This window comes from Alkalibacterium sp. AK22 (assembly GCF_000585255.1).
GTDB lineage: Bacteria > Bacillota > Bacilli > Lactobacillales > Carnobacteriaceae_A > Alkalibacterium.
The window spans coordinates 57,672-100,056 of the sequence record NZ_JANL01000036.1 but is presented as its reverse complement, the minus strand read 5'-3'; the positions used below and the strand labels follow the sequence as shown (position 1 = coordinate 100,056).

At 44.3% G+C, this 42,385-nt stretch carries 38 protein-coding genes and 1 riboswitch (1 of these 39 running past the window's edge); of the genes, 34 read left to right on the top strand and 4 right to left on the bottom strand.

Features of this window, described 5'->3' with window-relative positions; all coding sequences use genetic code 11:
• Window positions 1–383 precede the first annotated feature (383 nt).
• The 10 genes from mreB to ADIAL_RS11710 all read left to right on the top strand — a co-directional run bounded on the left by mreB (window position 384) and on the right by ADIAL_RS11710 (window position 10,386).
• Complete coding sequence (gene mreB, locus ADIAL_RS07940; protein WP_034302270.1) at window positions 384–1,376, top strand: rod shape-determining protein MreB; 993 nt, start codon at window positions 384–386, stop codon at window positions 1,374–1,376.
• 51 nt (window positions 1,377–1,427) lie between these two features.
• A complete protein-coding gene (locus ADIAL_RS07935) occupies window positions 1,428–1,616 on the top strand; it encodes a DNA-directed RNA polymerase subunit beta (RefSeq protein ID WP_034302269.1) in 189 nt (62 codons plus the stop codon).
• A gap of 125 nt (window positions 1,617–1,741) precedes the next feature.
• Window positions 1,742–2,086 carry a single-stranded DNA-binding protein gene (locus tag ADIAL_RS07930; protein ID WP_034302268.1) on the top strand — a complete coding sequence of 115 codons (345 nt, stop codon included), beginning with the start codon at window positions 1,742–1,744 and terminating at the stop codon, window positions 2,084–2,086.
• A gap of 200 nt (window positions 2,087–2,286) precedes the next feature.
• Entirely contained in the window at window positions 2,287–2,994 is a 708-nt protein-coding gene (locus tag ADIAL_RS07925) for a response regulator transcription factor (RefSeq protein ID WP_034302267.1), read from the top strand.
• The gene (locus tag ADIAL_RS07920; protein WP_231492125.1) at window positions 2,972–4,408 is read left to right on the top strand and encodes a sensor histidine kinase; all 1,437 of its coding nucleotides are present in this window, start codon (window positions 2,972–2,974) and stop codon (window positions 4,406–4,408) included. The genes ADIAL_RS07925 and ADIAL_RS07920 overlap by 23 nt, the downstream gene beginning before the upstream one ends.
• Before the next feature lie 158 nt (window positions 4,409–4,566).
• A complete protein-coding gene (locus ADIAL_RS07915; protein WP_034302263.1) occupies window positions 4,567–5,745 on the top strand; it encodes a class I SAM-dependent rRNA methyltransferase in 1,179 nt (392 codons plus the stop codon).
• 167 nt (window positions 5,746–5,912) lie between these two features.
• The gene (locus ADIAL_RS07910) at window positions 5,913–6,617 is read left to right on the top strand and encodes an ABC transporter ATP-binding protein (RefSeq protein ID WP_034302261.1); all 705 of its coding nucleotides are present in this window, start codon (window positions 5,913–5,915) and stop codon (window positions 6,615–6,617) included.
• Window positions 6,618–6,645: 28 nt separating this feature from the next.
• Window positions 6,646–9,630: an ABC transporter permease gene (locus ADIAL_RS07905; protein ID WP_034302258.1), complete on the top strand. Its 2,985-nt coding sequence runs from the start codon at window positions 6,646–6,648 to the stop codon at window positions 9,628–9,630.
• Window positions 9,631–9,647: 17 nt separating this feature from the next.
• Window positions 9,648–9,989 (top strand): thioredoxin family protein, encoded by a 342-nt coding sequence (locus ADIAL_RS07900; protein WP_034302256.1) that lies wholly within the window; start codon window positions 9,648–9,650, stop codon window positions 9,987–9,989.
• A gap of 142 nt (window positions 9,990–10,131) precedes the next feature.
• Window positions 10,132–10,386, top strand: a complete 255-nt coding sequence (locus ADIAL_RS11710) for a helix-turn-helix domain-containing protein (protein ID WP_051503818.1) — start codon at window positions 10,132–10,134, stop codon at window positions 10,384–10,386.
• Between the two features lie 52 nt (window positions 10,387–10,438).
• Here ADIAL_RS11710 and ADIAL_RS07890 read toward each other — a convergent pair whose 3' ends face one another.
• Entirely contained in the window at window positions 10,439–11,416 is a 978-nt protein-coding gene (locus tag ADIAL_RS07890) for a Gfo/Idh/MocA family protein (protein ID WP_051503817.1), read from the bottom strand.
• A gap of 221 nt (window positions 11,417–11,637) precedes the next feature.
• Between ADIAL_RS07890 and ADIAL_RS07885 the strand changes: the two genes are divergently transcribed.
• The 19 genes from ADIAL_RS07885 (at window position 11,638) to ADIAL_RS07795 (ending at window position 34,599) form a co-directional block, all read left to right on the top strand.
• Window positions 11,638–12,270, top strand: coding sequence for a glycoside hydrolase family 73 protein (locus ADIAL_RS07885; RefSeq protein ID WP_034302254.1), 633 nt, complete (start codon window positions 11,638–11,640; stop codon window positions 12,268–12,270).
• A gap of 23 nt (window positions 12,271–12,293) precedes the next feature.
• Complete coding sequence (locus ADIAL_RS07880; protein WP_155849205.1) at window positions 12,294–12,983, top strand: hydrolase; 690 nt, start codon at window positions 12,294–12,296, stop codon at window positions 12,981–12,983.
• A gap of 25 nt (window positions 12,984–13,008) precedes the next feature.
• Window positions 13,009–15,084, top strand: a complete 2,076-nt coding sequence (pbp4, locus tag ADIAL_RS07875; RefSeq protein WP_034302251.1) for a penicillin-binding protein PBP4(5) — start codon at window positions 13,009–13,011, stop codon at window positions 15,082–15,084.
• A 92-nt stretch (window positions 15,085–15,176) separates the two neighbouring features.
• Window positions 15,177–16,535 carry a hemolysin family protein gene (locus ADIAL_RS07870; RefSeq protein ID WP_034302248.1) on the top strand — a complete coding sequence of 453 codons (1,359 nt, stop codon included), beginning with the start codon at window positions 15,177–15,179 and terminating at the stop codon, window positions 16,533–16,535.
• A gap of 85 nt (window positions 16,536–16,620) precedes the next feature.
• The gene (locus ADIAL_RS07865) at window positions 16,621–17,199 is read left to right on the top strand and encodes a DUF2179 domain-containing protein (RefSeq protein ID WP_034302245.1); all 579 of its coding nucleotides are present in this window, start codon (window positions 16,621–16,623) and stop codon (window positions 17,197–17,199) included.
• A 24-nt stretch (window positions 17,200–17,223) separates the two neighbouring features.
• Window positions 17,224–18,351, top strand: a complete 1,128-nt coding sequence (locus ADIAL_RS07860) for an ATP-grasp domain-containing protein (RefSeq protein WP_034302242.1) — start codon at window positions 17,224–17,226, stop codon at window positions 18,349–18,351.
• A 3-nt stretch (window positions 18,352–18,354) separates the two neighbouring features.
• The gene (locus tag ADIAL_RS07855) at window positions 18,355–19,005 is read left to right on the top strand and encodes a GntR family transcriptional regulator (protein WP_034302239.1); all 651 of its coding nucleotides are present in this window, start codon (window positions 18,355–18,357) and stop codon (window positions 19,003–19,005) included.
• A gap of 206 nt (window positions 19,006–19,211) precedes the next feature.
• A complete protein-coding gene (gene pcrA, locus ADIAL_RS07850) occupies window positions 19,212–21,425 on the top strand; it encodes a DNA helicase PcrA (protein WP_034302289.1) in 2,214 nt (737 codons plus the stop codon).
• Between the two features lie 20 nt (window positions 21,426–21,445).
• A complete protein-coding gene (ligA, locus tag ADIAL_RS07845; RefSeq protein ID WP_051503816.1) occupies window positions 21,446–23,464 on the top strand; it encodes an NAD-dependent DNA ligase LigA in 2,019 nt (672 codons plus the stop codon).
• A gap of 25 nt (window positions 23,465–23,489) precedes the next feature.
• The gene (locus ADIAL_RS07840; protein WP_155849204.1) at window positions 23,490–24,713 is read left to right on the top strand and encodes a CamS family sex pheromone protein; all 1,224 of its coding nucleotides are present in this window, start codon (window positions 23,490–23,492) and stop codon (window positions 24,711–24,713) included.
• 30 nt (window positions 24,714–24,743) lie between these two features.
• Entirely contained in the window at window positions 24,744–25,049 is a 306-nt protein-coding gene (gatC, locus tag ADIAL_RS07835) for an Asp-tRNA(Asn)/Glu-tRNA(Gln) amidotransferase subunit GatC (RefSeq protein ID WP_034302234.1), read from the top strand.
• Window positions 25,049–26,515 (top strand): Asp-tRNA(Asn)/Glu-tRNA(Gln) amidotransferase subunit GatA, encoded by a 1,467-nt coding sequence (gene gatA / locus ADIAL_RS07830; RefSeq protein ID WP_034302232.1) that lies wholly within the window; start codon window positions 25,049–25,051, stop codon window positions 26,513–26,515. The genes gatC and gatA overlap by 1 nt, the downstream gene beginning before the upstream one ends.
• Window positions 26,516–26,519: 4 nt before the next feature.
• Window positions 26,520–27,953, top strand: a complete 1,434-nt coding sequence (gene gatB, locus ADIAL_RS07825) for an Asp-tRNA(Asn)/Glu-tRNA(Gln) amidotransferase subunit GatB (protein WP_034302229.1) — start codon at window positions 26,520–26,522, stop codon at window positions 27,951–27,953.
• Window positions 27,954–27,973: 20 nt separating this feature from the next.
• Window positions 27,974–28,981 (top strand): diacylglycerol kinase, encoded by a 1,008-nt coding sequence (locus tag ADIAL_RS07820; RefSeq protein ID WP_034302225.1) that lies wholly within the window; start codon window positions 27,974–27,976, stop codon window positions 28,979–28,981.
• Window positions 28,982–29,275: 294 nt separating this feature from the next.
• Window positions 29,276–30,664, top strand: a complete 1,389-nt coding sequence (gene rlmD / locus ADIAL_RS07815; protein WP_034302222.1) for a 23S rRNA (uracil(1939)-C(5))-methyltransferase RlmD — start codon at window positions 29,276–29,278, stop codon at window positions 30,662–30,664.
• A gap of 353 nt (window positions 30,665–31,017) precedes the next feature.
• Window positions 31,018–31,437 carry a GNAT family N-acetyltransferase gene (locus ADIAL_RS07810; protein WP_034302218.1) on the top strand — a complete coding sequence of 140 codons (420 nt, stop codon included), beginning with the start codon at window positions 31,018–31,020 and terminating at the stop codon, window positions 31,435–31,437.
• A gap of 385 nt (window positions 31,438–31,822) precedes the next feature.
• The gene (locus ADIAL_RS07805) at window positions 31,823–32,236 is read left to right on the top strand and encodes a DUF5412 domain-containing protein (RefSeq protein ID WP_051503815.1); all 414 of its coding nucleotides are present in this window, start codon (window positions 31,823–31,825) and stop codon (window positions 32,234–32,236) included.
• Between the two features lie 758 nt (window positions 32,237–32,994).
• Window positions 32,995–33,345 (top strand): DUF2294 domain-containing protein, encoded by a 351-nt coding sequence (locus ADIAL_RS07800; protein ID WP_269317774.1) that lies wholly within the window; start codon window positions 32,995–32,997, stop codon window positions 33,343–33,345.
• Window positions 33,346–33,615: 270 nt separating this feature from the next.
• The gene (locus tag ADIAL_RS07795) at window positions 33,616–34,599 is read left to right on the top strand and encodes a sodium-dependent bicarbonate transport family permease (RefSeq protein WP_034302212.1); all 984 of its coding nucleotides are present in this window, start codon (window positions 33,616–33,618) and stop codon (window positions 34,597–34,599) included.
• Between the two features lie 49 nt (window positions 34,600–34,648).
• Here the strand turns inward: ADIAL_RS07795 and ADIAL_RS07790 are convergent, their stop codons facing one another.
• Together ADIAL_RS07790 and ADIAL_RS11245 are read right to left on the bottom strand one after the other, a co-directional pair.
• Window positions 34,649–35,092 carry a phosphatase PAP2 family protein gene (locus ADIAL_RS07790; RefSeq protein WP_051503814.1) on the bottom strand — a complete coding sequence of 148 codons (444 nt, stop codon included), beginning with the start codon at window positions 35,090–35,092 and terminating at the stop codon, window positions 34,649–34,651.
• 218 nt (window positions 35,093–35,310) lie between these two features.
• Window positions 35,311–35,652, bottom strand: a complete 342-nt coding sequence (locus tag ADIAL_RS11245) for a hypothetical protein (RefSeq protein WP_081757761.1) — start codon at window positions 35,650–35,652, stop codon at window positions 35,311–35,313.
• Window positions 35,653–36,052: 400 nt separating this feature from the next.
• Here ADIAL_RS11245 and ADIAL_RS11130 point away from each other — a divergent pair, with 400 nt between their 5' ends.
• Window positions 36,053–36,619, top strand: a complete 567-nt coding sequence (locus ADIAL_RS11130) for a methyltransferase family protein (protein ID WP_051503813.1) — start codon at window positions 36,053–36,055, stop codon at window positions 36,617–36,619.
• A gap of 230 nt (window positions 36,620–36,849) precedes the next feature.
• Entirely contained in the window at window positions 36,850–37,683 is an 834-nt protein-coding gene (locus tag ADIAL_RS07775) for an exodeoxyribonuclease III (RefSeq protein WP_034302207.1), read from the top strand.
• A gap of 151 nt (window positions 37,684–37,834) precedes the next feature.
• Here ADIAL_RS07775 and ADIAL_RS07770 read toward each other — a convergent pair whose 3' ends face one another.
• Window positions 37,835–39,352 (bottom strand): histidine kinase N-terminal 7TM domain-containing diguanylate cyclase, encoded by a 1,518-nt coding sequence (locus tag ADIAL_RS07770; protein ID WP_081757759.1) that lies wholly within the window; start codon window positions 39,350–39,352, stop codon window positions 37,835–37,837.
• A 420-nt stretch (window positions 39,353–39,772) separates the two neighbouring features.
• Between ADIAL_RS07770 and ADIAL_RS07765 the strand changes: the two genes are divergently transcribed.
• From ADIAL_RS07765 to ADIAL_RS07755, 3 genes are all read left to right on the top strand, one after another.
• Entirely contained in the window at window positions 39,773–40,540 is a 768-nt protein-coding gene (locus ADIAL_RS07765) for an alpha/beta hydrolase family protein (RefSeq protein ID WP_034302201.1), read from the top strand.
• Between the two features lie 97 nt (window positions 40,541–40,637).
• Window positions 40,638–40,795: riboswitch (M-box (ykoK) riboswitch) on the top strand.
• Window positions 40,796–41,082: 287 nt separating this feature from the next.
• Window positions 41,083–41,772 (top strand): MgtC/SapB family protein, encoded by a 690-nt coding sequence (locus ADIAL_RS07760; protein ID WP_034302198.1) that lies wholly within the window; start codon window positions 41,083–41,085, stop codon window positions 41,770–41,772.
• A 98-nt stretch (window positions 41,773–41,870) separates the two neighbouring features.
• Window positions 41,871–42,385 carry the 5' portion of a DNA alkylation repair protein gene (locus ADIAL_RS07755; RefSeq protein WP_034302195.1) on the top strand. Its footprint extends 241 nt past the window's final position, so only the first 515 of its 756 coding nucleotides appear in the window; its start codon is at window positions 41,871–41,873; its stop codon lies off the right edge, out of view.

Genomic DNA, 42,385 nt, shown 5'->3' with positions numbered 1-42,385 from the left:
TACTCGGTTTAACTTTATTTTACTCCGGTTGAGACTTTTGTCCCAGCCCCTTTTTACATGCTTACAAACCGATAGTTGATGCATGAAGCAACGAAAAATACAGTATACCATAACGTTTGGCTGTAGAAACTGTTTTACAGGTTGTGCTGGACAACTGCTGATTGAAGTATAAATTTACAAGACTATATCGGGACGATGAAGCTGTTGGATGACAGATTTGACCAATTGATGACTGTTTTATTTTTTTGCTGAAACACAGGTGTTTTGTCGAAAATAATGGTTGCTCTTTATCTGTATCTTAAGTATCATGGATAGAGTGAAATCTTTTTTAATCAGAATCTCGTAACGAACAAACGAAGTGAAATGGTGAGAGGAGACAAACGATGGCTAGAGATATTGGCATCGATTTAGGAACAGCAAATGTACTTGTACATGTTAAAGGTAAGGGAATTGTATTAAATGAACCGTCCGTAGTGGCTCTGGATACCAAAACCAATGAGGTCCTGGCTGTTGGTGAAGATGCCTATATGATGGTCGGCCGGACACCAGGCAACATTAAGGCCATCCGTCCGCTTCAAGGTGGAGTTATTGCAGACTTCGACATTACTGAAGCAATGTTAACCTATTTTATCGATAAATTGAATGTTAAAGGATTTTTATCTAAACCGAATATTCTGATCTGTTGTCCTACCAACATTACAGCAATTGAACAGAAAGCCATTATCGAAGTGGCTGAAAAAAGCGGCGGCAAAAATGTTTATCTTGAAGAAGAACCTAAAGTTGCAGCGATTGGTGCTGGAATGGATATTTTCCAGCCAAGCGGAAATATGGTTATTGATATTGGAGGGGGAACAAGTGACATTGCAGTTCTCTCCATGGGTGGTATTGTTACGAGTGCATCCGTTAAGATTGCCGGTGATACACTTGATAACGACATCACTCAGTATGTCAAGAAAAAGCATAACCTGCTGATTGGTGAGCGAACGGCAGAAACAATCAAAAAAGAAATTGGCGTCATCTTTGACAATGGCCGCAATGATCAGATGGATGTAAGGGGCCGTGACATGGTCACTGGTCTGCCGAGAACGGTCACCATTACTTCTTTGGAAGTTATGGAAGCAACTAAGGAATCTATGGTCGTGGTGGTGGAACAAGCTAAATCTGTTTTGGAAAAGACACCTCCCGAGCTGTCAGCCGATATTATTGATCGTGGGATCATCCTTACAGGAGGCGGAGCAATGCTTGATGGAATTGAAATGCTCTTTGCCGAAGAACTTAAGGTTCCTGTATTCAAAGCGGAAGATCCATTGGATTCAGTAGCTATGGGGACTGGACTGTTGCTGGAAAACCTGAAAAAAAGTAAAAAGCTTTATTAAGGCTGGCTGACAACCGATAATTGGAATAGTGATAATTTGGGGTGCTCACTGATGACGTGGAAAACAATATTGAAAGATATTTCGTTTTATATTTTGAAAATTCTAGTCGTTCTTTTACTGATTGCGGTAGCGTTTATCGCAGGGGCAATGCTGGGATACAGTGTCATTGGTGGAGCAGGAGAACCAATGGATGTATTCAATCCGGAACTCTGGCAGCATATTCTGGACTTTATATTTTAAATTGAGAAAAAGACACTTATCCTCCGATAAGTGTCTTTTTTTCGTGAGTTTAGGGTTCGATGGGGAATATGTATAAGTAGGGAAAGGCAGACTTTCCACTACAAAAGCAAAAGCGAGGGGTTTATATGAATAGTGTCGACTTTATTGGCAGACTGACAAAAGATGTGGTACTGAAGGATTTGGGAGAGGGACGTTTTGTAACGAACAATACATTGGCAGTCAGACGCTCTTTCCGAAAAGATGGAACAGCGGAGGCAGATTTTATTCCATTTGTGGCATGGGGTAAGCGGGCCGAACTGCTTGAGGAATTCTGCTCTAAAGGAGATCTGATAGCCTTATCGGGAAAAATGCAGTCCCGTTCGTATAAAAGGGAAGCGGAGGAAACAAGATATGTCGTCGAGATGGTTGTGGAAGAACTGGAATTTCTGCAAAAGAAAGCACTAGAGAAATCGGGCTTTAAACAGAGTTGAACCAGATGGGCATCCCTGTGTCAATGGGCAGCAGGGCCCCGTACATAAAATAAGAGGCAGTCTGCTGCGGTACGAGCAGTCAGATATTTAAAATGGAGAAAAGCCTGCATTTATTCGTGATTATTTCATTGATTTACACAGAAAATTCAACTATAGTCGGTATACTATCATTAATATGAAAAGCGGAAAGAAGGATTATGATGCATATACTGATGATCGAAGATAATGAATCCGTTTGTGAAATGATTGAAATGTTTTTCCTGAAAGAAGAATGGCAGGCAACATTTGTTCATAATGGTCAGGAGGGATTGGATTTATATCAGAAAGATCCGGAACAGTTCGACTTGGTGGTTTTGGACATCATGCTTCCCGGCCTGGATGGCATTACGATATGTAAAGAGATACGTAAGGGGTCTGAGTCTGTTCCCATCATTATGCTGACAGCGAAAGATACAGAAAGTGATGAAGTGATCGGTCTAGAAGTTGGAGCGGATGATTATGTGACTAAGCCATTTAGTCCGCTAACGCTGATTGCCCGTATCAAATCACTGATCAGACGTGTGAAAATCAAGCAAGAAGGGTCAGATACAGCAGATTATGAAATTGAAACGGAACATCTTAAAATGGACCGGAATACCCGTGAAGTCATTCTTTACGACAAAGAATTGAAGAACCTGACGCCTAAAGAGTTTGATCTCCTCTATACTCTCTCTAATAGTCCAAGAAGGGTATTTTCCAGAGAGCAGCTGCTTCAACTCGTCTGGGATTATGAGTACTTTGGAGATGAGCGTACAGTGGATGCGCACATAAAGAAACTAAGGCAGAAATTATCTGAAAATGGTCCTCAGGTTATTCAAACTGTATGGGGAGTAGGTTACAAATTTGATGACACAGGATCGATCGATTAAAATGAAGCTGCCTTATTTTTATCAGCAGTTTTTAGGCTTTCTTGCTGTAATCATTGTTTTGATGAGTGTTTCGGTCTTATCGCTAGTACACTTCGGCAGAAACACAGCTGTCCGGAGTATCGAAGATCGGCTCTACCGTTATGCCGATTCAATTACTGAAATGGAACTGGAAAATAATGAGTTGGACGTGATTCAAAGGCTTCTGTATGAACAGGATGTCTCCTTCTTCATTTTTGATGAGGAAGGAACACTGACTTATCCGCTTTTACCTTCTGACGTACGGGCAAGGCTGGTTCCAGAGCATATTGAACGTCTGCAAGCAGGAGAACGGGTGGCCCTGACGACTAATCAGGAGGATATGCTCGGAAATCCAAGAGAAACAGCCCTGATTTATGCGCCTTTTTTTAATGAACAAGAAAATGAATTTCAAGGCTTTGTCACAGTAAGTGCACCGGTCAGCCATATCGATCAGCAGATGGAAGAGTTAAAAGCCAATCTTGCAAGTGCTTTTCTTATTTCTACCATACTGGCTGTGCTGATGAGCTTTGTTTTCGCTCGTTACCAGGTTGGTCGGGTAAACAGGCTGAGAAAGGCTGCCCACAAAGTAGCAGAGGGCGAGTACAGCATTCAGCTCGATCATAAGGAACGTGATGAAATAGACTATCTTTCCAGGGATTTCAATCGTATGGTGACAGCCTTAAGATATTCCCAGGAGGAAGTCAACCGCCAAGAAGAACGACGAAAAACATTTATGCAGGACGCTGCACATGAAATGCGTACACCGTTGACCACAATTAACGGCTTGCTTGAAGGCCTCGAGTATGACGTGATTCCGGAATCGCAGAGACTAAGAAGTATTAAACTTATGCGAAAGGAAACTAAGCGGCTGATACGGCTGGTCAATGAAAATCTGGATTATGAAAATATCCGATCTAATCGTATTGTTTTGAACAAGCATGACTTGCCGGTTTCAGAAATTCTTGTTGAAATACAGGATCAGATGCGCAGTATTGCTGAAGAGTCCGGAAATAAGCTAAGGGTTCATTCTATGGATGGCCTTTATGTATATGCTGACTATGACCGTTTTAAGCAGATTCTGGTCAACTTGATAAAAAATGCGATTCAGTTCACTAAAGATGGGCTTATCGAGGTTGATGGTGAAGAAAAAGCAGATGGCACGCAGATTATAGTCAGAGATAATGGCATTGGGATGAGCGCTGAACAAATAAAGAATATTTGGGATCGCTACTATAAAGCGGATGCTTCCCGGACGAACACTGCCTATGGAGAATCTGGCCTGGGACTGTCTATTGTCCATCAACTCGTTGAGCAGCATGGAGCACAGATTGAAGTGTTTAGTGAACTGGATAAGGGGACAACCTTCACTATCACCTTTCCTAAAAAGCCGGTTTAGTTTTAAAGGCTGTCTTAGCTTAAGGGTTGAAAAACAAGACAGATCAATAGAGAGGGGGCCGGTCAGAGACCGGTCCTTTTTGTATTCTGAATATAAGGGAAGATATGTGATATAATTGAATCGAGACATCTAAGACAAACAGAAAAAAGGGGTCAATTATGAAAAAGTTAGAAGTAAGAAAACTGGCTGCTGATCGTATCAGAAAAGGGTATCCGGCACTGGAGGACTATGATTTTCAGCGCAAGGGTGAAGCTGAGGAAGGTGATTTTGTAAAGCTAGTAGACAGCTCCCATACATTCGTCGGCCTGGGATATATCGGCACCGAAAAGAAAACAGCAGGATGGGTTCTGTCTCTGGACGAGACAGATCAACTGGATGCTAAATTTTTTGACCGACAGTTTCGCTTGGCTCGTCAGAAACGAACAGCTTTTTATGCTGATGATCAGACAACGGCTTTCCGTTTTTTCAATGGTGAAGGAGATGGAGTCGGCGGGCTGACGATTGATTACTATGAAGGATACTATGTCTTCACTTGGTACAGTGAAGGCATCTATAAGCATAAAGATCTTATCCTTCAAGCATTCAGAGTAGCGGTTCCCGATTTTAAAGGCATTTACGAAAAGCTCCGCTATCCCAATGCGCCGATTAAGACGCAGTTTGTTGAGGGGCTAGAGGCCTCCGAACCACTCGCGGTACTTGAGAATGGGATCCGATACAATGTATACCTGAATGAAGGGTGGATGACCGGTATTTTCCTGGATCAGCGGAATGTCAGACGCAAGATCATGGAAGAGTGGGGACTTGGACGAAAGGTACTGAATGCTTTCAGTTATACTGGTGCGTTTTCGGTTGCGGCAGCAATGGGCGGCGCATCGAAGACGGTCAATGTTGATGTAGCCAACCGCAGCAAAGAACGCACGAGAGAACAGTTTGAAGTCAATGGACTGGATCCTGAAGGTCATGAAATAAGAGTCATGGATGTATTTGACTACTTTGACTATGCGAAGAAGCATCAGCTACGTTTTGACTTGATTGTGCTCGATCCGCCAACCTTTGCGCGAACAAAAAAACGGACATTCAGTGTAGAAAAGGATTACACTGAACTTGTTAAGGATGCAATCCAGGTACTGTCCAAAGACGGTGTACTGATTACGTCGACTAATGCATGGACTGTAAGCAGAGATGACTTTTTTGATAAGGTCAATGAAGGCCTAGAGGAACTGGGAGTAGATGCTTATCTGATGGATGAACAGGGACTGCCGGAGGACTTTGCTGTCAGTGCTGAGTATCCTGAAGGTCACTATCTTAAAGTTTTCGTGCTCGAACGTACCAGTTGATTTCAACTTTATGATTAAAAGCCGGACCACTTCTATTATGGAAGTGGCCCGGCCTTTTTAAGATATGTGTAAAGCATGAAGATTACCAGTCCATCATGTAACCGGGACCTATAATCCTTTAAATATGTGATAAAATAAACTGAGTAGCTTAGAGAGGATGAAGACGTATGACGGCTTATATTAGGGTTAAGGATGAAGTGAAAAAATACAAATCAGGGGAAATGGAGGTGATTGCCAACGACAACATTACCTTTGATATTCAAAAACAGGAATTTGCAGTAATTGTTGGTCCCAGTGGGGCAGGAAAGACTACTGTGTTAAATATATTAGGCGGGATGGATGCGGCTGATGGAGGAGAAGTGGTTATTGATGGTGTAGATATTGTCGGTTTCAGTGAGAAGCAGCTGACTGAATACAGACGCAATGACGTCGGTTTTGTGTTTCAAAACTACAACCTGATTCCCAATCTGACAGCAAAAGAAAATGTTGAACTGGCAGCTGAAATTTCTCCGGATGCTCTGGATGCCGAGGAGATACTGGTAAGTGTAGGTCTGAAAGACCGTATGGATAACTTCCCGGCTCAGCTCTCAGGAGGAGAACAACAACGGGTGGCTATTGCCCGGGCTCTGGCTAAGCAGCCCAAGCTCCTCTTGTGTGACGAACCGACTGGAGCTTTAGATTATGAGACGGGAAAAAAAGTTCTGGATCTTCTAAGTCGTTCAAAAGATGAATTCGGAGCTACAGTTGTTGTAATCACACACAACCGGGCAATTGCTCCGATGGCTGATCGAGTGATAGACATCAACAATGCCAAAGTCAGAAAAGTTACAATCAACGAGCACCCACTCCCCGTGGAGCGAATCGAATGGTGACAGCAGTGAATAGAAAAGAGGACAGCTTATGAAATACCGGTCATTAATAAAAGATACATTCAGAGAAATCAGCCGGACCAAAACGCGCTTTATCTCAATTTTTGCGATCATTCTGATTGGCGTCGCTTTTTTTGCTGGCTTGAGTGCGACTGGACCGGTAATGGTCATGACGGCAGATGATTATTTTACGGATCTACAGCTGAGTGATGCGCATATTTTTTCTACTATGGGCCTTGAAGATGGAGATATAGATCTGCTGGAAACGATGGATCAGACAGAAGTCAAGGCTACTTACAGTCAAGATGTAATCTTTGCAGAAACAGCGCTATCTTCAAAAGTGTATGCATTGCATGGTGATGATCAGAGCATGGACCGCCCTGCTCTGGTGGAAGGAAGGTTGCCGGAGGCATCGGACGAAATTCTACTTGACCACACAACAGCTTATTTGGAAGAGTATACTATCGGGGACACTGTGATGATTGAAACCGGAACCCCAGATGCTTTTGAAGATGCTTTCCATTACACCGCATTTGAGGTTGTTGGGTTTATCAATCATCCCCGCTATATTGAACGGGGACAGAGGGGATCCACACAGGTCGGGACCGGAACGCTTAATGGTTTTTCCATGGTACCACAAGAGGCTTTTAATCTGGATGTCTATACGGATGCATTTTTATCTTTTGAGAATGCGCGCAATTTTGCTTCTTTTTCTCCTGAATACGAAGCGTATATTATGCAGCGTCTTGATGAAGCAGAAGGGCTGCTGGCAGATCGACCTTCTGAGCGCTTTGACGCATTGGTTACAGAAATCGATCTGGAGATTCAAGAGGGTTACGATGAAATTGAAGAAGCACGGCAAGCACTCCTGGATGCCGAAGAAGAGCTTGAACAGGCCAGAGCTGAGCTGGATACAGGTCAGGCGGAATATGAGACAGGCTTAATTGAGCTTGAAACACAGGAGAGAGACGCAAGGCAGCAGATTAATAGTCAGCGCTCAGAATTACTGGCAGCTCAAACTGAAGTTGAGGGAGCGATTGGGCAGTTGGAAGCTGCCGGGGCTGATGACCCTCAGGCTTCAGCTGAACTCAATGCTCAGCGGAATCAGATTCAGTCTGCGCTTAGTCAGCTTGAGACAGCCGAAGCTGAGCTGGATCAGGAGATAGCCGAAGGTCAACGTGCACTCGAAGCAGCGAGGGCGGAACTTGAGGAAGCGGAGACTGAGTATGAGCAGGGAAGAGCAGAATTTGAGCAGGAACAAGCGGAGGCTGAAGCCGAAATAGAAGCAGCGGAAGCCGATTTAACTGAAGCAGAACTGGATCTTGCTGATCTTGAAGAACCGGATTACTTTTTTGAAGACCGCACAGCTTTCCAAGGTTATGAGGAGTTTGAAGACAATGCAGAACGTATTGGAGCCATTGCACAAATATTTCCTGTCTTCTTCTTTCTATTGGCTGCACTGATTTCGCTGACTACGATGACACGTATGGTGGATGAAGAACGCAATCAGATTGGAACATTGAAGGCCCTGGGTTACGGCAACCTGGTCATTGCTATGAAATATTTTGTGTATGCCTTTTTAGCAACAGTATCGGGGGCTGTGACTGGGCTTTTTCTGGGATACTGGCTTTTTCCAAGGGTCGTTATGGATGCGTACAGTTCTTTGTATAATCTGCCTCAGGCTCAGACTCAGTTTTTCTGGAGCTATGCGATCATTTCACTGGTTGGGGCTTTGCTGGCAACGGGCTTGTCTACACTGATTTCTGTTCGCCTCTCTTTGAGAAGCAATCCTTCGATTTTACTTTTACCTAAAGCACCAAAGAAAGGGAAACGAATTTTTCTAGAGTACATGCCCTTCATCTGGAATCGGTTTACGTTTACTCAAAAGGTCGCATCAAGAAATTTGTTCCGTTACAAACGGCGCATGCTGATGACGTTGTTTGGTGTGGCAGGCGGGACAGCCTTACTTCTAACAGGTTATGGACTGTCAGATTCGATAGCAGATATAGGCGATATCCAGTTCGGTGAAATTAACCTTTACCAGGCCATTGTGTCAGAAAATCCTAATGCTAGCGAGGAACAGTTTGCCCGATATGAAGAAACCCTGCAGGAAACAGAAGGGCTTGAAGGGGAATTGCCAGTTCGACTGGAGAATGGGACAGCTACTGCGTCTGACTCTGACCAGGACATTAATGTAATGAGTCCTTCAGATGAGAGCAGGATTGGTGAGTTCGTTGCTTTAAGAAGTCTAAGTTATCCTGATGAGATTATCGAACTGCCTGCGGAAGGCGCGGTTATTACTGACAAACTGGCTGAACTGCTGGGAAGTGAGCAAGGTGATACGATTACAGTGGAAGTCAATGACCTGGATGCTTTTGAAGTCGAAGTCAGTGCTGTCGTCGAGCATTATGTGCAGCATTATGTATACCTTTCTCCCGAAGCTTTTGAAGCAGCGGTCGGGGAAAGTGCAGAACCGAACAGCCGCTTGCTGAGGTACGATACAGAGCTAGTGGATGAAGACCAGTTGGGTCAGGAACTCACAGGAGAAGAAGCTGTCCAAGGCGTTATTTTTGCGGCATCGATCCGATCTGCCTTTCAGGATTCCATGGACAGTCTGGATGTCGTGACTGTTGTCCTGATTTTTTCAGCGGCATCCTTAGCGTTTGTCGTCCTTTATAATCTGACGAACATCAATGTTTCAGAGCGGATCCGTGAACTGTCTACAATCAAAGTACTGGGCTTCTTTGACAGGGAAGTCACCTTATATGTATACCGTGAAAATTTTGTGCTGACGATCATGGGAATCCTAGCTGGCTTTTTACTCGGATATATCATGCACGGCTTTGTCTTGCAGACAGCAGAAATTGACATTATGCGGTTTGCCCGTCAAATCTCTATTTCCAGTTACATTTATGCCTTTCTGCTGATGTTCTTTTTTTCCAGCCTAGTGATGGTCGTTATGCATTTCAAGCTGAAGCGGGTAGATATGGTCGAAGCATTGAAAACTCAGGATTAAAAAGGGAGAAGATACGCATGCAAGGATTTAAGGAAGCAAAGAGCCTGCATGAAGTGCGGGAGCTGATTGATCAGGAAAAGCTTGTTTTGTGTTTTTTTTATGGAGAGCACTGCTCAGTGTGTCATGGTGTAATGCCACAGCTGAAGCCGGTGATTGACGGCTTCAGCAAATTGAAATCCATCCAGGCAGACGTAGAAAAAATGCCTGAATTTTCCGGAGCGTATACAGTGTTTACGGTGCCGGTGGTTTTATTGTTTTTTGAAGGAAAAGAAGTGCTTAGAATGGCACGCTTTATAGAAAAGGAAAAACTCAGACATCAAATCAATAAGATACTGGATGCAATGGATATGCAACAATAGGAAGACTGAACAAACCGAAAAAAAGAGTAGAGAAATCTCCTATCAATTAAAAGGCACCTAAATCCCTCTGACTGATATACTCCCCTTATAGTAGAAAGAGAAATAATAAAAATTCTCTGACACTATAAGGGGAGTTTTTGCCATGTCTAAAAGAATTATAGATCACGATATAAACGAGCGATATAAGGCAGTAATGAAGGTATTAGAGGAACGGGAGTCACTCAACTCTTTAACTAAGGCTTACGGTGTGACCAAAACGACATTAAAAAATTGGGTCCGAAAATATAATGCCGATGGTATTGAGGGATTAAAGGAATCGAAAGTAACGTTCCTTTTGCACATGTATGTCAAAAGGGCAAAAAAATACTCTTTGACAAAGAGTAACAGAAACCGTTAGGTGCGAACAGTTTGCAGCATACATTGTTCAATTTAGTTAAGGTCAGACTGCATCAGTAGTCAGCAGTAGGCCTATTGCTCATTTGCCATTCACAAGCCGCCCAGTCCATCAAGGCATTAACGTCCTTTGTCAGCTGTAGGCTTGTAAAGTCAGCTTTGCCCATGAGTGTTTCAGAGAGGCGGTCGATTTCATATGACAGGGCCGCTGACTGAGAACCGCAATGAACAGTTTCCACTTCACCACTTGGATAAGTAATTAGCGCACGGTCGGCTCTCGGATAGTTCATAATGGTAATATAGGCATCTTCACAAATGATGACTCCCTGCTTGGGCATTTTTGAACGAAAAGCAAGGGAGACCGTACTGATTTCGCCGGCATCATTCATGAATTGAAAGCAGCTGCTTTCGTCTACACCACTGGGATGCATGGATACGAGAGTCTGTCTGACCGAGGGTTGGCTACTCAAGAAGTACCTGATAAAGGACAAGGCGTAAACACCTATATCAAGCAGAGCTCCTCCACCCAGTTCCGGGTTGAAGAAGCGGTTGGCAGAATCGTCCGGTTTCAAGCTACCAAACAGGGCATGAACCATTTTTAAAGAACCAAATTCACCATTATCTATGCGCTCTTTCAGCTTGGCATATAGCGGCATATGGTAAATGGTCATGGCTTCAGCAACTAGCAGTTGCTTTTCATTAGCCAAAAGGAGTACTTCATCAAGCTCTTTTTTGTTCATAGTTATAGATTTCTCGCAGAAGACATGCTTTCCGGCCTCAAGAAGCATCAGTATATCTTTTTTGTGGTGGCTGTTGGGGGTAGCCAGGTAGACGATATCAATGTCCGGGTCATAAGCCAGTTCCTGATAGCTGCCATAGGCTTTAGGAATGTCATAGCGCTTGGAGAAATCGTACGCTTTCTGCATAGCTCGTGATCCGGCACCAACCAGTTCCGCTTTGTCTGTTTGAAAGGCTTGAGCAAACTCATGAGCAATAGTGCCTAGGCCAAGTATACCCCATCTTATTTTTTTCATAATTAGCTCCTCTTTTTTGTGACGGATTTTGCTTCCATTGTAACAAAAAACTCAAATGAAAGGGGATACGAACTGAACAGATTTACTATCGAGCCCCAGATACTTATGGTAAAATGTAAGAGCAGTTTTATCAAATGTAAGGGATACATTCTGATATCCATTCAATACAGCCTAAAGTCCTGAGTATTGCGGGAAAACGACTTAATAAAGGAGGAATAGGTGTGTCCAAAAACAAGAGAAATAAAAAGCGATATGCTAAAAGACAGAAAACCGGGCTGCCTTTCTTTCAAAAATTTATTCTGATCATGTTGACTTTTGTTGGAACACTGACTTTATTGGCTGGGTCAATTGATGGAGACATACCTATTTTGACATTAAACAGCAGCAGGCAAAGTGATAATGACCGGGAGGCCTTTATCGAGAAAGTAGCCAGTTACGCTGTTCCGCTTCAGGACAGTCACGGAATCTGGCCGAGTGTAACTATTGCCCAGGCTATCCTTGAGTCAAACTGGGGCGAAAGTGGCCTGGCAGTAAACGAAAGTAACTATTTTGGGATAAAAGGATCATCTTATCAGCCTTCATATTCCACACTGGAATATGAAGAGGGATGGGTAGAAATTCAGGCGTCCTTCAGGAGTTATGGCTCGATGGAAGAATCTGTAAAAGATTATGCCAATCTGATTGCTAATGGAACGCAGTGGAATGCTGATTTATACCAGCCCGTCATAGAAGCGGACAATTACCGGCAGGCAGCTAAAGCGCTACAAACCTCAGGGTATGCCACAGACCCTACTTATCCGGAGAAACTGATCGATCTCATTGAACGTTACGACCTGGACCGATTCGACGATTGAGGACAAAAGAAAAGAGGAATATTATGGAAAATAAACGCTATCCGCACGTGCGCACGCACTTGTTTAAAGATTACATCGCAGTACCTGAAGTCATTAGAAAGTCCAGTGGTATTTTGATCAATGGCAAACGCTTCAAGGCACTGCTATTTACAACAGATATTGCATTGATTATGAACAATGATGCGGATGCCATTATGGCAGTCTACCCGTTCACACCACATCCTGCAATTATTCAGGCTATCACTTCAGTCTCGACTATTCCGATTATGGCCGGCATTGCGGGAGGAACAACTCAGGGGGTTCGTTCGGCCAATATGGCCTTGTTTTCAGAGGCCCACGGCTGTAAGGCCGTAGTCATCAATGCGCCGACACCGATTGAAACAATTGAAATGATCAATGAAATGATTGATATACCAATCATTCTTACGGTAGTGTCTGAATACACGGATATAGAGGAAAAAATCAAGGCCGGAGTAGACATTATTAATGTCTCCGGTGCTTCAAAAACCAAAACAATCGTCAAGCAGATTCGTAAAAATCATCCGGACATGCCAATTATTGCTACCGGAGGACCAACAAACGAAAGTATTCTGGAAACAATTGAAGCAGGTGCCAATGCCATCACCTATACACCTCCTTCTAATGGAGAGTTGTTCAGCCGAAAAATGATGGATTACAGGGAAAGAGAAAAAGACCGCTTTGAAGAAGAGTAGGATAATTATTTAGGGAGTGGATGAAGTGAATGTACAGACGAGAGGGTCCAGAAAACCAAAGTCAACGAAGGGGTTGTGGATCACTTTGGCAGTTATCCTGCTAGTCGTGCTGTCCATCGGTGGCTGGTTGTTTTATTCACGATGGAGAGCAGATCAGCTGGCTCAGCAAAGACAGGAAGCGGTCGAGGAAACGGTTAACAGTATGCTTGCAGCCAAGTCGGATGCAGCCTTTGATTCCTACGTTTCGTACATGTCACCCGAAACCCTGGAAGAATTCGGCTACAGTCCGGATGAACTGGCAGAGCGGTATGAGATGATTTTTCAGGGAATCGGTGCAAATGACATCAGGGTGAACGACTATGCTGTCGAATTAGACGAGGAAACCGATAAGTACACTGTTCGCTATATGTTAAGCATGGAAACCGCTCTAGGCAGACTGGATTCTTTACAGTACGAGACAGCAGTCATAGAAACAGAAACAGAAGATACACAGCACGTCAGGCTGTCCTGGTCACCGTCACTCATTCTTCCAGATATGGAAGAAGGCGACAGTGTGCGTCTATCTTTCAATGAGCCGGAACGCGGATCAATCGTCGATCGATACGGAAATATGCTTGCTGGTGAAGGAGATGTCTTCCAAGCTGGACTCTATCCGGCTGCAATTGGGGAAGGCAGCGATCGGGAGAGTCGACTTGAAGCCATTGCTGAAGCATTCAATGTATCTGCTGACAGGCTGCAGAGTTTGCTTAGTCAGAGCTGGGTCACGGAGGAAAGCTTTGTGCCTTTTACAATCGTAGAAACAGGGAACACACCAGAGATTCAAGGGGTCAGATATCAGCAGTCCAGTGACCGGCTTTATCCACTTGACAGGGCTGCAGCTCATCTGATTGGCTACGTGGGCGAAGCCAATGCAGAAGATCTCGAACGAGATCCTTCTCTTGTAGCAGGACAAATTATAGGGAAAACCGGGCTGGAGGCTGTGTTCAACGACCAGTTAAGTGGCATCACCGGAGGACAGATTGCCATCGAAAACAGCGAAGGAGAGCTAAAAGCGGTCCTGATTGAAAATGAAACAGAAGACGGGCAGAAAGTGCGGCTGACTATCGACAGTGCGGTTCAGGAGGAATTATTCGAAAGTTTTGATGAAGAGCCGGGTTCAGGTGCCATAATGGATCCCGTATCCGGAGAACTTCTGGCACTGGTCAGCTCTCCCTCATATAGTCCTCAGGCTTTTGCTAGAGGCATCACGACTGAAGACTATACTGCCTATGTGGAAGATGAAAATACACCTTTCGTCAATCGCTACACCAGTCGTTATGCCCCGGGCTCTACCTTTAAAATTCTGACTTCATTGCTGCTGCTTGAAGAAGGAGAAATTACACCAGATCAGACAAATAGGATTGAAGGGTTGAGGTGGTCACCAGGAACAGATGGTTTTGGTAATCATCAGATTACCCGGGTAAGTGACAGCGTCACCGAAGTTGATCTCGCTGCGGCACTGATATACTCTGATAACATTTACTTTGCTATGGAAGCTTTGGAGATGGGGAACGAAGCCTTTATGGAAGCTTTAAACCAGCTTCCTTTCGGAGAAGACATGAACCTGCCTTTTGACATGAGACCGGCTCAGTTTGCTAATGACGGAACAATTGACCGTGAAACCCTGCTGGCCGATACAGCTTATGGACAGGGCGAAGTATTGATGAACAGCCTTCACCAGCTGGTGTTTTTTTCTCCGCTGCTCAATGAGGGCAGACTTACCCAGCCAAGTTTACTGCTGAGTGAGGAGACAGAAAGCACTGAATCACTTTTTTCAGAAACCACGGTCGATACGGTCAGGGATATGCTGGTGCAGAGCGTGACCGACCCAAACGGTACAGCAAGGGGACTTCAGGCGCTGAATTACAGGGCTGGAGCCAAAACGGGCACGGCAGAGATCGCTGGTGAAGAAGGAAATCAAACCAATGGCTTTCTTTATGTCTTTGATGATGAAGATCGCTCGTACTCTTTTATCGGCTTTTTAGAGGGACAGAGAAGTGGAGATGTGGTGGATCGTTTCACTCCTTTCCTGAATGATTTGAAGCCCATGCTGTCAGAGTAACAGCTGGTTTTATTTCTACTGTTGTCTGTGTTAATCTTATATGATATAGTAACTGTGTTTTTGACAGTCAAGGAAATTAAAAGGAGAAAGTTATGAACAGTGATCCTGAAAGTATACAGCCCTTGATTGGGCCCATTACAGTAATCATTTTACTGATCGCTATACACGGGGTGCTGGCAGCTGCCGAAATCGCCCTATTTTCGATCAACCCTAATCGTATGCTCGAGCGCTCGCTTGAGGGAACAAGAAAAGCGGACCGCGTGCTTAAACTGTTGGATCAGGCCGATGCAACGCTGACAACCATACAGGTCGGATTGACCTTGTCGGCTTTGCTGGTAAGTGGGATGACTTTTTATGTTCTATCGGCAATGTCTTCAAGCATCAATGAACCCTTTGCAATCAATCAGAGTCTCCTGATAGCTTTGGCAGCCCTGGTATTGACCGTGCTGCTCCTGCTTCTTGGAAATAAACTACCGCGGGCGATTGCGGCTCAGAATCCGGATCAGTCAGCTATGGCTCTCGCCGGCACGGTCCGTATCCTTAAGCTTTTAGCCTTACCCGTTGTCTGGTTTATTGAAGTCTGTCTAAAGGGGCTTAAGAAGCTAATTCCGATTGATTTCAACCTAAATGCTGATGCCATAACTAGGGACGAATTTCGATCTTTTCTCGAGCACAGTCATCAGAATGAAGTCATCGACGTGGATGAATTTTCAATGCTAAAAGGGGTTTTGTCCCTGGACAACAAGATTGCTCGTGAGGTCATGGTTCCCCGAACAGATGCTTTTATGCTTGATTATGATGATCCGAACGAGGAAAATATTCAGGAAATGCTTGAAACACCTCATTCGCGGGTACCACTTTACTTTGAAGACAAGGATAATATTTTAGGCATCGTACATGTTAAAAACCTGCTTCAGGCTTCCAAGTTTAAGCCGCTGTATTCAATCGATTTGAAAGCAATCAGCAATGAGCCGCTGTTTGTGCCTGAAACAATTTATATTGATGATCTGATTTTCCAAATGAAGAAAACACAGAATCAGATGGCGATTTTAAATGATGAATATGGCGGAGTCGTTGGCATTGTGACGCTAGAAGACTTACTGGAAGAAATTGTTGGAGAAATCGACGATGAATACGATGAATCCAACAAACTGATCGAGGATATAGACGAGACACACTATAGTGTCGAGGGGTCTACACCGCTGGACAAGTTCAATGAATTTTTCAAGACGGCTATCGATTCGGAAGATGTGGATACGATTGCTGGGTACTTTATTACTGAATACGGCAGCATTCCTAACGAGCAGGAAGGAGCTTATGTGACCGTCGATGACTGGAAACTCATGGTGAACAAAATGGATGGTTCGCGCATAAGCAGCCTGGTTATTGAAAAAATACCTGAACAAGCCGAAGAAGAAACAGAAACAGGCGAAGATGAAGACGAAGAGTAGCCACATAGGCTGCTTACTTGACAGGCTGAGACGATTATTGTCTCGGCCCTTATTCTTATTATGAAGAAAGGTTAGTGGACAAGAAGTGGATTTAAACTGGGGAATACTGATAGCTATATTTTTCATCAATGTGGTCTATGTGACCCTAAGTACGTTGAGGCTGATGCTGACAATGAAAGGTTATCAGTCTGTGGCTCCTTTTGTTGCGATGATTGAGATTGCCACGTATGTTGTAGGCTTGGGACTTGTTTTGGACAATCTGGACAATGTCTTTAATGTCATTGTCTATTCAGTCGGCTTTGGTGCCGGAATCTATACAGGCATGCTAATAGAAGACAAATTGGCTTTGGGTCACACACTGGTTACCACTATTTTACCTGAAAATGGCTGGGATGTGGCTGAAGAGTTGCGTGGGAAAGGTTATGGTGTCACGATTACGCAAGCTTACGGTCGTGAAGGCAATCGCTTTGTTCTGGAAATTTTGACAACGCGCTCCAATGAACGGGCTCTTTACCGGCTGATTCAGGAAATCGAGCCGCGGGCCTTCGTGGTATCTTATGAACCTAAATATATCAATGGTGGTTTCTGGACAAAGCGCCTAAAGTATAATAGACGGGCTGTAAAGGAAAATCCAAAGGCGAGTCCATTTGCTGAGGATTATTAACGAGAAAGAGTGAGGTGCTCAAACATGACTGCATGGATAAAACCGGGAAGTACAATCGGGATCATTGGCGGAGGCAGTACTGCCCGCCTGCTGGCTTTGGCCGCTAAAAAAATGGGGTATAGTGTCGGTGTTCTTGACCCACAGACGAACTGCTTGGCTAAAGCCGTGGCTGACTGGCATATCACATCTGACTTGTCAGATAAACAGGGGTTGATTGATCTTGCCATGAAAAGCGATCTTGTCATTTATGCATCGGACGCGGTGAATCATAATGAGATTAAACGAATCCGACGTACTGTTCCGGTCCCTCAAGGCGAAGAACTGCTGTCTATATCTCAGGACAGAATGCTTCAAAAAGCTTTTTTTGATTCACTAAGGCTGAATGTTGCTCCTTTTGCAACGATTGTGACAGTCAAAGATATTGAAGAAGCAGTCAAAGGCATCGGTTTTCCCTGTGTGTTGAAGGCCAATAATATGGATGAGCGATTCAAGAAGCACCTTGTGCTGCATGGCGAGGCAGACTTTGAGAAAGCCATCCCTTTATTAAAGCAAGGGACATGTGTACTGGAAGCCTGGATTCCCTCGGACAAGGAAGTGTGTCTGGGGCTTTTAAAAGATGTGCAGGGCAAAGTGCATACGTATCCGCTATCAGAAATGTATTACAACGAAGATGAACTCAGTCAGTCGATTGCCCCAGCAAGAATTGACAAGGAAATGCAGGCTGAAGTTGAACGAATTGGCAATGTAGTGGCTGCAAATCTGGATTTTGTCGGGATGATGGCAGTGGAATTCTTTACCACCGAGAGCGGAGCGCTCTATGTGAATGAAATTGTGGCGCACCCCCACCGTGCTTACAATTACACCTTTACTTTTCCCGGTCTGTCTCAGCATGAGGCGCACATTAAAGCTGTGACCGGCTGGCCGATTGAACTGAAGCTGAATCTTGAGAAATCCGTGGTCATGCGCCCTTTGAAAAGGTCTCAGGCTGAGGCGGTTTATGCACAGGTACAGGTCCGACCGGAGTGGGACTATGTTTTTTATGAAAACTATGGGCGTAAAAACACGGGAGAAATTGGTCATGTAACAATTCAGACAGACGACGTTCAAAGAACAATCAGAAATGTGAAGGAAATATTTGAATTAAGAGGATAAACGATGAGGCGAAGACGAAAAGTAGAAGAAAAAGCATACGAATATATTAAAGAGCAAATTATCCGTGAAGTCTGGCTAGAGGGTAAGCAACTGAAGGAAATGGAAATTTCCCGCGCTATAGAAGTCAGTCGGACACCAATCCGTAATGCCTTCATACGCTTGGAAGAGGACGGATTTGTTAAGATTGTGCCTAACAAGGGTGTATTTGTAGCGTCGACCATCATTGATTTGAAAGGTCTTAAAGACCGTTTGTACTATCTGGAAGCATTATTTCAGCATGTATTATATACGCTCGAGCTCAATGAGGTTGTGATCTGTCAGGAAGCGACCCAAAAGATTGTTTCTGAAATGAAAGAAACGGCGAGAGATCAGAGCAGCAGTGACTTTGAAAAAAAGGAAGAAACTTTCTGGCAAACTATTCTGGCTCATCACCAGAACAACTACATGAATGAGTCTATTCTGACTACTCTTCATGTTCTCTACTCAGCAAATACGGAAACCCGGCGTGTTTTTCGAGACAGTCGGCTAGCTAAACTCGACCATTATGAAAAAATCAGCCAGCTGATTGGTGAAAGTAACTATGTATATGCCCGCAGGGAAGTACGGATCCTACTCAATCAGCTGCTGATCAATCTGATACAGGGAACGGATTAAACAACATACACGGAAAAACTCTGTCAGTCCACATGAGGCCGACAGAGTTTTTTTCTGTCCGAAACACATGTGAACAGGACATGATGAATCTGGTAACTCTGTCAGGCAGTTGTGGAAAGATAAGGGCATTTTCTGTATAATGGTACAATGTATGAAGACTGGAAAGGATGTAATTAAAGGTGCTGCGAGACGATATATTAACGGGAATGAACCCCAGACAGAAAGAGGCCGTCAAGCAAACGGAAGGCCCGCTGCTGATTATGGCAGGAGCCGGTTCAGGCAAAACGAGAGTACTGACACATAGAATTTCTTACCTGATACAGGAAAAGGAAGTAAACCCCTGGAATATTCTAGCGATCACCTTTACTAACAAAGCTGCATCAGAAATGAAAAGCCGGGTAGCCAGGCTGATTGAAGACGGGGGCAGTGACGTCTGGGTGTCGACCTTTCACTCCATGTGCGTGCGCATACTGAGAAGAGAGATCGACCGCATCGGCTACAGCTCTTCCTTTACGATTGCGGATCCTGCTGAACAGCTGACGCTGATGAAAAAAATCTTAAAGCGTCTGGATATCGATCCTAAAAAATATAATCCTCGGGCAATCTTGGGAGAAATCAGTAATGCCAAAAACAAACTGCAGAGTGAAGTGGCTTTTGCACAAGAAGCGCACGATTACTTTGGTAAGATTGTTTCTGATTGCTACACCCACTACCAGAGAGAACTGAGACAGTCGGAAACAGTTGACTTTGACGACTTAATCATGCTGACTGTCCGCCTTTTTGAAGAACACGAAGATATTCTTCACTACTACCAAAGTAAATTTCAGTATATTCACGTAGATGAGTATCAGGATACCAATCATGCCCAATACAAGCTGGTTAAGTTGCTTGCTGACCGGCTGCGTAATATCTGCGTTGTTGGAGACGCAGATCAGAGTATTTATGGCTGGCGCGGTGCAGACATGGAAAATATCATGAACTTTGAGCGGGATTATTCCGATGCCAAAGTGGTCTTTCTCGAGCAGAATTACCGGTCTACAGAGACGATACTGAAAGCAGCCAATGCGGTGATTGCCAATAACACAAACCGAAAAGAAAAAAGTTTGTGGACCGACAACAACGGTGGAGACAAGATCGTCTATTACCGTGCGGGCAATGAGCATGAGGAATCGCGTTTTGCTGTTCAGCAGATTCAAAAAGAAATGGAAGCCGACCGGTCACTACAGTATGGCGATTTTGCGGTTCTGTACCGTACCAATGCCCAGTCCCGTGTGATGGAAGAAACCTTGATCAAGACCAACATCCCTTACAAAATGGTGGGGGGGCATAAGTTCTATGACCGTAAAGAAATCAAAGATACTTTGGCTTACCTTACACTGATTGCAAACCCAAAAGACAATCTGAGCTTTGCTCGAGTCGTGAATGAACCCAAACGTGGGATTGGTGCATCAACAGTTGAAAAGCTAGCTTCGGCAGCTGAAGAAATGGGCTGGAGTCTTTATGAAGCAGCTTTGAATGCAAGCAGCATCAACTTGTCTGCCAGGGCAGCCAAAAAAGTCGAGAGCTTTGCCTTGATGATCCAGGATTTTCGTAAAATGGCTGAATTTCTGCCGGTCACTGAACTAACGGAAGAAGTGCTGGATAAATCTGACTATTTGCCGACGCTGAAAAGTGAACGAACACTGGAAGCGGAGACACGGATCGAAAACATACAGGAACTTTTATCTGTGACGCAGCAGTACGATGAATCAAAGCAGGAAGATAAAAGTCTGATCAACTTCCTAACAGATCTTTCCCTGATCTCGGATCTGGATCAGATTGAAGAAGAACCGACCAGTGAACTTACCCTAATGACCTTGCATGCGGCAAAAGGTCTGGAATTTCCGATTGTATTTCTGATTGGAATGGAAGAAGGGTTGTTCCCATTGTCTAGAGCTGAACTGGATGAGGACGAAATGGAAGAGGAACGCCGTCTGGCCTATGTCGGGATCACACGTGCAGAAAAGAAGCTATTTGTAACGAACGCTTCTACCCGCACACTATATGGAAAGATGCAGTCAAACCGGGCATCGCGTTTTCTGGACGAGATCGATGAAGATGTGCTGGAGCGACAAGAGTCCAACAGTCTTCGTCCGTTTTCAGGAGGCATGTATAAAGGGTTCGGCAGCAGCGCCAACGATCCGTTTTCTAAAACGGCGAAAAAGAAACGTCCACCGAAGCTGTCTGCGCATGCAACGGGAAATAGCGGAGCAGAAAAACTGGACTGGTCAGTCGGAGACAAAGCCCAGCACAAAGTCTGGGGTGTAGGGACCGTTGTGAAGATCAGTGGTGAAGGGGATGATCTGCAACTGGACATCGCTTTTCCCGGTATAGGGATCAAGCCGCTATTAGCCAGTTTTGCCCCGATTGAAAAATCCTAATATAGAAAGAGTGAGTAAATGTGAGCCCCAGCGAATTGCCTTTTGAACAGGCCAGTATTCGGGTGGACGAACTAGTCCACCTGCTGGACGACTACAGCCACCAATATTATGTACTGGATAAGCCAACCATACCGGATGAAGAATATGACCGCCTGTACAAGGAACTGGTCGAGCTGGAGGAGGCCTATCCTCAGCTGATACAGAATCATTCTCCGACCCAAAGAATCGGCGGTGCACTTCTAGAAGGCTTCGAGAAAGTTTCGCATGACACCCCTATGCTCAGTCTGGACAATGCATTTTCCAGAGAAGACCTGGCTGAGTTTGACCGCCGGGTTTCCCAGCTGGTAGATGGAGAGTACAGCTATCACTGTGAACTGAAGATTGACGGCTTAGCGGTCTCACTCAAGTATGAAAAAGGCAGACTTGTCTATGCTGTCACCCGCGGTGACGGAACAGTCGGCGAGAATGTTACGGCCAATGTAAAAACGATCAGATCGATTCCACTCAAGCTGAAAAAGCCTCTGACCCTGGAAGCTCGTGGAGAGATTTATATGCCAAAAACCTCTTTTTTGAAACTGAATGAACAGAGGGAAGAAAGAGGAGAGGCTGTATTTGCCAACCCGCGAAACGCAGCAGCCGGGACTATCCGTAATTTGGATCCGCAGGTGACCGCATCAAGAAATCTGAATATTTTTCTTTACGCCTTGGCAAATGTGGCCGATCGGCCTGCCAGTACTCAGGATGAAGCTTTGAAGTTACTTGATGACATCGGGCTGCGAACCAACTCTGAAAGGCAAGTCTATGATTCCATTGAAGAAGTTTGGTCATTTGTTGAAGACTATCAGCAAAAAAGAACGGAGCTGCCTTACGAAATCGACGGAATTGTAATCAAGGTCAATGAGTTGTCCAAGCAGGAGCAGGCGGGTTATACCGTCAAAGCGCCCAAGTGGGCGATTGCTTACAAATTTCCAGCAGAAGAAGCTCGAACGGTTATCCGCTCAATTGAGTGGTCGGTTGGCCGGACTGGGGTCGTCACGCCGACTGCCATTATGGACCCGGTACAGCTGGCTGGAACGACAGTCAGACGCGCCAGTCTGCATAATATCGACTTGATGATTGAAAAGGATATCCGCTTGGGAGATACGGCTCTAGTCAGAAAAGCAGGGGACATCATTCCGGAAGTGGTCAGAGTGGATAAAGAAATGCGCAGCGGAGAGAGTGAAGCGTATGTCTTCCCTGAAAACTGTCCAGCCTGTGGCAGTGAGCTGACGCATTTAGAAGAAGAAGTCGCGCTGAGGTGCATGAATCCTAAATGCAGCGCTCAGGCGAAGGAGCGCCTAAGTCACTTCGTATCCCGTAATGCTATGAATATTGATGGCCTAGGTGAACGAGTAGTCAGCCAGTTGTACGAGAACCAGCTGATACGAGATGTCGCCGACCTTTATTATCTGACAAAAGATCCTTTACTAAAACTGGAGAAAATAGGGGATAAATCGGCAGACAACATGTTGTCTGCCATCAACAAATCACGAAAGAATTCACTGGAACGTCTGCTGTTTGGACTCGGTATCCGTCATGTGGGAGCCAAGGCGGCCCGTTTGCTAGCGGAAGAGTTCGAATCGATGGAGACACTAAAGCAGGCTTCGGTTGAGGAAATTATAGAAATCGACGGCATTGGAGACACCATTGCCGAGAGTATCCGTTCTTTCTTTGATTTGGAAGAAGTAGAGGAATTACTCGACAAACTCAATCAGGCCCAAGTGAATATGCTTTATACAGGAAAGAAAAAAGAAGAACAGGCTGCAGCCGATACTTACTTTACAGATAAAACAGTCGTGATCACTGGGAAGCTGAGTCATTTCAAGCGAACAGAATTGAAGAACAAGCTGAACGACATGGGAGCCAAAGTGACTGGCAGTGTGTCTAAAAATACGGATTATCTGATCGCTGGAGAGGACGCCGGCAGTAAACTGGCGAAAGCTCGCGAGCTGGGTATCACCGTGATCGATGAGGCAAAAGTATTAGAGGAGATTGAATAATGAATAGAAATGAGTGTGGCAGCAAGTGAAAAGGAAATTTTTATGGGGTAGTTTGATGACCCATGTCTTGTTTCTCACAGCGTGCGGGCTGTTCCCAGATCCTGTAGATCCTGATCAGCCTGCCCAAGAAGAACTGGAACAGATAGAGGATGGAGAAACTGGTGATGAACCAGATGAGGAAGCTTCGATAGTTGAAGTTCAGGCGGATTCCGGTTACTTCAGGCCGGTCATCAATGAGGACGGAACCTATTCTCCAAGCCTGTCCCGAGGGATTACACGGCGGCTGAATTCCGGGGTAAACATGCGTACATTTGAAAGTGACTTGATGCGTCTGTCCCAAAGCTTTTTTTCCACGGAAGATCATTTTTTTCAGGAAGGGCAGTTTATTCCTTCAGAGACCATTAGCGCTTGGTTGAGACGTCAGCAGCCTGTAGAAGAGGAAACAGAAGTCGACGAGGAGAATGAAGGTTCGGAAGAAACAGGAGAGGAAGAAGAAAGTGTCGATTTGGGTCTGAATCCTGTAGACAACGAATCCATGGACCCGTCCGAGCGAAACCCAATCTACCTGAGCTCGATTCTGGAACATAACTTTTATGTTCAGACAGAGAACGGTTTGGAACTTTCAGGTGTCAGTATTGGGTTGGCCATGAACTCTGTAGACTACTTCGGTCCACAGGGAGAGCTAGAACAGACTGTTTCTACAGAGGAGCTGCTGGAAGAAGGACAGCGTATGAGTAATGAAATCATTTCACAGATGCGTGAGATGGAAGGACTCGAAGAGGTGCCAATCATGATCGGCTTATTCGAGCAGTCCAGACAGGACAACCTGGCACCGGGTACTTACATTGCTCAGGCTATTAGTGAAAATGGAAATACATCAGCCAGCAGCTGGAGACGGATTAATGAGCGCCGCGTTGTTTTCCCGCTGGAGGGCATGCAAAGCGCTGAAGGGAATAGCTTTGCCAATTTCCGTTCGGAAGTGGAAGGCTTTTTCCCTAATATCAGTGGGGTAACGGGTACGGCACACTATATAGAAGAACAGCTCGTCGATCTGCAGATCAACATGATGACCCAGTTTTACGGTAAGGGGGAAATCATTGCTTTTACGCAATTCATTAATGAGGCAGCCACTAACTTCCTGCCGCAGGATGTGCCGGTTGAAATCCGGGTAGAATCACTGAATGGTATGGAATCTTTCCTTTATAAGGATGCCGATCAGGATGAATTTGAAGTTTATATATTCAATTAATTTAAAGCATTGAGAGAAGGGATGATTGAAATGGCTATAAATGAAGAGACAGTGAGGCAGGTAGCCAAGCTAGCCAAACTTGAAATCGAAGAGGAGTCGGTCCACGCGTTCACCAAAGAAATGGATTCCATCATTGAAATGGTTGAACAGCTGGAAGGACTAGATACAGAAGGGATCGAAGGCACGTATCATGGCCTGCAGCAGCATAATGTCTGGCGCGAAGACAAGGCTGAAAAAGGAACAGACAGGGAAGAGCTGTTTAAAAATGTGAAGACCCGCAAAGACGGCTTCATCGAAGTACCAGAAATGTTTGAAAATGGGGGGAGTGAAGCCTGATGGATTTTATGGACTATACACTAGAAGAGCTGCATGAGCAGCTTGTCAAAAAGGAAGTGACGGCCGTTGAACTGGTCGAAGCGGCCTATGCACGCATTGATGCAACAGACGAACAAGTCGGAGCATTTCTTGCTCTGAACAAAGAAGAGGCCCTAAAAGCTGCGAGAGAGACCGACGAGAAAGGGATCGACCCGCATAATGTGTTAAGCGGAATCCCTGTGGGAATCAAAGATAATATCCTGACAAAAGGCGTCACAACAACGGCTTCTTCAAAAATGCTGGAAGATTTTGTGCCGGTCTATGATGCGACAGCGACTGAAAAGCTTAGAGAAGCAGGGATGATTTCTGTCGGTAAATTGAACATGGACGAGTTCGCCATGGGCGGGTCTACGGAAAACTCGGCCTTCAAGCTGACCCGTAACCCTTGGGACCTCAGCAAAGTTCCGGGCGGATCCTCAGGGGGGTCTGCCGCAGCAGTTGCTGCAGGACAGGTTCCTGTTTCTCTTGGATCCGATACGGGGGGCTCTGTCCGTGAGCCGGCAGCCTTTACCGGTCTGGTCGGCATGAAGCCTACTTATGGCCGTGTATCCCGTTACGGCTTAATCGCGTTTGGATCCTCTCTGGATCAAATCGGCCCCTTTACCCGAACAGTCAAGGACAATGCGCTCGTTTTGAATGCTATTAGCGGACACGATCCTAAAGATTCTACATCCTTTGAGGGAGAAACTCCTGATTTTACAGAGCAAATCGACCAGGGCGTCAAAGGCCTTCGTATCGGTGTGCCTAAAGAATACTTCAACGAAGACGCCAAGGAAACGGGAGTCATTGAATCAGTCAGAGCCGCGTTAAAAGTATACGAAGAGATGGGCGCGGAAATCGTGGACGTCAGTCTGCCGCATTCCCGCTACGGTATACCAGCTTACTATATTATTGCTTCTTCGGAAGCGTCCAGTAACCTGCAGCGCTTTGACGGGATCCGTTACGGCTACCGTGCAGAAGACACCCATTCATTGGAAGATATTTACGTGAAGTCCCGCTCGGAAGGCTTTGGGCTGGAAGTCAAACGCCGCATCATGCTAGGAACATTTTCACTCAGCTCCGGTTTTTACGATGCACACTTCAAGAAAGCCGCCCAGGCCCGTACGCTGATTCGTAAGGATTTTGACACGGTCTTTGCCGATGTTGATGTTCTGGTTTCACCAACGACGACATCGACTGCTTTCGACATCGGCGGCAAAATCGATGATCCGCTGGCCATGTATATGTCAGATATCCTGACTGTACCGGTCAACCTAGCGGGTGTACCGTCACTGTCTATTCCCTGCGGTTTCTCCAACGACATGCCTGTCGGTATGCAGCTGATTGGGAATCATTTTGACGAGCAGATGCTTTACCGTGTGGCTTACGCCTTTGAACAGGCGACCGATCACCACAAGCAGAAGCCAGCATTTAAGGGAGGGGAATAAAAACATGAATCTAGAACCCGTTATCGGACTCGAAGTACACGTCGAGCTTAAAACAGAATCCAAAATGTTTTCACCGTCCCCGGCTCACTTCGGGGCGGAACCGAACACAAACACCAATGTGATTGACTGGGGACATCCTGGTGTCCTACCGGTCGTGAACAAGACGGCTATTGAATTCGGCATGAAGGCAGCGCTAGCACTGAACTGTAAGATTGCCAGTCATACAAAATTTGACCGTAAAAACTATTTCTATCCAGACAATCCGAAAGCTTATCAGATTTCTCAATTCGATCAGCCGATTGGCTATGATGGCTATATCGATATCGAAGTGAACGGTCAGACCAAAAGAATCCGCATTGAACGGGTTCACTTGGAAGAGGATGCCGGAAAGAACATGCATGGCGAACATGGTTCTTCCTACGTAGACCTGAACCGTCAAGGAACGCCCCTGATCGAGATCGTATCCGAAGCTGACATACGCTCGCCAGAAGAAGCGCAGGCTTATCTGGATACCATTAAGCAGCTGATTCAGTTCACTAAAGTTTCCGACGTTAAAATGCAGGAAGGCTCCATGCGTTGTGATGCCAACATTTCGCTGCGCCCATTTGGCCAGGAAGCGTTTGGAACGAAAGCTGAAATCAAGAATCTAAACTCTTTCTCTTATGTGAAGAAAGGGCTAGAGTATGAAATCAGCCGCCAGGAGAAAGTACTGAATGCAGGTGGTGCCCTTCAGCAGGAGACCCGCCGGTATGATGAGGCGACAGGGAACACGATTTTGATGCGCACAAAAGAAGGCTCCAGTGACTACCGCTACTTCCCGGAACCGGACATTCCGAATCTTGTCATCAGTGACGAGTGGATTAGTGATGTGAAAGCTTCTCTGCCTCAAATGCCGAAAGAAAGAGTAGCCCGTTATGTAGATGCGTATAAGCTACCGGAATACGATGCGGTCGTTCTGACAGCTACTGTAGAAATGTCTGACTTCTTTGAAGAAACCGTCAGGCATGAGGCCGATCCCAAACAGGCATCCAATTGGCTGATGGGCGAAGTGTCCGCTTACCTGAACAGTGAACAGGTCGAACTTCATGATACAGCAATGACACCGAAGGCTCTTGCTGAGATGATCAATCTGATCGCTGACGGCACGATTTCATCGAAAATCGCCAAAAAGGTCTTTAGAGAACTGGTCGAAAATGGCAGTGACGATGTTAAGGCCCTTGTAGAAGATAAAGGCTGGGTCCAGCTGAGTGATCCATCCAAGCTGCTGCCGATTATTTCAGATACTCTGGATAAAAATGAACAGTCGATTGAAGATTATAAAAACGGTAAAGACCGGGCTATGGGCTTCTTAGTCGGCCAGGTCATGAAACAGACCAGAGGACAAGCCAATCCGGGCATGGTCAACAAACTGCTTAAAGAAGAACTGGATAAGAGATAAAACTAAGGGAGAGGGAGCCTGTGAAACGACGCGCCAGAGTGATTTACAATCCGACATCGGGAAGAGAGACGCTGAAGCGTGCCATTCCTGATATCCTGAACGTTTATGAGCAAGCCGGCTATGAGACCAGTGCCTTCTGCACGACTCCCGATCCCTTGAGTGCTCAGATTGAAGCCAACCGCTGTACAATAGCCGGCTTTGACCTAATTGTTGCAGCCGGAGGAGACGGGACGATCAACGAAGTGATCAACGGTATTGCTCCGCATAACAGCCGGCCCAAGCTAGCAATCATTCCGGCAGGCACGACCAACGACTTTGCCCGGGCACTCAAAATTCCCCGCAATGACTTTGTAAAGGCAGCCGAACTGATCGATACCCATCAGTTTGTCCGTATGGACATAGGGAAGGTTAGGACCTCCTCACAGGAACGCTACTTCATGAATATTGGGGCTGCCGGTTCTTTAACTGAAGTTACCTATGAGGTGCCCCCTAATATGAAATCTGCCTTTGGGGCTTTGGCATACTTTGTCAAGGGTGCCGAGCTCCTTCCTCAAGTCGGCAAGGTCCCGGTTCGCATCACCTATGATGAAGGCGTGTATGAGGGAGCGGCGTCCATGATGTTTGTGGCTCTGACCAATTCTGTTGGGGGCTTTGAAAAGATTGCTCCGGACAAAAAGATTGGGGATGGCAAATTTACGCTTATCATTGTCAAAACGACAAATATTGCTGAAATCCTAAGGCTGATTACCATGCTGCTGAATGACGGCCGGCATGTCAGTCATCCAAAAATTCTTTATACAAAAACCTCAAAAGTAAGAGCGGAAACCCTGAACAGTGACCCGCTGATGATCAATATTGACGGAGAATACGGAGGGAATGCTCCAGCAGAATTTGAGATGTTCCAGCAGCATCTGGATATTGTGGTGGATCTGGCCCGCATGCATCTGACCGTTGACAGTCGGGATGCTGTCACGATAGAAAAAGAAAGTGAGTTTATCGAAGGGGTCACTCACATGGAAGACGACTGAAAATCAGCTGTCAGCATAAACGGCCCTTTTTATAGGGCCCTTTCATAGTAAGCTGCATTGTGTGGATTTTCCTTAGAAGTCCAGATACAATCGATTGGATAAGAAGACGCCTGGGCGCTGTCCCGGCGTCTTTCTTTGTGGCCATGCTTGCATCCTGATACCAAGGCAGAAGAAAAGACAGGCATTGCGGTATAAGCAGTATAAAATATTCGAAGGGAATTGCCCCTTTAGCTTTTCAACTATCCTAACCAGGATGTATACTTGAAATGAATGACAGACAGAAGGAGAATGACCATGGCTAAAAATAAAACACATAAGAAGGCACCGGTAAGTAAAAATGAGGTGCTAAAGGCCGAGATTGTCGATCTGACACATGAAGGGGCCGGTGTGGCAAAAATAGATTACTACCCCGTCTTTATCGAAGGGGCACTGATAGGTGAGACCGTTGAGTTCAAGATTGTTAAAACCAAAAAGACTTTTGCTTTCGGAAAGCTGATCAAAGTGATTGAAAAAAGTCCGGATAGAGTAGAAGTAGTGGACAAAGTATATGCTCAGACCGGGACAATGCCGCTTCAGCACTTGTCCTATCCGGCACAGCTGGCTTTCAAGAAAAAACAGGTCGAAACCGTCCTGCAGAAAATCGGCAAGCTCGAAGGCATTAAAGTCAATGAAGTGATCGGTATGGACTCACCCCTAGGCTACCGGAATAAGGCCCAAGTACCAGTCCGAAAAATTGACGGCAGACTGACGACTGGTTTTTTCCGTAAAAACAGCCATGATGTGCTCCCTATTGAGGACTTCCAGATCCAGGACCCTGAAATAGACCAAGCGATAGTACGTATACGGGATATCATGCGCCAGTTTCATGTCAAGCCTTACAATGAAAAAGCCCATACCGGCTGGCTGAGGCACATCATTGTCAGACGCGGCCACTCCAGCAAAGAGCTGATGGTTGTACTAGTCACGACCAACCATGATTTTCACCGGGAAGAGGAGATAGTCACAGCCATTAAAAAAGCCCTGCCCGAGCTAGTCAGTCTAATCCAGAATATTAATCCTGAAAAAACCAATGTCATTCTGGGCAGCGAATCACGCATCCTTTGGGGCGAGGACAACTATAAAGATCAGCTGATGGGCTTTACCTTTTCGATTGGACATCAGTCTTTCTATCAAGTGAATTCGGTGCAGACTGAACAATTGTACAGAACAGCGGTGGACTATGCGGGACTGACGGGTCAAGAGACCGTCATTGATGCGTACTGCGGGATCGGGACGCTTACGTTAGCTCTGGCTCAAAAGGCTGAAAAAGTCTACGGCCTTGAAATCATCGAGCCGGCTATTGAAAATGCCAGACTCAATGCTTTAAACAACTCCGTATCCAACGTAGAATTTAAAGTCGGACCGGCTGAAGAAATCATAACCGAATGGGCTGAAGCACAGCTGCAGGCGGACGTCATCGTCGTTGACCCGCCAAGAAAAGGACTGGCACCTGAATTTATTGAATCGGTCCTGACTATGAAACCTGAAAAAATGGTCTATGTCAGCTGTAATCCGGCAACTCTTGCCAGAGATTTGAAGCTGCTGACAGAGGGCGGCTATACAGTCGAAGCTGTCCAACCGGTGGATATGTTCCCTCAGACTTATCATGTGGAGTGTGTTGTATTGATGTCGATGATGAAATAGGGACGTGTTAAAACACCTTGGAATATAGGGACTTAAATAATTTTGTCTAGAACATATTTAGCGATTAATAAGTAAGAGTTTAATTAGGGAACATGTTTACACTCCAGTTAACACTAGGGTTGAGTTGATAGGATAGTTAACTAGGTTGAATATGTAAAACTAAGTATTTATTATTGAGTTTAAGATTTATTATTATAAAGGAAAATCAATGAGATTAGTGATATATAGACCAATCAATTTACGATATATTTGTTGCAACGGAAAGAAAAAAGTATAATTCGAAGAAAAAAAGTTTTGAAGACTGTTTATAAAAAATGATTGTATTGTTTTTGGCACTAAGGAGGAATAGAAAGATGATACAAATAAGATATGTAGAGGATAATGATATAGATTTTTGGTACAGCTTTGATTCGCATTTATCACAAAATGAATTTCAAAAAAAAGTGAGAGACAAGCAAGGTTATGTTTTGTTGGACAATGACAATCCTAAAGGGCTTTTAAGATTTAATTTGTTTTGGGACAATACTCCGTTTTGCACTATGCTATTTGTGGGTTGGAATTTTCAAAATATGGGATATGGGAAGCAATTGATGGAGCATTGGGAAAATGATATGAAAGAAAAAGGCTATGGTATGCTGATGACATCAACCCAAGTGGATGAGAGCGCACAGCATTTTTTTAGAAAAATTGGATATAAGGATTGTGGTGGAATGACTGTGGATATACCAGGATTTGAACAACCTATGGAATTATTTTTGAGTAAAGCATTGTAGGATGATTAGATAAATTGTTGTATGCAATGTTTTTATACAAAATAACCTAATCAAAAGCCAATATGTCTACTTGATAAGAAGGCTAAATATCTGTATATACACTTGATTATAGTTATATTTTCTATAAGTGTGAAATAGCTTAAGTATATCATATGTAGTGTGTTGCTTTGTTTGAACGAAATGAGTGAGTAAGGTAAAAATTGCCGAGCTTCATTATTTTGGCGGACTGCGTGTTTTAAGCTTTAAAAAATAGAAGTGAACAATGTGATCTTCGAGCAGTAGAGCTAGAGGCTAGGGACCAGCTGAATGATTAAGCACAACAGAATAATAATAGGTATCAGACAATGTGTAATTTGAATAGACAGTTAAAGGGGAGAGCTGCCTGATGAAAAAGCGTCTTATAACCATATTTAGTACTATTGCGGTTATAGCAGGTATCTTGGCATACGTAATCAGCTGGGCATTTTTTGATATTCAAAGAATCAACGGGGACGAGTACCTTACGGAGTTATCTTCACCCAATGGAACATATACTGTCACCGCCTATTTAAATAATGGTGGTGCGACTACAAGTTATGCAGTTCTGGGTACTCTGGAGAATAATGAGGACGGACAGATAAAAAATATTTATTGGCAAGATCGCTGTGAAGAAGCAGAAATGGAATGGCTGAATGAGGACACTATAGTCATAAATGGTATAAAGTTAAATGTAAATAAGGAAATCTATGATTATAGGAGAAAAGATAGTCGTTTACCCCACCAAAATAGCGTTCGTCAAAAGGGTCAACTATCCATATGATTAGTTGAATGGTATAGGACTCATATCATCCCCTCATATCAAAGATGTTGTTTTGCTGTCTGGAGTGTATAATTCGGTTCTACTGCTTTACCTAAAGAGCAGCAGCTCCGTTTGTAGGATAAAACCATCATAGAAAGGCTGCTACATCATATCAAAATGACAGACAAACAGCCTAAAATGGAAAGGGCTGATGCAGACAAGACAACTGGCAGCTGTTGAATGATTGTAACAGTGAAGTATTTTACCAGAGCAATACTTATCCGATTAATCCCTGTACAGATAGTCGATTGAATGGCTATTATCTTGAATGTCAGGGGGACTGAAAGACGGGGTCTGTTTAATAGTATGAACAAGGCGCTAAGCGGGAGTCAGGAGCAGCTGATAGAAGACGCCCAATACAGTGAACGATCTAGCATCGCTGACTGCACAGGGAGCCACGCCAGAAAACAGTTTTAAGCGAGGGGCTTCGGCATTTTATACTGCCATGGCCGTAGTGATGTTCTTTTAAACAGGGTAATGTTCCAGTTACACAGCTCAAAAGATATTGACAGGTCTTTTATTTATATTATATAATTTTGGTGCTATACAAGTGTGATAGTGCAATAAATGAGTGGGTATGAGCATGAGGATAATCAGCTGATTGTCCGGGTGAACATACAAATAAACTGATGATATATCTTATTTAATGACACAATCAATTGCTTTACAGACAGGGAGACGAGAGGTAACTGGAGGAGAGACCCATCAGAAAAAATCAGTTGGAAGCCGAAATCAGTAAAGCATTGACGCAATGGGAAAAAGAATTTCTAGGCAGAGGTTCTGTGCTGGTCAAGACCGATATATTGAGAGATATGGTCATTGTTGTTCTGCAGGGTATCCTGACGCCAGCAGAATATACATTGTCGCAAACACCAGAAGGTTTAGTATCCATAAAAAAAATCCGTGCAGATCTGGTTGAAGCGGGCAGGGACCAACTGGATGAAATCATAGTGAATTTAACGGGTGAGAAAGTTTTGTCTTTTCATACCGATATCAGTACTAGAAGCGGTGAGAGAATCATGCTGTTTAAGCTGGCGGCTGATTTAGAAAGCAAACTGATAATTAAATAAAGTAAATGAATTGGGAGAACGGAAAAGGTCCATTTTATCGTTAAGATATAAGGACAGTTGAAGTTAAACCGACTATTTTTGACTTGAGGAGTAACAGGCACAGGTAAAGAGTGCCGATCTTATTCCAGTTAAAAATGGTCGGTTTTTGTTTTTTGTAAAATCTAAGTCTCTATGGAAACTAATGAATAAAAGGCAACGAGGAAAATAAAAAAGTCAGTGCCCTATGTAAGCAGTGTCAGGGGACTTTATGCCAATTAAAGGAGAACAAATATGAATGCACTACACACAACACTCAGTAATCTGTCATCACCGGCTGTATTGTTCTTTATACTGGGAATTCTAGCGGCAGCCGTTAAATCTGATTTACGCATACCAGATTCACTCAGTTCAGGCATCACGATGTACATCCTATTATCCATTGGCTTAAGAGGGGGAATAGCAGTCAGTGAAAAGGGAATAGGGAATTTGTTTATATATATCATAGCGGCTGTAGCGATTGGAGTGGTAGTCACGTGCGTAGCTTACTTTGCCATGACCAAAACGGGTCTAGATTCCTCCAATGCTGGGTCCATAGCTGGACATTACGGCGCCTGTAGTAGCGTGACCATTACAGCGAGTCTTGTTTTTCTCCAGCAAACTGGCGCTCACTTTGAAGAGTTTGTACCTGCGCTGTATCCCTTTATGGATACAGCGGCGCTGCTTACAGCGATTACTTTGGGTCACATTGGACTAAAAAAAGAAACTGTAAAAGAGGGAGACAATGAACACAAAATCAGTACTATTTTAAAGACTTCATTAACAGGCCGGTCAACGCTTTTAATCATGGGAAGTTTCATGATTGGGCTACTGTCAGGAGCTGAAACGACAGAAGCTCTTCTACCTTTTTACAACAACCTGTTTAGTGGCATATTCACCTTGTTTATGCTTGATATAGGCATCTTGACTGGATCGAGACTGCATGAAATAAATCAAATCAAACCGGTCACCTTTTTCCTGGCGCTTGTCCTACCGCCACTGCATGCCGGCATAGCTCTCACCGTGGCGATGATGGTCGGATTAGGTCCTGGAGGATCGACAGTACTGGCTGCTCTGGCCAGTGGGGCCTCTGTGATTACGGCACCAGCGGTAATGAAAGATACCTTCCCCAAAGCCAATCCATCCTTGGCATTAGCAATTGCTTTAGGCATCATTTTTCCTTTCAATATCCTGCTGGGCATCCCTCTTTACTATCAGTGGGCTATGCTGATTGGATAAAGTGAAAAGCAGTTCGGTCTATGAAGAAAGAGGCTGTTTGGTTTGGCTGTCAAAAAAGGTAAAAACCTAAAAAGCCAGACAATAGGCCAATGAGCGCTCCGGCAATCACGTCCCGGGGGTAGTGTACACCCCCAATCACACGTAAAAAAGCCAGTAGTGCGCCCATCAGCATTAGTAGAAGGCCCAGTGGACGGTACACATTATAAAGGGTGGATGCAATCACAAATACAGAGAAAACATGACGGCTGGGGAAAGACTGACCCCTTGTTTCCTTTGGGATTGCGGGTACAAATCCCTCTACTTCGTACGGACGAGGAGCGTTGATCCATTTGCGAATCAGGGTGACCAGCATAAAAGACAAAGCGGGAGCGAGCAGGACTCTCCAGATCCTAGGATCACCGAGTGAGGACAAGCTGACAAGAACGAACGGATAGATTGTATAGACAAAATAGGTAATCCATTTATTGAGTTGTATGATACGTTTAGCTTGCATGAGACGACGTCATCCTTAATCTGTTTTTTATTTATCATATCATATGAGAACACCTGATATAACCGCTTTTATAAAGGATAGTTAGTAAGTAAGGTTTTCAGCCATAGTCCAGCTGAACTACAAGCGATCATGCTGGTTCACTGTGCATAAAAAAGCACATGAACCGGGTAAGTTCATTACCGGTCATGTGCTGAGTCATTGTTCTAAAATGTGATCATTCAGGTGACTTCTACAAGCTCTACTGGACCATGATCGTCACAGTGGTCTCCGTGGACGTGATGGAGGCGCCCATTCACGACATAATCATAGTGGTCACCGTGGGGGACAACTTCGTGCCCGCAGTCCTCATCATGTTTGCAGCCGCACGTCATTGGCTGGCAGCTGTCTGGATTCTTGTCACTGACTTCGATTTTACATTCATCCCAGTGTCCTTCATGAGCATGGTGGAGATGGCCATCGTGTACATAATCGATGTGGTCATGGTGCTTGATTTTTGTATGTCCGCAGTCCAGACTGTGCTGATGACTATGCTTACCGTGTTTTGTACATGGTTCAGTCATTTTAATCCTCTCCTTTGAATGTTGGCAGACAAGTATAAGTCAGTAAAGGCAGACACTAAAAGAGTATGCCTTATCTTTATATTAGAACACTCTCATTAAATTGTAAAGTTTAAAGTCATATACATAAAAAAAGGCAGCGGAAAAACAATTAATAACTCGACGACTCTGGTTATGCAGCACTTTAAGTAAGCATAGGACTCAAGCGGTTCTTTTGTTAAGCTGATTATGCCTTCTCAAAGACCAGTAAGTCGGTTATACTTAACATAAGCTGAATAAAGGACTAACGTGTTATTTTTTTTAAAAGTGCCTGTAAAGCGATATATTAGATACCCGGCTTGTGCAGTAAAGGCTGGATTGAAGAATCAAGATAATCATATTTAAGGGGAAAGGATGTAATTGAGTGGATGGACATGTATTATTTACAGTAAGTGTCGGGATCTGGGTTCTGATGGAGACTTTTGTCTTCTTTGGACTGAATAAAGGAACAAGTAAAGCCAATAAGGAAAACAAAAGTAAGCTGATCATTCTCACCCTTATTATTTTTGGGGTAATGGGGCCGGTGTTTCTTGATCCGACAGCGGAAGCCGCTTTCCAGGCTTCATTTAACTGGTTCAGATACTTTGGAGTTCTGTTGGTTTTGCTTGGGGTTGGCCTGAGATTTACAGCTATACGGCAGCTAGGTATTTCATTTTCAGTTAATGTAGGTGTACCGGAAGGAACGGATTTGAAGTGTGATGGACTCTACGGTCTAGTCAGGCACCCTTCCTATACAGGTGAACTAGTCTCCTTTTTGGGAGTAGCAGTTGTTTACTCTCATCCAGTAGCTTCCTTGTCGGCTTTTTTACTCCCGGCAGCAGCATTTTTGTACCGTATCCATACAGAAGAAAAAATACTGATTGCTTCTTTTGGGGAAAGGTACAAAGAGTATCAAAAAGAAACAAAAAAAGTCATCCCTTTTCTTTACTGACTTTTTGTACAGTGCAAAACTAGCGAAGTAGGTCTGTGGATGCCAGCGTTCTGTTTATCTCTTGGATAAACGGGGCGCTTATTTTTACTATCCGTAGTTATCTATAGTTGATAAGGATATTTTACTTTGAAGATAACCAGATGAGGCTGCTGAGTACACTGCTTAAAGGAGTAGTTTCTTTGTGGTAAAATAGAACACGTGAAAACTATCAGCGAAAAAGGGGAATAACAGTGAAACTTATTACATGGAATATCGATTCACTAAATGCAACACTGACCAGCGACTCTGCAAGAGCTTTGATGTCAAGAGAAGTCATACAGACGATTATTGAAGAAGACCCGGATATCTTGGCCATTCAGGAAACTAAACTGCCTAGGACTGGACCGTCAAAGAAACACAAGGCTATTCTAGAAACATTGTTTCCTGGTTATGACTATGTATGGAACGTGTCAGAAGAACCAGCTAGAAAAAGCTATGCGGGAACTATGTTTCTCTATAAAAAGGACCTTCAGCCATCAGCCGATTTTCCAAAGATAGGAGCGCCGGATACGATGGATGCAGAAGGTCGGATTATTACTCTGGAGTTCGAACAGTTTTATGTGACTCAGGTCTATACGCCAAACTCAGGATCTAATCTTGTTCGTCTGAATGAACGCCAGAAATGGGATGAGAAGTATGCTGCTTATCTCACAGAGCTGGACAGCAAAAAGCCTGTGCTAGCCACGGGAGATTTCAATGTAGCACATAAAGAAATAGACCTGGCTCATCCTGACCGCAATCGCCGCTCAGCCGGCTTTACAGATGAAGAGCGAGTAGGCTTTACTCATCTTCTTTCCCGAGGCTTTATAGATACCTTCCGTCACCTTCACGGAGACATCACTGGCCAGTATTCTTGGTGGAACCAACGGGCTAAAACAAGCAAGATCAACAATTCCGGCTGGAGAATCGACTACTGGCTGGTAAGTGAACGGCTCGCTGACAAGGTCAGTCGTTCGGCTATGATTGATTCGGGAGACCGTCAGGATCATACGCCTTTAGTACTAGAGATTGAAATGGGCGTTTAAATCTGATTGCCAATCGGTTAAAAAAAGATAAAACTATAATAAAAGCGGCAGTGAGTTAACTAGTGAGTTAACTCACTGCCGCTTTTATGGGTATCATAAAGGAAAAATCTTTGCGGTTTCGCTGGAGAAAAAATGGGTGAGCAAAGAAAAGCTAGCATACCACTTGATTTCTGCCTTCTAGTTTTGCTTTGTACAGCTTTTTATCGGCATCCAGAAGCATGGCTCCGGGGCTTGAAACCGCATCAGTTTTCTCACATATACCAATACTGGTGGTGGCTCGAATAGGCAGCTCATTGTAAAAAAGTGTTTGATTTTCAAAAGCTATCCTAAATTGTTCCACTGTGTTAAATGTTTCAACAGTTAAACTTTTATTCAGCAGTACCGCAAATTCTTCGCCCCCTAAGCGTCCAATAGGCGCTTCTGGAAAGTGCTCTTTAAGCAGGCGGCTGAATTTTCTAATGACCAGATCTCCTCCTCCGTGCCCCCAAGTATCATTGATCAGTTTAAATCGGTCCAAGTCAAGCATCAGCAAGATCAGCGGTTCGGACTTTTCTTCTGACAACTTGTAGGATTCTTCGAATAGTTCCATGAAGTAACGCCGGTTATAGAGCTGGCTAAGCTCATCGATCCGGGCCATTTGCTGAAGCTGAAGCATCATCTTTTTACGTTCGGTAATGTCGGAAATGATTTTGATATAGGCTAATGGACGCTCATTGCGGTTATTCATGGGCCAGGTCATTATTTCATATATCCGCTGGTCAGGAGTCATAAAGGTTTCGACTACATTACTGGCTATTTTTTCCTGCAGAGAAGCACGCTTAAGCAAAAGATTCTTCAGGCTAGAACCAGTGAGATCAATGTCCAGCTTTTGGAAGAGGCTGACGGCCTGGAGGTTATAATCAAGGACATTATTGGACAAATCTAAAACGAGCATCGCATCAGCTCCTTCTTCAAAAATACGTGCCCGAGCCAGGCTTTTGACTTCCAGAAAGTCGTAGGTATAAATAGAAATCATGATCAAAATCAAAGAAAGTGGAAGGACCAGGGCAGTATAGTCAAGAGCAGATATCCAGGTGCCAGACAGGATCATTGTCATACCGGCGTATGGAACCACAAGAGCAATAAGCAGCAGCAGATTGCGTCGGTTATTTTCCTTGTGTCCTTTCTTAAAATCCTTAATAAGTAAAGTCAGGATCAAACCAGTGACCAGACTGCTGTGAAGGGTATGGATGTAATACCATGGACCTTTGCCTAATGACAGAAAGCGTCCTGCTGGATAGGCCATTATTTCCATCGAAGAATAAAATAACTGGTGCCAGGTGTTGGTCAGACGGATCAGAGCTGTCAGAACGGGGACAAGCAGCAGAACAATGAGTTGAGTTCTGTTTAGGTAACGATCTCGCTGCAGATAGGACGTAGAGACCAGTAGCCATAAGGTTGGAATAAAAGGGATCGCAATGTATTGGATCTGATTCCAGAAAATCATATCTGCCAGCTCAATACTGTGCAGTTCCATCATGTAGCCAAGCAGATAAATACTGAGGCCCAGGCAGAACCAGAAGAAATATTTCATGTAAGAGATATTGGAACGCATCATCACATAGGAGCAGAAAAAGAGAGTCATTAAAACAGCAAAAAATAGGTAGGCACTGAGCATATGTATCATCATAAATAATTCCTCGTCTCCAAGGTGAAGCAAGCCCGTCGGGTAATATCGGGATTACTTGACTCAATTTTTAAAATATGGGAATTTACTTATATTGTATCATTATGCAACTTAATTAGGTAATTATTTCTTTTAGTAAATTACTTTAAATTTGAGCGTGCTTATGATCTGTTTTATTAAACATATCAGAGGGTGAAATGAATATAAATTCAGCCATTCCTTACTTGCATTTTTTTCAAGAATCGTCATATAAAGGAACAGGTCCCAGCGTCTTCTTAGAAGTGCTCAGAAGGAAAGTATATAATGGTGGAAAGTATATTAGACGAAGAAAGCACTATACAGCATGGCAGTGGAAAGTATATTAGACGAAGAAAGCACTATACAGCATGGCAAACGAATAGAATAGGTTTCAGGAGGCTTGGGATGAATATAGTTGTCGAGAAACGAACGTTCAAAACTATTCCCTACTTGCTTTACAGAATGGAAGGCAGTCAGAAAGAAAAACAGCTGGTCATCATCAGTCACGGGTACAATTGCGATAAATACGAAGAGGCCCCGATGGCTCTTCAGCTTGCCTTGGAAGGATTTCACGTTCTCACCTATGATCTGGCTGAGCATGGGGAGAGAAGCGGCGTGTCAACTGATTCTCCTGAAGTAAATGTGGCTTTGGGGCAGACAATGATGCGCGTCATCGACCGAAGCTATACAGATCTGGAACAACTGATCGAGCGGTTCAGCAATGACAGCAGAGTTGACAGGAATCGCATTATTCTTGTGGGCGTGTCTCTTGGAGCGATGTTGACCTACTATGCTTTAACAAAGAACAAGGATGTTCATGCGGCTGTTACTATGCTAGGCACCCCCGATTTTATAGGCGCCATCATGTACGGCATGGAAAAAGAGTCTCTTGCGGACTTTGTCTCATTACAGGAGCGGGAGCTGCTCAGTTATGCAAGCACACTCAACCCCTTAAATCATTTGTTAAAATACGAGCGACGTCCGATGCTAATCATGAATAACAGGTATGATGAGGATATTCCCTATGAGCCAGCACAATTATTCTATGAACGGCAGAAAGAAAAGTATCTGAGAGCAGGTGGAGATATTGACTTTCTGTTGTCTGAGGACTTTCATGTAGTCAATCAGGAGATGATAGCTTACTGCTCAAACTGGCTTCGACGTTTTTGGTGAATTAGTCGTGATAACTATAGGTGCTGACCGGTCTGTGTGCGTGATTTGATACGGGTGAACTTGACAAGAGAATCCATTTAAGCTAAAGTTCTAGAGTAGAAATTATCGGTAGGTGAGGCTACCACAGGGATACGGGTTACTGCCGCAAAGTAGTGGAGACACTATGAGTGGGCCAACAGTCCATATCGACTCAAGGTATGGAATAGTGTAACAACATTGCTCTGTGAAGCTAAAACTTGAACGATGGCTTTGTATACACGTGATGTTTATATTTGTGTTGCATGAAGTTCCAGTCATTGTTCAATCGATGACTGGAACTTTTTTTATTGGAGGTGAGGATGATGGAAGTTAGTGATGATCAATTATGTATGAAGGCGAGTGTATCAGCTATAGTATTGATAACTTTTCATCCGCAAAGGTCCTCTTTTAGAAAAGATTCTTTTCTTTAGGTTTCTGGCCTTTTCTGATACCTTGCTCTTTTTTAAGATCAGGCAAAACTAAGTATTACTGCCGGGTCTACACAAAAAATAGGAGGAACAGCTATGGAACTCATGGAATTTGCAACACGAATTATCGGAGCCCTTTTGCTTGGGATGACCATCGGTATAGAACGTCAGTGGAGACAGCGTATGGCAGGACTAAGAACAAATGCCCTCGTGGCCGTAGGAGCGTCTCTTTATGTTACCCTCTCAATGTTGGTGGAAACTGACTCCAGCCCGACTCGAATTGCTGCAGCAGTCGTTTCAGGCATAGGATTTTTAGGCGCGGGCGTAATTATGAGACAGGGAATGAATATCCAAGGGTTGAATACCGCGGCTACTCTGTGGTGTTCAGCTGCTATAGGGGTACTTTCCGGGGGAGGATACATCATGCAAGCTGCTATAGGAACTGCAGTAATATTAAATACAAATATATTGCTGAGATCTATTCAGGGAAAAATCAGTGATTATAAAATACATCATGAAGCAGTTGAACTGCCTTATAAACTTAGTTTAACTTGCAGCCAGGAAGACGAAAGTCATATACGCTCTCTACTGCTCAGCATGGTGGGCAATGGCCCTATGGCACTGACGTCCTTATCGAGTGAAGATAATAGAATCAGTTCGAAAAAAATTGAAGTGAACGCTCGTTTACTGGTTAATCAAGGAGAAAGACAATTGCTCGAACAAGTTGTTGGACGCTTGAGCTTGGAAAGTTCCGTCTCGGCCATCAGCTGGGAAGTATCAATTTAGAGAATAAACAAGCGGTTCAAGGCCATCATCATAAAGCCTGATTATTTTATCCAGAAACGAGCCGAAGTATATTGCTGACATGATAGGGAGGAGATTTGATGACTGAACGCACCAAAATAACGGATCTGTTTGGCGCGGAATTGGCAGTTATTTTAAGTGACAAAATAAGAGCAGTCCATCCGACTTTTGACAAGGAGGCTTATGTAGAAGCAATAAATAAGCAATGTGGACCTTTGAACTACACAAAGAGAGTAGAGCTGCATGCATCTGAACTTCACAATAACCTTCCAGTGGGGTATCCGCAGGCTCTAAATATTCTACTGTCCATTTTAGGCGAGGAAAATCGAAATGAGACCGGCATGTTCAAAGAATATTATTGGGTAATGCCCATTGGGAAATATGTGGAAGTATATGGACTTCAACATTTTGAGCTATCTATGCAGGCTATCGAGGAGATAACTAAGCGGAATACAGGCGAGTATGCTATTCGTGCGTTTGTGCGGCAGTATCCAAAGCAGACATTGGAACAAATGACCGAATGGGCCCAATCAGATAACTTTCACTTAAGAAGGCTTGCAAGCGAAGGTCTCCGTCCCAAGCTGCCCTGGTCAAC

What these genes read in the sequence shown, in the direction of transcription:
- mreB (WP_034302270.1), top strand. Translation starts at nt 384, where the DNA reads ATGGCTAGAGATATTGGCATCGATTTAGGAACAGCAAATGTACTTGTA.
- ADIAL_RS07935 (WP_034302269.1), top strand. Translation starts at nt 1,428, where the DNA reads ATGACGTGGAAAACAATATTGAAAGATATTTCGTTTTATATTTTGAAA.
- ADIAL_RS07930 (WP_034302268.1), top strand. Translation starts at nt 1,742, where the DNA reads ATGAATAGTGTCGACTTTATTGGCAGACTGACAAAAGATGTGGTACTG.
- ADIAL_RS07925 (WP_034302267.1), top strand. Translation starts at nt 2,287, where the DNA reads ATGCATATACTGATGATCGAAGATAATGAATCCGTTTGTGAAATGATT.
- ADIAL_RS07920 (WP_231492125.1), top strand. Translation starts at nt 2,972, where the DNA reads ATGACACAGGATCGATCGATTAAAATGAAGCTGCCTTATTTTTATCAG.
- ADIAL_RS07915 (WP_034302263.1), top strand. Translation starts at nt 4,567, where the DNA reads ATGAAAAAGTTAGAAGTAAGAAAACTGGCTGCTGATCGTATCAGAAAA.
- ADIAL_RS07910 (WP_034302261.1), top strand. Translation starts at nt 5,913, where the DNA reads ATGACGGCTTATATTAGGGTTAAGGATGAAGTGAAAAAATACAAATCA.
- ADIAL_RS07905 (WP_034302258.1), top strand. Translation starts at nt 6,646, where the DNA reads ATGAAATACCGGTCATTAATAAAAGATACATTCAGAGAAATCAGCCGG.
- ADIAL_RS07900 (WP_034302256.1), top strand. Translation starts at nt 9,648, where the DNA reads ATGCAAGGATTTAAGGAAGCAAAGAGCCTGCATGAAGTGCGGGAGCTG.
- ADIAL_RS11710 (WP_051503818.1), top strand. Translation starts at nt 10,132, where the DNA reads ATGTCTAAAAGAATTATAGATCACGATATAAACGAGCGATATAAGGCA.
- ADIAL_RS07890 (WP_051503817.1), bottom strand. Translation starts at nt 11,416, where the DNA reads ATGAAAAAAATAAGATGGGGTATACTTGGCCTAGGCACTATTGCTCAT.
- ADIAL_RS07880 (WP_155849205.1), top strand. Translation starts at nt 12,294, where the DNA reads ATGGAAAATAAACGCTATCCGCACGTGCGCACGCACTTGTTTAAAGAT.
- ADIAL_RS07870 (WP_034302248.1), top strand. Translation starts at nt 15,177, where the DNA reads ATGAACAGTGATCCTGAAAGTATACAGCCCTTGATTGGGCCCATTACA.
- ADIAL_RS07860 (WP_034302242.1), top strand. Translation starts at nt 17,224, where the DNA reads ATGACTGCATGGATAAAACCGGGAAGTACAATCGGGATCATTGGCGGA.
- ADIAL_RS07855 (WP_034302239.1), top strand. Translation starts at nt 18,355, where the DNA reads ATGAGGCGAAGACGAAAAGTAGAAGAAAAAGCATACGAATATATTAAA.
- pcrA (WP_034302289.1), top strand. Translation starts at nt 19,212, where the DNA reads ATGAACCCCAGACAGAAAGAGGCCGTCAAGCAAACGGAAGGCCCGCTG.
- gatC (WP_034302234.1), top strand. Translation starts at nt 24,744, where the DNA reads ATGGCTATAAATGAAGAGACAGTGAGGCAGGTAGCCAAGCTAGCCAAA.
- gatA (WP_034302232.1), top strand. Translation starts at nt 25,049, where the DNA reads ATGGATTTTATGGACTATACACTAGAAGAGCTGCATGAGCAGCTTGTC.
- gatB (WP_034302229.1), top strand. Translation starts at nt 26,520, where the DNA reads ATGAATCTAGAACCCGTTATCGGACTCGAAGTACACGTCGAGCTTAAA.
- rlmD (WP_034302222.1), top strand. Translation starts at nt 29,276, where the DNA reads ATGGCTAAAAATAAAACACATAAGAAGGCACCGGTAAGTAAAAATGAG.
- ADIAL_RS07810 (WP_034302218.1), top strand. Translation starts at nt 31,018, where the DNA reads ATGATACAAATAAGATATGTAGAGGATAATGATATAGATTTTTGGTAC.
- ADIAL_RS07805 (WP_051503815.1), top strand. Translation starts at nt 31,823, where the DNA reads ATGAAAAAGCGTCTTATAACCATATTTAGTACTATTGCGGTTATAGCA.
- ADIAL_RS07795 (WP_034302212.1), top strand. Translation starts at nt 33,616, where the DNA reads ATGAATGCACTACACACAACACTCAGTAATCTGTCATCACCGGCTGTA.
- ADIAL_RS07790 (WP_051503814.1), bottom strand. Translation starts at nt 35,092, where the DNA reads ATGCAAGCTAAACGTATCATACAACTCAATAAATGGATTACCTATTTT.
- ADIAL_RS11245 (WP_081757761.1), bottom strand. Translation starts at nt 35,652, where the DNA reads ATGACTGAACCATGTACAAAACACGGTAAGCATAGTCATCAGCACAGT.
- ADIAL_RS07770 (WP_081757759.1), bottom strand. Translation starts at nt 39,352, where the DNA reads ATGATGATACATATGCTCAGTGCCTACCTATTTTTTGCTGTTTTAATG.
- ADIAL_RS07765 (WP_034302201.1), top strand. Translation starts at nt 39,773, where the DNA reads ATGAATATAGTTGTCGAGAAACGAACGTTCAAAACTATTCCCTACTTG.
- ADIAL_RS07760 (WP_034302198.1), top strand. Translation starts at nt 41,083, where the DNA reads ATGGAACTCATGGAATTTGCAACACGAATTATCGGAGCCCTTTTGCTT.